Annotated in this window: 42 protein-coding genes and 1 other RNA gene; 16 read left to right on the top strand and 27 right to left on the bottom strand. The window is 61.3% G+C overall.

The annotated features are described in order from the left end of the window. Window positions 1-94 precede the first annotated feature (94 nt). The 5 genes from ACW9IB_RS22040 to ACW9IB_RS22020 all read right to left on the bottom strand — a co-directional run bounded on the left by ACW9IB_RS22040 (window position 95) and on the right by ACW9IB_RS22020 (window position 5,623). Window positions 95-1,099: an extracellular solute-binding protein gene (locus tag ACW9IB_RS22040; RefSeq protein WP_457415535.1), complete on the bottom strand. Its 1,005-nt coding sequence runs from the start codon at window positions 1,097-1,099 to the stop codon at window positions 95-97. A 159-nt stretch (window positions 1,100-1,258) separates the two neighbouring features. Continuing rightward, a complete protein-coding gene (locus ACW9IB_RS22035) occupies window positions 1,259-2,476 on the bottom strand; it encodes a 2-octaprenyl-3-methyl-6-methoxy-1,4-benzoquinol hydroxylase (protein WP_457415538.1) in 1,218 nt (405 codons plus the stop codon). Window positions 2,477-2,538: 62 nt separating this feature from the next. Further along, window positions 2,539-3,726: a 2-octaprenyl-6-methoxyphenyl hydroxylase gene (gene ubiH / locus ACW9IB_RS22030; protein WP_457415533.1), complete on the bottom strand. Its 1,188-nt coding sequence runs from the start codon at window positions 3,724-3,726 to the stop codon at window positions 2,539-2,541. After that, window positions 3,723-5,045 (bottom strand): Xaa-Pro aminopeptidase, encoded by a 1,323-nt coding sequence (gene pepP / locus ACW9IB_RS22025; protein ID WP_457415532.1) that lies wholly within the window; start codon window positions 5,043-5,045, stop codon window positions 3,723-3,725. Before pepP ends, ubiH begins: the two co-directional genes overlap by 4 nt. A 20-nt stretch (window positions 5,046-5,065) precedes the next feature. Beyond that, a complete protein-coding gene (locus ACW9IB_RS22020; RefSeq protein WP_457364926.1) occupies window positions 5,066-5,623 on the bottom strand; it encodes a YecA/YgfB family protein in 558 nt (185 codons plus the stop codon). 138 nt (window positions 5,624-5,761) lie between these two features. Between ACW9IB_RS22020 and ACW9IB_RS22015 the strand changes: the two genes are divergently transcribed. The 4 genes from ACW9IB_RS22015 (at window position 5,762) to ACW9IB_RS22000 (ending at window position 7,182) form a co-directional block, all read left to right on the top strand. Continuing rightward, window positions 5,762-5,971 carry a TIGR02449 family protein gene (locus ACW9IB_RS22015; protein ID WP_003177365.1) on the top strand — a complete coding sequence of 70 codons (210 nt, stop codon included), beginning with the start codon at window positions 5,762-5,764 and terminating at the stop codon, window positions 5,969-5,971. Continuing rightward, window positions 5,968-6,285 (top strand): cell division protein ZapA, encoded by a 318-nt coding sequence (locus ACW9IB_RS22010; protein ID WP_457364925.1) that lies wholly within the window; start codon window positions 5,968-5,970, stop codon window positions 6,283-6,285. The genes ACW9IB_RS22015 and ACW9IB_RS22010 overlap by 4 nt, the downstream gene beginning before the upstream one ends. A 31-nt stretch (window positions 6,286-6,316) precedes the next feature. Then, window positions 6,317-6,495, top strand: a non-coding RNA gene (gene ssrS / locus ACW9IB_RS22005) — 6S RNA. A 57-nt stretch (window positions 6,496-6,552) separates the two neighbouring features. Further along, a complete protein-coding gene (locus tag ACW9IB_RS22000) occupies window positions 6,553-7,182 on the top strand; it encodes a 5-formyltetrahydrofolate cyclo-ligase (RefSeq protein ID WP_457364934.1) in 630 nt (209 codons plus the stop codon). Between the two features lie 6 nt (window positions 7,183-7,188). On the opposite strand, the gene ACW9IB_RS21995 is transcribed toward ACW9IB_RS22000, so the two are convergent. Next, window positions 7,189-7,338: a hypothetical protein gene (locus ACW9IB_RS21995; protein WP_457364924.1), complete on the bottom strand. Its 150-nt coding sequence runs from the start codon at window positions 7,336-7,338 to the stop codon at window positions 7,189-7,191. 195 nt (window positions 7,339-7,533) lie between these two features. Here ACW9IB_RS21995 and ACW9IB_RS21990 point away from each other — a divergent pair, with 195 nt between their 5' ends. Then, window positions 7,534-7,983: an EVE domain-containing protein gene (locus tag ACW9IB_RS21990; protein WP_457364923.1), complete on the top strand. Its 450-nt coding sequence runs from the start codon at window positions 7,534-7,536 to the stop codon at window positions 7,981-7,983. 4 nt (window positions 7,984-7,987) lie between these two features. On the opposite strand, the gene ACW9IB_RS21985 is transcribed toward ACW9IB_RS21990, so the two are convergent. Then, entirely contained in the window at window positions 7,988-8,395 is a 408-nt protein-coding gene (locus ACW9IB_RS21985) for a flagellar basal body-associated protein FliL (protein ID WP_457364922.1), read from the bottom strand. A gap of 149 nt (window positions 8,396-8,544) precedes the next feature. On the opposite strand from ACW9IB_RS21985, the gene ACW9IB_RS21980 reads away from it, so the two are divergent. Together ACW9IB_RS21980 and glpT are read left to right on the top strand one after the other, a co-directional pair. Then, a complete protein-coding gene (locus tag ACW9IB_RS21980; protein ID WP_457415531.1) occupies window positions 8,545-9,522 on the top strand; it encodes an NADPH:quinone oxidoreductase family protein in 978 nt (325 codons plus the stop codon). A 291-nt stretch (window positions 9,523-9,813) separates the two neighbouring features. Beyond that, window positions 9,814-11,151: a glycerol-3-phosphate transporter gene (gene glpT, locus ACW9IB_RS21975; RefSeq protein WP_457415529.1), complete on the top strand. Its 1,338-nt coding sequence runs from the start codon at window positions 9,814-9,816 to the stop codon at window positions 11,149-11,151. On the opposite strand, the gene ACW9IB_RS21970 is transcribed toward glpT, so the two are convergent. After that, a complete protein-coding gene (locus tag ACW9IB_RS21970; RefSeq protein WP_457415528.1) occupies window positions 11,148-11,804 on the bottom strand; it encodes a gamma-glutamylcyclotransferase in 657 nt (218 codons plus the stop codon). The genes glpT and ACW9IB_RS21970 overlap by 4 nt on opposite strands. Before the next feature lie 26 nt (window positions 11,805-11,830). Next, the gene (locus ACW9IB_RS21965; RefSeq protein ID WP_457415526.1) at window positions 11,831-14,218 is read right to left on the bottom strand and encodes a TonB-dependent receptor plug domain-containing protein; all 2,388 of its coding nucleotides are present in this window, start codon (window positions 14,216-14,218) and stop codon (window positions 11,831-11,833) included. Window positions 14,219-14,546: 328 nt separating this feature from the next. Here ACW9IB_RS21965 and ACW9IB_RS21960 point away from each other — a divergent pair, with 328 nt between their 5' ends. After that, complete coding sequence (locus tag ACW9IB_RS21960; RefSeq protein ID WP_457415524.1) at window positions 14,547-15,029, top strand: sn-glycerol-3-phosphate transporter; 483 nt, start codon at window positions 14,547-14,549, stop codon at window positions 15,027-15,029. A gap of 83 nt (window positions 15,030-15,112) precedes the next feature. Here the strand turns inward: ACW9IB_RS21960 and ACW9IB_RS21955 are convergent, their stop codons facing one another. The 6 genes from ACW9IB_RS21955 to ACW9IB_RS21930 form a co-directional block, all read right to left on the bottom strand. After that, window positions 15,113-16,081 (bottom strand): CDP-6-deoxy-delta-3,4-glucoseen reductase, encoded by a 969-nt coding sequence (locus tag ACW9IB_RS21955; protein WP_457415522.1) that lies wholly within the window; start codon window positions 16,079-16,081, stop codon window positions 15,113-15,115. Beyond that, complete coding sequence (gene ubiD, locus ACW9IB_RS21950) at window positions 16,081-17,547, bottom strand: 4-hydroxy-3-polyprenylbenzoate decarboxylase (protein WP_457364915.1); 1,467 nt, start codon at window positions 17,545-17,547, stop codon at window positions 16,081-16,083. Before ubiD ends, ACW9IB_RS21955 begins: the two co-directional genes overlap by 1 nt. Before the next feature lie 59 nt (window positions 17,548-17,606). After that, window positions 17,607-19,589 (bottom strand): acyltransferase family protein, encoded by a 1,983-nt coding sequence (locus ACW9IB_RS21945; RefSeq protein WP_457415521.1) that lies wholly within the window; start codon window positions 19,587-19,589, stop codon window positions 17,607-17,609. A gap of 155 nt (window positions 19,590-19,744) precedes the next feature. Continuing rightward, window positions 19,745-21,004 (bottom strand): transcription termination factor Rho, encoded by a 1,260-nt coding sequence (gene rho, locus ACW9IB_RS21940; protein WP_457364913.1) that lies wholly within the window; start codon window positions 21,002-21,004, stop codon window positions 19,745-19,747. A 234-nt stretch (window positions 21,005-21,238) separates the two neighbouring features. Continuing rightward, on the bottom strand, window positions 21,239-21,565 hold the full coding sequence (gene trxA / locus ACW9IB_RS21935; RefSeq protein ID WP_457364912.1) for a thioredoxin TrxA: 327 nt from the start codon (window positions 21,563-21,565) through the stop codon (window positions 21,239-21,241). Between the two features lie 121 nt (window positions 21,566-21,686). After that, window positions 21,687-22,382 carry a FadR/GntR family transcriptional regulator gene (locus tag ACW9IB_RS21930; RefSeq protein ID WP_457364911.1) on the bottom strand — a complete coding sequence of 232 codons (696 nt, stop codon included), beginning with the start codon at window positions 22,380-22,382 and terminating at the stop codon, window positions 21,687-21,689. A gap of 268 nt (window positions 22,383-22,650) precedes the next feature. Between ACW9IB_RS21930 and ACW9IB_RS21925 the strand changes: the two genes are divergently transcribed. The 4 genes from ACW9IB_RS21925 to ACW9IB_RS21910 are packed head-to-tail and all read left to right on the top strand — an operon-like array spanning window position 22,651 to window position 25,495. Next, a complete protein-coding gene (locus ACW9IB_RS21925; RefSeq protein WP_457415519.1) occupies window positions 22,651-23,439 on the top strand; it encodes a transporter substrate-binding domain-containing protein in 789 nt (262 codons plus the stop codon). A 16-nt stretch (window positions 23,440-23,455) separates the two neighbouring features. After that, the gene (locus ACW9IB_RS21920; RefSeq protein WP_457364909.1) at window positions 23,456-24,124 is read left to right on the top strand and encodes an amino acid ABC transporter permease; all 669 of its coding nucleotides are present in this window, start codon (window positions 23,456-23,458) and stop codon (window positions 24,122-24,124) included. Further along, entirely contained in the window at window positions 24,121-24,771 is a 651-nt protein-coding gene (locus tag ACW9IB_RS21915; RefSeq protein WP_457364908.1) for an amino acid ABC transporter permease, read from the top strand. The genes ACW9IB_RS21920 and ACW9IB_RS21915 overlap by 4 nt, the downstream gene beginning before the upstream one ends. Continuing rightward, window positions 24,758-25,495, top strand: coding sequence for an amino acid ABC transporter ATP-binding protein (locus ACW9IB_RS21910; RefSeq protein WP_457415518.1), 738 nt, complete (start codon window positions 24,758-24,760; stop codon window positions 25,493-25,495). Before ACW9IB_RS21915 ends, ACW9IB_RS21910 begins: the two co-directional genes overlap by 14 nt. Here ACW9IB_RS21910 and ACW9IB_RS21905 read toward each other — a convergent pair. The 4 genes from ACW9IB_RS21905 to ACW9IB_RS21890 all read right to left on the bottom strand — a co-directional run bounded on the left by ACW9IB_RS21905 (window position 25,467) and on the right by ACW9IB_RS21890 (window position 29,965). Then, a complete protein-coding gene (locus ACW9IB_RS21905; RefSeq protein ID WP_457415516.1) occupies window positions 25,467-25,955 on the bottom strand; it encodes a hypothetical protein in 489 nt (162 codons plus the stop codon). The two genes, ACW9IB_RS21910 and ACW9IB_RS21905, sit on opposite strands and share 29 nt — an antisense overlap. Before the next feature lie 34 nt (window positions 25,956-25,989). Further along, the gene (locus ACW9IB_RS21900) at window positions 25,990-28,488 is read right to left on the bottom strand and encodes a fimbria/pilus outer membrane usher protein (RefSeq protein WP_457415515.1); all 2,499 of its coding nucleotides are present in this window, start codon (window positions 28,486-28,488) and stop codon (window positions 25,990-25,992) included. Between the two features lie 7 nt (window positions 28,489-28,495). Further along, window positions 28,496-29,197 carry a fimbria/pilus chaperone family protein gene (locus ACW9IB_RS21895; protein WP_457415537.1) on the bottom strand — a complete coding sequence of 234 codons (702 nt, stop codon included), beginning with the start codon at window positions 29,195-29,197 and terminating at the stop codon, window positions 28,496-28,498. 120 nt (window positions 29,198-29,317) lie between these two features. After that, complete coding sequence (locus tag ACW9IB_RS21890; RefSeq protein ID WP_457415513.1) at window positions 29,318-29,965, bottom strand: DUF1120 domain-containing protein; 648 nt, start codon at window positions 29,963-29,965, stop codon at window positions 29,318-29,320. A gap of 449 nt (window positions 29,966-30,414) precedes the next feature. Here ACW9IB_RS21890 and ppx point away from each other — a divergent pair, with 449 nt between their 5' ends. Then, a complete protein-coding gene (ppx, locus tag ACW9IB_RS21885; protein ID WP_457364903.1) occupies window positions 30,415-31,917 on the top strand; it encodes an exopolyphosphatase in 1,503 nt (500 codons plus the stop codon). Between the two features lie 139 nt (window positions 31,918-32,056). Here ppx and ppk1 read toward each other — a convergent pair whose 3' ends face one another. Continuing rightward, window positions 32,057-34,279: a polyphosphate kinase 1 gene (gene ppk1, locus ACW9IB_RS21880; protein ID WP_457364902.1), complete on the bottom strand. Its 2,223-nt coding sequence runs from the start codon at window positions 34,277-34,279 to the stop codon at window positions 32,057-32,059. An 18-nt stretch (window positions 34,280-34,297) separates the two neighbouring features. After that, window positions 34,298-35,311 carry a porphobilinogen synthase gene (gene hemB / locus ACW9IB_RS21875; RefSeq protein ID WP_457415511.1) on the bottom strand — a complete coding sequence of 338 codons (1,014 nt, stop codon included), beginning with the start codon at window positions 35,309-35,311 and terminating at the stop codon, window positions 34,298-34,300. A 207-nt stretch (window positions 35,312-35,518) separates the two neighbouring features. Here hemB and ACW9IB_RS21870 point away from each other — a divergent pair, with 207 nt between their 5' ends. Continuing rightward, a complete protein-coding gene (locus tag ACW9IB_RS21870) occupies window positions 35,519-36,154 on the top strand; it encodes a DedA family protein (RefSeq protein WP_457364900.1) in 636 nt (211 codons plus the stop codon). On the opposite strand, the gene ACW9IB_RS21865 is transcribed toward ACW9IB_RS21870, so the two are convergent. After that, on the bottom strand, window positions 36,135-37,370 hold the full coding sequence (locus ACW9IB_RS21865; protein WP_457415510.1) for a sterol desaturase family protein: 1,236 nt from the start codon (window positions 37,368-37,370) through the stop codon (window positions 36,135-36,137). The genes ACW9IB_RS21870 and ACW9IB_RS21865 overlap by 20 nt on opposite strands. 115 nt (window positions 37,371-37,485) lie before the next feature. Here ACW9IB_RS21865 and elbB point away from each other — a divergent pair, with 115 nt between their 5' ends. Beyond that, window positions 37,486-38,151: an isoprenoid biosynthesis glyoxalase ElbB gene (gene elbB, locus ACW9IB_RS21860; RefSeq protein ID WP_457415508.1), complete on the top strand. Its 666-nt coding sequence runs from the start codon at window positions 37,486-37,488 to the stop codon at window positions 38,149-38,151. Window positions 38,152-38,199: 48 nt separating this feature from the next. On the opposite strand, the gene ACW9IB_RS21855 is transcribed toward elbB, so the two are convergent. The 4 genes from ACW9IB_RS21855 to abc-f form a co-directional block, all read right to left on the bottom strand. After that, complete coding sequence (locus tag ACW9IB_RS21855) at window positions 38,200-40,095, bottom strand: FTR1 family protein (protein ID WP_457364897.1); 1,896 nt, start codon at window positions 40,093-40,095, stop codon at window positions 38,200-38,202. A gap of 149 nt (window positions 40,096-40,244) precedes the next feature. Then, on the bottom strand, window positions 40,245-40,877 hold the full coding sequence (locus ACW9IB_RS21850) for a LysE family transporter (protein ID WP_457364896.1): 633 nt from the start codon (window positions 40,875-40,877) through the stop codon (window positions 40,245-40,247). A gap of 88 nt (window positions 40,878-40,965) precedes the next feature. After that, a complete protein-coding gene (locus ACW9IB_RS21845; protein ID WP_348058798.1) occupies window positions 40,966-41,538 on the bottom strand; it encodes a mechanosensitive ion channel family protein in 573 nt (190 codons plus the stop codon). Then, the gene (gene abc-f, locus ACW9IB_RS21840) at window positions 41,538-43,448 is read right to left on the bottom strand and encodes a ribosomal protection-like ABC-F family protein (RefSeq protein WP_457415507.1); all 1,911 of its coding nucleotides are present in this window, start codon (window positions 43,446-43,448) and stop codon (window positions 41,538-41,540) included. The genes ACW9IB_RS21845 and abc-f overlap by 1 nt, the downstream gene beginning before the upstream one ends. A gap of 50 nt (window positions 43,449-43,498) precedes the next feature. Here abc-f and ACW9IB_RS21835 point away from each other — a divergent pair, with 50 nt between their 5' ends. Next, entirely contained in the window at window positions 43,499-43,960 is a 462-nt protein-coding gene (locus tag ACW9IB_RS21835; RefSeq protein WP_457415506.1) for a TIGR02444 family protein, read from the top strand. Here the strand turns inward: ACW9IB_RS21835 and ACW9IB_RS21830 are convergent. Beyond that, the coding region (locus ACW9IB_RS21830) for a hypothetical protein (protein WP_457415505.1) at window positions 43,957-44,408 on the bottom strand (452 nt) is incomplete at its 5' end. The two genes, ACW9IB_RS21835 and ACW9IB_RS21830, sit on opposite strands and share 4 nt — an antisense overlap.

Raw genomic sequence — 44,408 nt, 5'->3', positions numbered from 1 at the left:
ATACAGGCACCTCGGTGTATCAGTGATACCGAGGTGATGCTATCGCAGGCAAGCCAGCTCCCACATTTGATCCGGAGTACTGTTGAGAGCGAGCTTAGTTCCAGCCGGCGCGATCCATCAACCGAATCGCCTCAGCCTGACGTCTGCCCGCCACTTCCACCGGCAAGGTATCCGCGACGAATTTACCCCAGGTCGCTACTTCCGCTGACGGCGGCACCGCCGGGTTGGCCGGGAATTCCTGGTTCACGTCGGCAAAGATTTTCTGCGCCTCTGGCGTAGTCATCCACTCCACCAATGCCTTGGCCGCTTCCGGGTGTGGTGCGTGCCGGGTCAGCCCAATGCCCGACAGGTTCACATGCACGCCACGGTCGCCCTGGTTCGGCCAGAACAGCTTTACCGCCAAGTCCGGATTCTGCTTGTGCAGCCGGCCATAGTAGTAGGTGTTGACGATGCCCACGTCGCATTGCCCCGCATTGATGGCCTCCAGCACGGCGATGTCATCGGAGAACACGTCGGTGGACAGGTTGTTGACCCACCCCTTGACGATTTCTTCGGTCCTGGCCGCACCGTGGGTCTCGATCAGGGTCGCGGTCAGCGACTGGTTGTAGACCTTTTTCGCGGTGCGCAGGCACAAGCGGCCCTCCCACTGCTTATCGGCCAGGGCTTCATACGTGGTGAGATCGCCCGGTTTGACCCGGTCGGTGGAGTAGGCGATGGTCCGCGCGCGCAGGCTCAAGCCGGTCCACGCGTGGTTCGAGGAGCGATATTGCAGGGGGATGTTCTTGTCGATCACGCTGGAAGTGAACGGTTGCAGGATGCCCATCTGCTCGGCCTGCCAGAGGTTGCCGGCATCCACGGTCAGCAGCAGGTCGGCAGTGGCGTTTTCGCCCTCGGCCTTGATGCGCTGCATCAGCGGCGCTTCCTTGTCGGTGATGAACTTCACCTTGACGCCGGTCTTTTGGGTATAGGCGTCGAACACCGGCTTGATCAATTCGTCGATACGCGAGGAGTAGACCACCACTTCATCGGCGGCCTGTGCGGCGGTGCTGCCGATGAGGGTGAGTGCCAGGGCAGTCAGGAGGCGCTTGGATGCCAGCATGGGGGGCAGTCTCTCATTTGCAAAAGAGGGCAAATGATAAGGACTCACATTTGGTAACGCTTGGCGGAGGCGTTACCAGATGTTGCATGAGTGGGATTTAGAGTGGGGCTGATGGCCTCTTCGCGGGCAACCCCACTCCCACAGGGGACGGCGCTCGTCTTAAGGTTTGGCCAGGTCCGGGAGGTCGCCGGTCAGGCCGAGGGCTTGGCGTACGAACACGGCCTTGGCTTCGGGCATCTGGTCGACCATCTTGAGCCCGGCATTGCGCAGCCAGCGCAGTGGCAGTTGATCGGCCTGGAACAACCGCTCGAATCCTTCCATCGCCGCCATCAACGCCAGGTTATGCGGCATGCGCCGGCGTTCGTAACGGCTCAAGACCTTCACATCCGCCAGGCGCTCGCCGCGCTCAGTGGCCGCCAACAGCACTTCGGCCAACACCGCCGCATCGAGAAAACCCAGGTTAACGCCCTGCCCCGCCAACGGGTGAATCACATGGGCTGCGTCGCCGATCAGCGCCAGGCCTTCAGCCACGTAGCGCTTGGCATGGCGTTGGCGCAACGGCACGCACACCCGTGGGTCGGCGCTGAGCACGGTGCCCAATCGACCTTCAAAAGCGCGCTCCAGTGCTCGGCAGAAGCCTTCGTCATCCAGCGCCATCAGGCGTTCGGACTCTGCCGGCGTAGTCGACCAGACGATCGAGCACCAGTCTTCCTGCCCCTCTCGCTCCAGCGGCAGAAAGGCCAGCGGGCCGGTGTCGGTGAAACGTTGCCACGCCGTACGCTGGTGCGACTGGCTGCTGCGCACGCTGGTGACGATGGCGTTATGCAGGTAATCCCATTCACGGGTGGGCGTGCCGGTCAGGCGGCGCACGGCGGAGTTGGCACCGTCAGCCGCCACCACCAGCGGTGCGCGCAAGGTACGGCCATCGGCCAGGGTCAGCAGCCAGTCATCACCGGAGCGACGCATCTGTTCCAGGCGCGCATTGGCCAGAAGGCCCAGATCACAGTCGTGCAGGCGGTCGAGCAAGGCATCCTGGACCACACGGTTTTCGACGATATGCCCGAGCACGTCGGCATGCACGCTGGCCGCCGAAAAGTGGATCTGCCCGGTGCCGCTGCCATCCCACACCTGCATTTCACCGTAGGGGCTGGCGCGCCGCTCGACGATGCCGCCCCACACGCCCAGGCGCTCGAGGATGCGCTGGCTGGCCGCCGACAAAGCGCTCACGCGCGGCTCGAACGCCGTGTCACGCTGGAACGGTTTGACGCTCAGCGCGCTGCCGTCGAGCAACAGCACCTGCAAACCACTGCCTTGCAATGCCAGCGCCAGGGCGCTTCCGACCATTCCGGCCCCGACAATCAGCACATCTGCGCGCATGTCCATGCTTTTAAGCCTGTCTCACGGGCGGCCTGCGCCGCCGGAAAATAAAAGGGTTTGCGTCAGGCATCCGGGCGCGTACCCAGCCCCATGGCCTGACGGGCGAACCAGCGTTTGGCCGGCGGCAGCAACTCCAGGCCCAGCAGGCCCATGTTGCGGCCCAGCGCGACCAAGGGCTGGGCGCTGCCAAACAGACGCGTAACCTGATCGGAGAAGCCGATGGTGAGCGCCTGGTCCTGGCGCTGACGCTCGCGGTAGGCCTGCAAAGTTGCCAAGTCACCGGGCACCGCCGGACCGGCCAGCAAGGCTTCAGCCAGGGCACTGGCATCGCGCAGGGACAGGTTGAAACCCTGTCCGGCAATCGGGTGCAAGCTGTGGGCGGCATTGCCGAGCACGACCAGGTGCGAGCGTACTTGCTCTTCGGCCTCCACCAGGGTCAGCGGGTACAGATGACGGGCGCCGACTTGCTTGAGCGTACCCAGGCGATAGCCGAACACGCCCTGCAATTCACTCAGGAAGCTGCGCTCATCCAGGCTGGCCAAGCGCTGCGCGTCCATGCCCAGGCGGGTCCATACCAAGGCGCAGCGGTTGTCCGGCAAGGGCAGCAAGGCCATCGGGCCCTCATCGGTGAAGCGCTCGAACGCCTCGCCATTGTGGGCTTCGCTTGGGGTGATATTGGCGATCAGCGCGCTCTGGTTGTAGGGGCGGGTTTTTACACCGATGCCCAGTTGCTCGCGCAAGCCGGAACGGCCGCCATCGGCAAGTACCGCAAGGTCGCATTCCAGCACGGTTTCATCGTTGAGGGTCAGACGATAGCCATCGGACAACGGCTCCATGCGCGTGACTTCCGCCGGGCAGCGCCAACTCACTACATCTTTATCCAGGCCCTGCCACAGGCATTGGCCCAGCCAGGCGTTTTCCACCACATAGCCCAGCGCAGGCACACCCTCTTCCATCGCGGACAAACGCGCGGTGGAGAAGCGCCCACGGTCGGACACGTGAATCTGCTTGATCGGCTCAGCGCGGCGGGAAATGGCCGACCACAGGCCCAAGCGTTGATAGATCTGCCGAGCGCCGTAGGACAGCGCCGAAGAGCGCGCATCGTAGCTCGGCTGATAGTGGTCTCCCGGCGCGAACGGTTCGATAAGCACGATATTCCAGCCACGGGCCCTGGCTCCAGCCTGCAATGCCAGCGCCAGGCTGGCACCTACCAGCCCGCCGCCGATAATGGCCAGGTTGACGCGGCTCATCGGGCTGCCGCCATGAGGGCTTCGATGTCGGCGACCGCCTTGGGTACGCCGGCGGTCAGGATTTCACAGCCTTGCTTGGTCACCACCACGTCGTCCTCGATGCGTACGCCAATGCCACGCCATTTCTTTGCCACGTTCTGGTTGTCCGGTGAAATGTAGATCCCCGGCTCCACAGTCAATGCCATGCCCACCTCCAGCACACGCCATTCACCGCCCACCTTGTACTCGCCCACGTCGTGCACATCCATGCCCAACCAATGGCCGGCGCGGTGCATGTAGAACGCTTTATAGGCTTCGCCGGCGATCAACTCGTCGACATCACCTTGCAGCAGCCCCAGCTTTACCAACCCGGCGGTGATAACCCGCACCGTGGCTTCATGGGCCTGGTTCCAGTGCTTGTCGGGGGCAATCTCGGCAAAGGCGGCTTCCTGAGAGGCCAGCACAATCTCGTAGATCGCCTTCTGCTCGGGGGAAAATTTGCCGTTGACCGGCCAGGTCCGCGTGATGTCACTGGCGTAGCAGTCGATCTCGCAACCCGCGTCGATCAGCACCAGGTCGCCGTCCTTGAGCAGCGCGTCATTCTGCTGGTAATGCAGGATGCAACTGTTGCGCCCGGCAGCAACGATGGAGCCATAGGCCGGCATTTTTGCGCCGCCCTTGCGGAACTCGTAATCCAGCTCGGCTTCCAGGCTGAACTCATACAGCCCGGCCTGGCTGGCTTGCATCGCACGCACATGGGCGGCGCATGAGATTCGCGCAGCTTCGCGCATCACCTTCACTTCTGCCGCCGATTTATACAGGCGCATGTCGTGGAGCAGATGATCCAGCGCAACGAATTCGTTCGGCGGTTGGGCGCCAAGGTGGGCCTTGGAACGGATCACGTTGATCCACTCCATCAGATGCCGGTCGAATTCGGCATTGCTGCCCATGGCCGAATACACCCGGTCGCGGCCTTCGATCAGGCCGGGCAGGATGTCGTCGATATCGGTAATGGGGAACGCATCGTCGGCGCCGAAGTCCCGCACCGCACCTTCGGTGCCGGCGCGCAGGCCGTCCCACAATTCGCGTTCGGCATTGCGCTCGCGGCAGAACAGCACGTACTCGCCATGCTGGCGACCAGGCATCAGTACGATCACCGCTTCCGGCTCGGGGAAGCCGCTGAGGTACTGGAAGTCGCTGTCCTGGCGGTACACATGCTCCACATCACGGTTGCGGATGGCCACGGCGGCGGCCGGCAGGATCGCGATGCTGTTGGGTTCCATCTGCGCCATGAGCGCCTTGCGGCGCCGGGTGTATTCCGCTCTGGGGATATGAATCATGGGCAGATGGACTTCCTTACTCAGTGCAGCGAAGGCTTGGGAGCCGCGGGCTCAGCCGACTTGCGGGTCTCGGTGAACAATAGCAGCGGGGCGACGCGCAGGTATTCCATCACTTCCATGTAGTCGCTTTCGCCGTCTTCGGACTCTTCCAGTGCATCTTGCACCTGGGAAATCGCTGCCAAATCCTGCAACACTTCCTTGGCGTCGGTGCTCAGTTCCAGGCCGGCCGCGTTCACGCCAAAACCGTGGAGAAAACCCTGGCACCATTGACCCAGCGCCAGGGCACGCTCAGCGAGCGGCGCATCGTCGGAAGGCAGCAACAGCACCACGGTGACGTCATCACCGGTCAGCTCGCCCTTGACCATTTCCTGCAGGCCGATCAGCGCATTGCGCACGTTATCGGCCGGTTCGGTTTCCAGCAGTTCGGCAACGTCGGCCAGCCAGTTGTCGGCGTCAAAGCCGACACCGGTGCAGCTACGGCCCAACAACACGCCATGCAGTTCGGCAGGCGAGCAGGGGTGGCCACTGGTGCTCAGCAGTTTGGAAAAAGCATCGTACGGGGAGTTCTGAATGGGCATGGTGAGCTAGGCGCCAGACGGCGCAATGTCTAGAATGGAGCGCTGTATCCTAGCACCGGCAGACGTTCCAAGACTATCAAGGGCGTCAGATCGTTTATCCTGCAGTTGCCATTCATCAGACAAATCCAGTGGAACCCAATGGAAGACACCGACCTGCAAGCGCTGATGGCCAGACTCGAACTGCTAATTGATCGGGTCGAGCAACTTAAGAGTCAAAATGGACTCCTACTAGCTCAGGAAAAGACCTGGCGCGAGGAACGCGCTCACCTCATTGAAAAAAACGAAATCGCCCGGCGTAAGGTCGAATCGATGATTTCGCGCCTGAAGGCCCTGGAGCAAGACTCATGAGTTCAAGCAATAGCGTCACCGTGCAGATCCTCGACAAAGAATATTCGATCATCTGTCCCCAGGAAGAGCGCAACAACCTGGTGAGCGCTGCCCGCTACCTGGATGGCAAGATGCGTGAAATCCGCAGCAGCGGCAAAGTCATCGGCGCCGACCGCATCGCCGTGATGGCCGCGCTTAACATCACCCATGACCTGCTGCACAAGCAGGAACGCCCGGACGTGCCGACCAGCGGTTCGACCCGCGAGCAGGTGCGTGACTTGCTCGAGCGCGTGGATCTGGTGCTTTCCAGCGATTCAGACGCACCCAAGGGCTGATTGCCGCGACGGTTTAAGGTATACTCGCCCCCACTCCCTGGCGTGTTTGCCAGTCGGCGATGTCCCTGAGCCGATTCGCACTACCCTGGAAGTTGCACGTTGGGCTGGTGTGCATGTCCGCTAGACGGAAAGCCTTAAAGCCTACTGCTTCTTCCACCTTGAACTTTCGGGTTCAAGGGCTAAGTCGACAGCGGCTCTGTCGGGGAGCCTGAATTCCAAACTCAATGCCAGTCCTAGGACTGGCATTGTTTTATGAGCCGAAAAACCATGACCGAACCTGCGCCGCTTTCCCGTCCGCAACTTCGACGCATGTTGCGCAAGGCCCGCCGCGCCCTCACGCCGAGCGAGCAGCGCGAGGCCGCCCATGGCCTGTTCCGGCAACTGGCACAGCACCCGCTGTTTCGCCGAGCCAAACATATCTCTTTGTATCTACCCACGGACGGTGAAATCGACCCGCGCCTGCTGCTGCGTGCGGCTCAGCGTCGGGGCAAGCTCACCTACCTGCCGGTGCTGAGCGCCTGGCCGCGAACCAAGATGGTGTTTCAGCGGATCCGCCCCGGGGAAAAACTGCGGCCCAATCGCTTTCGAATTCTCGAGCCCCGGGTCAATCTCAAACGACAACGCAAGGTGTGGGCGCTGGATCTGGTGCTGCTGCCGTTGGTGGGATTCGATGAAACCGGCGGGCGCCTGGGCATGGGCGGAGGGTTTTACGACCGCAGCCTGGCTTACCTGGCACGCCGCCAGAACTGGCGCAAGCCGACGCTGTTGGGTCTGGCCCATGAATGTCAGAAAGTCGAACGGCTGATACAGGCGAGCTGGGATGTGCCGTTGGCAGGCACCCTCACCGATAAGCAGTGGTATATAGCACAGACGTCGCAGGAGCCCGCGACATCCTGAGGAAGGTTAACGCTTGAACGGTTGCAGCTTCTGCTGAGCCAGCTCAACAGGCGCATCGGTCTTGTTCGACCACAAGCTCTGCGCATACCCGGTGGTCACGACGCCCAGACCAAACAAAATCACCAAAATCCATAGCAAATCCGGTTTACGTTGCATCGATTGCCCCCCTTCAGGCATCTCGTACACGATGACAACAACGTTCCAAAGTAGTCCGTTGCAGCTGCGTCAAGCTTAAAATCCCGGCATTTTGCGGTAACGTGAACCAACACGCAAACCTTGGCGCCAACCGACTGTCGGTTTGTCATCAAATTGCCTGACAACTTGCCCACTGCCTATTTCAGGAGCCCGAAAATGGCCTATTGGCTGATGAAATCCGAGCCCGACGAACTCTCCATCACAGGTCTGGAAACCCTCGGGGAAGCCCGCTGGGACGGAGTACGCAACTACCAGGCGCGCAACTTTCTGCGTGCCATGGCAGTGGGCGACGAATTTTTCTTCTATCACTCAAGCTGCCCGGAGCCGGGCATTGCCGGCATCGGCAAAATCATCGAGGCGGCGTATCCGGACCCGACGGCACTGGAACCGCAAAGTCATTACTTCGACGCCAAGGCCAGCGCAGAAAAGAACCCGTGGAGCGCCATCAATGTGGCCCATGTCGAGACCTTTCCAAAGGTCCTGAGCCTCGGCTACCTGAAGCAGCAAACGGCCCTGGCCGAGCTGCCGCTGGTGCAAAAGGGCAGTCGGCTATCGGTAATGCCGGTGACCGCCGAACAATGGGCGGCGGTAGTCGGTTTGCGGTGAAGCGTTACTGAATGATCAGGTTGTTGAACAGCAGGTCTTCCACCACCGGCTTACCGGTCTCGTCGTTCATCACTTGCTGGGTTTGCTTGAGCGCTTCCTGACGCAGCTTCTCTTTGCCCTCGACGGTGCTCATGGTCTCGTTGGTCTGTTGGGTGAACAGCGCCACCAACTGGTTGCGAATCAACGCATCGTTGGATTTGACCAGTGCCGCCGCTTCGGGCCCGGTGACGCGCAGGGCGATGTCGGCCTTGTACACCTTGAGTTTGGCCGTACCGTCCAGCCCGTAGTTGCCCACGAACGGCGGCGTCAGGCTGATGTAGCTGACCTTCGGTGCCTCGCCCTCTTTCGCTTCTTCGGCCTGGGCTGCCATCGGAAGGGTCAGGGCCAGCAACAATGGGATCCACGCTTTCACAGTTCATTCCTCGATTCGGTTGCCCGCTAGCATAACGCTAGCAAGGCTGAGTACAAGCTTATGGCGGCCTATCAGGCCCGGGCATGCTCGTTGACCCGCAGGCGTACCCTCCTACACTTATCGGCCACTACGCCAAAAGGAATAGTCCGATGAAAGCTGTGCTGTGCAAAGCCTTCGGCCCCGCCGAAACCCTGGAGCTGGAAGACGTCGCCAGCCCGGCGATCAAGAAGAACGAAATCCTGCTGGACGTGCATGCCGCCGGGGTCAATTTCCCGGACACCCTGATCATCGAAGGCAAATACCAGTTCAAGCCGCCCTTCCCGTTCTCGCCTGGCGGCGAAGCGGCAGGCGTAGTCAGTGCAGTGGGGGAAAAGGTCAGCCACCTCAAAGTCGGCGACCGAGTCATGGCACTGACCGGCTGGGGCAGCTTTGCCGAGCAGGTCGCGGTGCCCGGATATAACGTGCTGCCGATCCCGCCGAGCATGGACTTCAACACCGCCGCAGCCTTCAGCATGACCTACGGCACCTCGATGCACGCCCTGAAACAACGGGCTCACCTGCAATCGGGTGAAACCCTGCTGGTGCTCGGCGCTTCCGGCGGCGTGGGCCTGGCAGCCGTGGAAATCGGCAAGGCCATGGGCGCCCGAGTGATTGCCGCCGCCAGCAGCGCCGACAAACTCGCCGCGGCCAAGGCAGCGGGCGCCGACGAATTGATCAACTACAGCGAAGCCAGCCTCAAAGACGAGATCAAGCGCCTGACCGACGGCAATGGCGTCGATGTGATCTACGACCCGGTGGGCGGCGACCTGTTTGACCAGGCTGTGCGTGGCATCGCCTGGAACGGCCGCCTGCTGGTAGTGGGCTTCGCCAGCGGACGCATCCCGGAATTGCCGGTGAACCTGGCGCTGCTCAAGGGCGCATCGGTGGTCGGGGTGTTCTGGGGCTCGTTCGCCCAGCGCCAACCACAGGACAATGCGGCGAATTTCCAGCAACTATTCAGTTGGTACGCCGAAGGTAAATTAAAGCCCCTGGTGTCGCAGGTTTACCCGCTCGAAAACGCCGCCCAAGCGATCAATGACCTGGGACAACGCAAGGCTGTCGGAAAAGTTGTCGTCCAAACCCGCTGACGGACTTGAAATGCAATTAATGTGGGAGCTGGCTTGCCTGCGATAGCGGTGGGCCAGTTCTCACCTATGAAACTGAAAGACCGCCATCGCAGGCAAGCCAGCTCCCACGATTGAGCTCCAGCGTCTGCAAAATCCAATCGCGACCCACACTTATCCATTAGCGACATGTTCATAAGAGAACATGCAATTGCTCATTTTTCCTGTGTTTGCAGATAAGAGGCGATGCTATTTTCGGTAACGAAACTGTAACATTCGCATCCGCAGTCAAAACAAGAAATCTGGAGCTCTTGAATGTTTGCTTTCTTTCGTCCCGCCGCACATCAGGCTCGCCTGCCTGAAGAAAAGATAGACAGTACCTACCGACGGCTGCGCTGGCAGATCTTCGCCGGTATTTTCTTTGGCTATGCCGGCTACTACCTGCTGCGCAAGAACTTTTCCCTGGCCATGCCTTACCTGATCGACGAGGGTTACACCCGTGGTGAACTGGGCCTGGCCATGTCGGCCATCGCCATTGCCTACGGTTTGTCCAAGTTTCTGATGGGCCTGGTGTCCGACCGCTCCAACCCGCGCTACTTCCTGACCTTCGGGCTGCTGGTATCGGCGGGCGTCATGTTCATTTTCGGTTTCGCACCTTGGGCGACGTCCAGCGTGACCATGATGTTCATTTTGCTGTTCATCAACGGCTGGGCCCAGGGCATGGGCTGGCCGCCAAGCGGGCGCACCATGGTGCACTGGTGGTCGCAGAAGGAACGCGGTGGCGTGGTATCGGTATGGAACGTGGCGCACAACGTCGGCGGCGGCCTGATCGGCCCGCTGTTCCTGCTGGGCATGGGCTGGTTCAACGACTGGCACGCCGCATTCTATGTGCCGGCGTCTGTGGCATTGCTGGTGGCGGCGTTTGCTTTCATCACCATGCGCGACACCCCGCAATCGGTAGGTTTGCCACCGATCGAGGAGTACAAGAACGATTACCCGGAAGGCTACGACGCCAGCCACGAAGAAGAATTCAGCGCCAAGGAAATCTTCGTCAAATACGTGCTGCGCAACAAAATGCTGTGGTACATCGCCTTCGCCAACGTGTTCGTCTACCTGCTGCGTTACGGCGTGCTGGACTGGGCACCGACTTACCTGAAGGAAGCCAAGCACTTCAACGTGGATAAAACCTCGTGGGCCTACTTCTTCTACGAGTGGGCGGGCATTCCGGGCACGCTGCTGTGCGGCTGGATGTCGGACAAGATCTTCCGTGGCAACCGTGGCCTGACCGGTGTGGTGTTCATGGCGCTGGTGACCGTGGCGACGCTGGTCTACTGGCTCAACCCGCCCGGCAACCCGATGATCGACATGATTGCGCTGTTCTCCATCGGCTTCCTGATCTACGGTCCGGTGATGCTGATCGGCCTGCAGGCGCTGGAACTGGCACCGAAGAAAGCCGCCGGCACCGCCGCTGGTTTCACAGGCTTGTTCGGTTACCTGGGGGGCTCGGTAGCCGCCAGTGCGGCCATGGGCTACACCGTTGACCACTTTGGCTGGGATGGGGGCTTTGTCCTGCTGGTCGGCGCGTGCCTGTTGGCCATCGCATTCCTGCTGCCAACGCTGCGACACACCAACAGCATCAGCGCAGCGCGTTAAGCGCCGCCTGAGCAATCCTTGGCACACCGCTTGAGCCGCGCCTCCAGATTTTTGTCTGGCATGGCGTGGCTGCGCAGGGCGTGAACCGTCTGCTCGACATAATCGCGGGTGGTACCGTAACGCCCGCAAGCGCTTTCCAACACGTGATTGAGCACGATGTCGGGCAGGTTGCCGGCGTAACTGGGCAAATGCCGCTCCAGGACGAACCCCAGTGCCTGCACCTGACTGCCATCTTCCAGGCGGCAGCTGAGCCAGTGGGGGCGATAGGAGGGATAAGGCATTTCGCGGCACCACAACGCGTAAAGCGACGCTTCCAACTGATCTTCCGGCAAGCGGTAGGCAAACCCGCTGCACGAACCGCCGCGATCCAGGCCGAACACCAACCCGGGCAGTTCCGGCGTACCCCGATGCTCATGCGACCACAGGTAGAGGCCCCGGTGATAACCGTGGACCCGTGCCCGAACGCGCTCGGTCGACGAGCATTCCGGGCGCCAGATCAGCGAACCATAAGCGAATAACCAGACCGGCCCACCCTTGTGCCGGGCCATGGTGGCCTGCATCGAGCTCATCAACTGTTCGTGAGTGAGTTGCGGCCCCAGATCGAGCCGCGGGGGGTAAGCCAATTGCAAAAGATCGGATTCAATGACGGCCATGGCGAATCGCTTAGGTCTCCTTCGTATTACCAGTTATAGGCAACTTTACCGTAATAGAACGCGCCGCTGTAACCGTACGGCGAAAAAGTGCTATAGGCGAGGTTGCCGCCGCTGCTGGCGAACGCATTGACCTTTTCAGGGTATTTATCGGTGACATTGTCGCCGCCCAGGGTGAAGGTCCAGTTCTTCAACTTGTAGTCCGCCGAAAGGTCCAGTACCCAGGCCGCCTTGAAGGTCTGGTCGTTGACCTTGTCGGCCTGGTAGCTGGTGAATTCACCGTAACGTACCAGGTTGCTGTGCAACGCCCAGTTACCGAACGTGAAGTCGTTGCCCAGGCTCAGCTTGTGTTGGGGCGTGGTATCGCCCAACAAACCAATGCGCTCGCGACGGTCCACCCGCAACAGGTTCACCCCAAGGCTGTCGAGGATCGCCGGGTTGGCTTTCACGTCGGTGACTTTGGTGTGGTTGTAGTTGTAGCCCACGGTGCTGTTCCAGCGGATACCGTTATCGAACTGATAGCGATAGTTGGCCACCAGGTCGACGCCGTCGGTACTGGTGTCGGTCGCATTGGTGAAGTAACGGGCCGTGGTGTAGTTGATGTTGCCGACGCCGTTGGCCTGCAAATAGGCAATGGCTGCCGGGTTGAGCGTCAGGTTGGAGGACAGGCTGATGCGGTCGCGGATGTCGATGCGGTACACATCGGCGGTCAGCGTCAGGTTGTCGGTGGGTTCCAGTACAAGCCCGAGGCTGTAGTTGCGCGACTTCTCGGCTTTCAGGTCTTCGGCGCCCAGCAGGCGTGCGACCTGGCTGTTCGCCGGAAAGGTGCCCGCCTCCTGGATAGTGTTGCCGATCAACTGCGACGAGGTGTAGGCAAAGTTCTGCTGGGCCAGGGACGGTGCGCGGAAACCGTTGGAGATACTGCCGCGTAATGCCACCTGCGGGGTGAAGTCATAACGGGCCGACAGCGAGCCGCTGACGTTGGAGCCGAAGTCGCTGTAGTCCTCATGGCGCACCGCCGCCGAGGCGCTGAGTTTTTCGGTGAAGTTGGTTTCCAGGTCCAGGTACTGCGCCCAGCTGTGGCGCGAGCTGGTGCCTGCGTCGGCATCGCGGAAACCACCCAGGCCCGAACTGCCGGTCTGGAAGTAGGACGCCGGATCGCCGGATTTGATCTGGTAGCCCTGGTCCAGGTATTCGCCACCAAAAGCCACCGACACCGGGTACGGCAGCCAGCCCAGGCTGAACTCGCGGGACAGGTCCAGGCTGAGTTGCTTCTGGTCGTTGACCAGGGTGCCGTTGTCGAACTTGCGCGGCGTGGCCAGGCCCAGCGAGGTGTTGATGGTTTCGGTACCGATCTGGTACTGGTTCTTGCCGTAGTTGACCGACACATCGTAGTGCCAGTCGTACGCCAGCAGCCCACGCAAACCGACCGCCAGCGAGGTGTCTTCCACATCGCCGCGAATCAGCGGCAAGTAACCATTGGGGTTGAGTGCCGGAATATTGTTGGACGCATTGCTCGCCCGGTAAAACGCCGCTGTCTCGCCGCGCGTCTTGCTGTAACCCCCAAAGCTGTACAGCTCGGCCGCGTCGTTGAAGGTGTATTCCCCGTTGAAGAACAGCTTGCCCTGATGGGTCGCCGGCTCACCCTGACGGAAAACCTGCTGACCGTAGGTGGTCGAACCCACGCTGGCCGGACGAAAATCCCTGCCGGCACGGTTGGTGTAATCGTTGTCGGCGCCTTCGCCCGACAGGTTGATGAAACCGTTATCCCCCAGCGCAAGGCCCGTATTGCCCGCCAGATTGCGCTGAATGCCGTCGCCTTTTTTGTACTCGCCGAACTTGCTGGTAATGGAGCCACCATGGTCGGCGTGCTTGAGGATCACGTTGATCACCCCGGCAATCGCATCCGAGCCGTAGCGGGCGGAAGCGCCGTCACGCAGTACTTCGATGTGGTCCACTGCCGACACCGGGATGGCGTTCAAGTCCGCCGGCGCCGAGCCACGGCCCACGGCACCGCCCAGGTTGACGAACGCACTGGTGTGGCGACGCTTGCCGTTGACCAGCACCAGCACTTGGTCGGGCGACAGGCCACGCAATTGCGCAGGACGCACCAGCTCGGCACCGTCCACCAGGCTTGGGCGCGGGAAGTTGATCGACGGAATCAGACGCGCCAGCACCGCCCCCAACTCATCGGAACCGGTGCTGCGCAAGGTATCGCCGGAAATCACATCGATAGGCGACAGCGAAGCACTGGCCGTGCGCTCTTGGGCGCGGGTACCGGTGACAATCACGGTGTCGAGTTTGGGCGTATCAGCACTGGCCGTTTCTTCGGCCGAGACGGGATTGAATCCCACAGCGGTCAGCAAATTCGCCGACAAAATCGCCGTGTACAACGCGTGTTTCTTGTAGCTCCCCATACCGCTCCCCTGTGAATCAAAAATCAGAACGTCGATGCTCTGAGTTCCTGCGATCGATCCGGCTGGCGGGCGGTGGCGGTCAGTTATTGGTGATTGAAAGAAATTCGGTAGTCCGTTGCGATATAGCCTAAAGATATCTACTAAATAAATTAAATACCTTAAAAGAATAAGCAAAAGTATAAGCACGGCGCTCCGCCCGTCAGGATTGCGCCCGTCAATCCCTGTACTTTCAGGCCCGGTTCAGCCTGGGCTCGCGTCGAGCCGTCAAAATAGTGCGCACACCACGACCCACCTAGCCGCCATCCAATCGACTATCGAGGTCGCACCCATGAAGAAATTCCGACTGCCCGGCCTGCTGCTTCTCGCCCAGGCGACGACTGCACTGGCCGCTGAAGTACCCACCACCGAAGACGACAAAGGCTTCTGGTACGCCCAGACCAGCGTCTACACCCGACACTTTTCCCCAGACCCGGATCACAACAACCATCAGGGCCTGATCGGCCTGGAACGCAACCAGGCATCAGGATTGGTGATAGGCGGAGCGACGTTCCGCAATTCGTTCAGCCAGCGGTCGTACTACGTCTACGCGGGCAAGCGCTACGACATGACCGACTATCCGGTGTATTTGAAGCTGACAGGTGGGGTGATCCAGGGGTATCGCGGCGAGTACCGCGACAAGATCCCGCTGAATCGGTATGGCGTGGCACCGGTGATCATTCCGTCCGTGGGCACCCACTATGGGCCAGTGGCGGCGGAGTTGGTGTTGCTGGGGTTCAACGCGGCGATGGTGACGGCCGGCGTGCGTTTCTAAAAGCACCCACAAATCCTTGTGGGAGTTGGCTTGCCAGCTCCCACAGGTGGATCAGTGTATCGCAGTGATTTGCGTGATCGGCCTCAGGGCCGCGGCGCGTAGGCGAATACATCGGCGCGCATCTGATGCGCGTCCATGCCGGCCTCGACCAATGCATCGAGGGTACCGTAGATCATCGCTGGTGAACCGCTGGCGTAGACGTGCACGGCTTTCAGGTCGGCAATGTCTTCACACACAGCCTCATGCAGCAAGCCGCAGCGGCCTTCCCAACCGCACACGTCGCTCACGACCTTATGCAGGAACAGGTTGGGCAGTTGACGCCACTGATCCCAATGCTCGATCTCGTAGAAGTCTTCTGGCCGGCGCACGCCCCAGTACAGGTGCACCGGGTGCTTGAAGCCGGACGCACGGCAATGTTCGATCAGGCTGTGCATCTGCGCCATGCCGGTGCCGGCAGCGATCAGCACCAGCGGCCCGTCCGGCAGTTCGGCCAGGTGAGTGTCGCCGAAGGGCAGTTCCACGCGGGCCATCTGGTTGCGCTGCAATTGCTCGAGCAGGTTGCGGGCGCTGTCCTCGCGGGCCAGCACATGCAGTTCCAACTCGCGCCCGGCGTGTGGCGCCGAGGCCAGGGAAAACGCCGACTTTTCGCCATTATCCCGTTCGATCATCAGGTATTGCCCAGCGTGGTAACGAACGGCCTTGCCGGCAGGGGCCCGCAGGCGCACGCGCCACACATCGCCACCCACTTCCACGCACTCACTCAATTGGCACGACAACTTGCGCAATGGCAACTCTCCCGGCGCCAGCACGCCATCCCACAACACAATGCAATCTTCCAGCGGCTCCGCGATGCATGTGTAGAACTCGCCGTGATCGCGCACTTCGCCCGCCTGTTGCACCCGGCCTTCCACCAGCAGCGCCGCACACACATGGCACACACCGTTGCGACAGGCCTGGGGGCACTCGTAGCCAAGGCGGCGCGCACCTTCGAGGATTCGCTCACCAGGAACCAGCTCCAGAATGGCGCCGGAAGGTTGCAGGGTCACACGCATCAATCTATTCCCAATTCTTTCCAGATCGCATCGACACGGGCCGTGACGGCTTCATCCTTGACGATCACCCGACCCCATTCGCGGGTGGTTTCACCCGGCCATTTGTGGGTGGCGTCCAGGCCCATCTTCGAGCCCAGGCCCGACACCGGCGAGGCGAAGTCGAGGTAGTCGATCGGCGTGTTGTCGATCATCACCGTGTCGCGCTTGGGGTCCATGCGCGTGGTGATGGCCCAGATCACGTCGTTCCAGTCGCGGGCGTTGATGTCGTCGTCGGTGACGATAACGAACTTGGTGTACATGAACTGTCGCAAAAACGACCACACACCCAGCATTACCCGCTTGGCATGGCCCGGGTACGACTTCTTCATGGTCACGACGGCCATGCGGTACGAACAGCCTTCCGGCGGCAGGTAGAAGTCGGTGATTTCCGGGAACTGCTTTTGCAGGATCGGCACGAACACTTCGTTGAGCGCCACGCCGAGAATCGCCGGCTCATCCGGCGGACGCCCCGTGTAGGTGCTGTGATAGATCGGTTTGATCCGGTGGGTGATGCGCTCGACGGTGAACACCGGGAAGCTGTCGACTTCGTTGTAATAGCCGGTGTGGTCGCCGTACGGGCCCTCATCAGCCATCTCGCCGGGATGAATCACGCCTTCAAGGATGATTTCGGCGGTGGCCGGCACTTGCAGGTCATTGCCACGGCACTTCACCAGCTCGGTGCGATTACCACGCAACAAGCCGGCGAAGGCGTATTCGGACAAGCTATCCGGCACCGGCGTGACGGCGCCGAGGATGGTGGCCGGGTCAGCGCCCAGGGCCACGGATACCGGAAACGGCTTGCCCGGGTGTTTTTCGCACCACTCACGGAAGTCCAGCGCACCACCACGGTGGCTCAACCAGCGCATGATCACCTTGTTGCGGCCGATCACTTGCTGACGGTAGATGCCAAGGTTCTGGCGGTCCTTGTTCGGGCCTTTGGTGACCGTCAGGCCCCAGGTGATCAGCGGACCGACATCGCCGGGCCAGCAGGTCTGCACCGGCAACATGGCCAGGTCGACGTCATCGCCTTCGATGACCACTTCCTGGCACACCGCGTCCTTGACCACCTTGGGCGCCATGGCAATGATCTTGCGGAAGATCGGCAGTTTCGACCAGGCATCCTTCAGACCCTTGGGCGGCTCGGGCTCCTTGAGGAACGCCAGCAGCTTGCCGATTTCGCGCAGTTCGCCGACCGACTCGGCGCCCATGCCGAACGCCACGCGCTCAGGCGTGCCGAACAGGTTGCCGAGCACCGGGATATCAAAGCCGGTCGGGTTCTCGAACAGCAGCGCCGGGCCCTTGTTGCGCAGGGTACGGTCGCAAATCTCAGTCATTTCCAGCACCGGAGAAATCGGCATCTGGATACGTTTCAACTCTCCGCGCTGCTCAAGTTGCTGCACGAAATCCCGAAGATCCTTGAATTTCATTAACCATGCCACCCGTAAAATAGGCGTACATCCTACCTGCTCTGAGGACGGCTGGCAGCTTAATTGGCCGTCGCCCCCCGTGATTGCAGCGAACTGAACAGCGGTTCCAGAAACGCCTCGATGTGTCGCGCGCCCACATCCGAGAGGTGGTTATCGTCGGTGTACAGCGCACGGCCATTGAGCTCGACCCGGCACAGCCCGTCCTCGGCGCACAGCAGAGGCGCCGGGTCCAACACCGATACGCCACTGTCGGCGGCCGCCAGTTCGTCAAACAACCGGGTGATAAACGCCTGGCGCTTGAGGTGCTCCGCCACCGGGAGCCCTTCATCCTTCACGGACCGATTCATCATTGCCAAGCGGCTGAGGCGGTAAGGCACGATGATTTCCTGCAACGGCACTTCCTTGACCAACCAGACCCGATGCCCAGCCGCACGCAACCCCGCGATCCGCTCGCGCAAACCCTGGGCGAAGCGCCGTTCGGCCACAGCCCGCACGTACTTGCCGGTTCCGGGGTCCTTCAGCGCATGCTCTTTGTCACCCGACATTTGCCCATACAGATACAGGCTCCACCGTGCGGCGAGCACCACATCGCTGAACGACTGTTCGGTCATCGCCTTCTCGACCCGACGGTTGAAGTGGGCACAGCGGGCAATATTTTCCAGGCCATCCAAGGGCACACAACCGGCAAAGCTGGCTTCCACAAGGCTGATATCGTGCCGCTTTGCCGCCTCTTCCAGCGCCGGGATCAACGCAGTGGCGTGGCTGTCACCCCACACCAGCGCGGACACGGCGCTGTTTTTAGGGCCGAAGTGACAGAACAGTCGGTCATCGGGGGTGTTTTTGTCCGCCATGCAGGCCATCAATGCCGGGCTCCACTTTTTCGCCTGGGCATAAACCAGCGCCTGCTCGGACAAGCGCGACGGCACACCATCAGCCTCGCGCAACGCCACGCCTGTAAGGCCCAGGCACAAGATGCCGGCACCAGCGGCTGCCAGAATCGCCTTGCGCCCGGCCAGCAAGCGTTTTTCCCGAAACGGTGTTTCCACGAACCGCCAGGACAGATAGCCCAGCACCAGGCTCAGCAGCATCAACCCGGCCAACTCCGGGGCGCTCAGGCCATCGATAGCGGCATAGCTGGCATATACGAACACAGGCCAATGCCACAGGTACCAGGAGTAGGAAACCAGTCCCACCCCCACCATCAGGCGTGAACCGAGCAGGCGCCCCACCCACGTGAGTTGCTGCCCATTGGCCCAGATCAGCCCAACCACCCCCAGTACCGGCAACAAGGCGGCAGCCCCGGGGAATGGCGTCGTGGAATCGAAGCCGAACACGGCGATCAGGATCAGCGCCATCGACACCAGGCTGACCGCCTGGGCCAATGCGGGCGATGCGCGCCAGTCACGCAGGGGCATCACCGCCAGCATCGCGCCGGCGAGCAACTCCCAGGCCCGCAGGTGCAACAGGAAAAACGCCTTCTGCGGTTGATGGACCACTGCCCAGAGACTCATGCCAAACGACACCAGCAATACCCCGAACAGCACCAGGCGCCAATGTTTCAGGCGGCTCGAAAGCAACGTCAGCAGCAGCGGGAAAAGGATGTAGAACTGCTCCTCCACCGCCAGTGACCAGGTGTGCAGCAGGGGCTTGATATCGGAGGACACATCGAAATAACCATGCTGGCGGGCAAACAGCAGGTTGGAGGTAAAGATCACCTGATAGTGCACGGACCGTCCCAGCTCTTCGTAGTCCTTGGGCGCGAGCAGAAACCAGCCTACCACCAACACGGCTGCCATCATGACAAATAGTGCCGGCAGGATGCGCCGGGCACGACGGGCCCAAAACTCGACGAAACTGAAGCGCCCTGCCTGGCGCTCACGCCAGATGATCGAAGTGATCAGGAACCCCGAAATCACGAAGAACACATCAACGCCGACAAAGCCGCCGGTAACGCCCGGCACTCCAAAATGGAACAGCACCACAGCGAGTACGGCGACAGCGCGCAGGCCATCGATGTCCCGTCGGTAAGCAAGAACACTCATAAAACCTATGCCAGTCTGATACGAAACGGGATGAGCGCAGCTTCGCTCACCTTTTTTGTTTCTTAACTGACACTTATGCTGCTCAAACCTCCCTTTTTTGACGCAAAAAAAATGGCGCCCCGCGGGACGCCACTTTTTGGACCGAAAACGTGGTGTTACTTACGTTTCATCGACAGGAAGAACTCGTCGTTGGTCTTGGTGGTTTTCAGCTTGTCGACCAGGAACTCGATGGCCGCTACTTCATCCATCGGGTGCAGCAGCTTGCGCAGGATCCACATGCGCTGCAGTTCGTCGTCGGCAGTCAGCAACTCTTCACGGCGGGTGCCGGAACGGTTGATGTTGATGGCCGGGAACACACGTTTTTCCGCGATGCGACGGTCCAGGGGCAGTTCCATGTTGCCGGTACCCTTGAACTCTTCGTAGATCACTTCGTCCATCTTCGAACCGGTTTCAACCAGTGCGGTGGCGATGATGGTCAGCGAGCCACCTTCTTCGATGTTCCGCGCAGCACCGAAGAAACGCTTCGGTTTCTCCAGGGCGTGGGCATCGACACCACCGGTGAGTACCTTGCCGGAGCTCGGGATCACGGTGTTGTAGGCACGGGCCAGACGGGTGATGGAGTCGAGCAGGATCACCACGTCTTTCTTGTGCTCGACCAGGCGCTTGGCCTTCTCGATCACCATTTCGGCAACCTGTACGTGACGGGTTGGCGGCTCGTCGAACGTCGAGGCGACCACTTCGCCGCGCACGGTGCGCTGCATTTCGGTCACTTCTTCCGGACGCTCATCGATCAGCAGCACGATCAGGTGAACTTCCGGGTTGTTGCGCGCGATGTTCGCCGCGATGTTCTGCAGCATGATCGTTTTACCGGCCTTCGGCGGAGCGACGATCAGGCCACGCTGGCCTTTGCCGATCGGGGCGCACAGGTCAATCACACGACCGGTCAAGTCTTCGGTGGAACCGTTGCCGGCTTCCATCTTCATGCGCACGTTCGGGAACAGCGGGGTCAGGTTCTCGAAGAGAATCTTGTTTTTCGCGTTCTCCGGGCGATCGAAGTTGATCGTGTCGACCTTGAGCAGGGCGAAATAACGCTCGCCTTCCTTCGGCGGGCGGATCTTGCCAACGATGGTGTCACCGGTGCGCAAGTTGAAACGGCGGATCTGGCTCGGCGAGACGTAGATATCGTCCGGGCCGGCGAGATAGGAGGCGTCTGCAGAGCGGAGGAAGCCGAAGCCGTCCTGGAGAATCTCCAGCACGCCATCACCGGAGATTTCCTCGCCGCTTTTCGCGTGCTTTTTCAGCAGGGAGAAAATCACGTCCTGCTTGCGCGAACGGGCCATATTTTCTATGCCCATTTCTTCGGCCAGTTGAAGCAGGTCGGTAATCGGCTTTTGCTTGAGTTCAGTCAGATTCATATAGGAATGACGTAATCATTTATGGAGGGGGGAAATTAAGCTTTTGGCTTAATGAGGCCGCGCCGCGGAGAAGGCGACAGGATCGCGTACTAATCGAAAAGGAGAGCGTCGGCGACGGCTTGCAGGGGGCAGTGGAGAAACCAGTGCGGGGCCGAATGTACCACCTGAGTTTCGGAGCGTCTAGCCCTGTTTCACGAAAAAGCCCCGCAATTTGCGGGGCTTTTTTGACGACGCTTAGATGTGCGCGTCGAGGAAAGCTTGCAACTGGGATTTCGACAGCGCGCCCACTTTGGTGGCTTCGACGTTGCCGTCCTTGAACAGCATCAGGGTCGGAATACCGCGTACGCCGTGCTTGGCCGGGGTTTCTGCGTTCTCGTCGATGTTCAGCTTGGCAATGGTCAGCTTGCCTTCGTAAGTGCTCGCAATGTCGTCCAGGACTGGAGCGATCATTTTGCAAGGGCCGCACCATTCAGCCCAGTAGTCAACCAGCACTGGACCAGCCGCCTTGATTACATCTGCCTCGAAGGACGCGTCGGTGACGTGCTTGATAAGATCGCTCATGGATGTCTCCGGATTGTAAGCAAAAAAAACGTGGCCCATCATAGCCGCCCTTCCCCCATTCAGGAAGCCGCCGCTGATTGAGTCTTGCTATGGCGCTGCATGAGTTTGGGTATAGCCCAACTCACGGCATGACGGGTGTCACAAAGGCAATTCCGGTGCGCAGGGCCGCATTGCGTACATGCTCCTGCATGCTTTTCTGCGCTGCCGGGCTGGCACGACGGGCCAGCGCGCGAAGGATCTTGCGGTGCTCCTGCCACGTTTCCATGGCCCGCTCCGGTCGGATGAACGGTAGTTTCTGGCTCTCCAGAAACACCTCGGCACTGGCGCTGAGGATGTTCACCATCGCCTGGTTGCCGCTGGCCAGCAGGATGCGCTGGTGGAATTCGAAGTCCAGCCGGGCCGCAGCCTCGAAATCACCCGCCTTGAGCACCGTACGCATAGCCGCCACATTCTCTTCCAGGCCGTCCAGCTCATCGAGCGTCAGCGTCATCGCCGCCAACCCGGCGGCAAACCCCTCCAGGGCGTAGCGCAGTTGGAAAATATCCAGAGGCGTAGCCTGCGCCGCGAATGGCCAGGCAAAGCCCGGTGCGTCCTCCACCGCCTGCACGAAAACCCCCTTGCCCGGCTGCACACTGACCACCCCAAGCGCACTGAGAGACGACAGCGCCTCGCGCAATGACGCACGGCTTACCCCGAGCTGCGCCGCCAGGTCACGCTGGGACGGCAGCGCATCACCTGGGCCAAAACCGTGTTCCTTGATCAGTTTGCGGATGGCCTGCAAGGCCGCTTCCGGTACGGCTTGGGCGATGGAATTCATAAAAAACTCAAGGTTCCAGTCAACTGAGCGGCTAGTTGTAAAGCTATTCGAAGCTGGCGGCAAGCCACGCCCCAAAGGGGCTCGCGGGATTTTGCCAGCGCTCGAAAAAGGTGCGCGAAGCTTCATCACTGTTCAGACCAGTAAGACCACCAAAACTCAATAAACACCTGCCTCACAGACGATCCGGAGCACGCTGGCATGGGCTGTGCAATCACCCACCGCACAAGCCCAGTCCAGAACCTTCCTTCGCCTTTCTCGGAGAGTCGCCATGACCAAACGTTGCAGCGCCCTGCTATCCGCTCTATTCGCCAGCCTGATGCTGAGCCAGGCACCTGCCGCCCAGGCCAATGGTCTGGACGATATCATCGCCCGCGGCACCCTCAAGGTCGCCGTGCCCCAGGACTTCCCGCCGTTCGGCTCGGTGGGCCCGGACATGAAGCCCCGCGGCCTGGACATCGACACCGCCAAGCTGCTGGCCGATCAGCTCAAGGTCAAGCTGGAACTGACCCCGGTCAACAGCACCAACCGCATTCCGTTCCTCACCACCGGCAAGGTCGACCTGGTGATTTCCAGCCTGGGCAAGAACGCCGAGCGGGAAAAAGTCATCGACTTTTCCCGGGCCTACGCCCCGTTCTACCTGGCAGTCTTCGGTCCGCCTGAAGCCGCCATCAGTTCGACCGACGACCTCAAGGGCAAGACCATCAGCGTGACCCGTGGCGCCATCGAAGACATCGAGCTGACCGCCGTGGCACCCAAGGAAGCCACCATCAAACGTTTCGAAGACAACAATTCCACCATCGCCGCCTACCTGGCCGGCCAGGTCGACCTGATCGCCAGCGGCAACGTGGTGATGGTAGCGATCAGCGAGCGCAACCCCAAACGCGTTCCGGCGTTGAAAGTGAAGCTCAAGGATTCGCCGGTGTACGTAGGGGTGAACAAGAACGAGCCGGCGCTGCTGGAGAAGGTCAATCAGATCCTGGTCGCGGCCAAGGCCGATGGCAGCCTGGAAAAGAACGCAATGCAATGGCTTAAAGAGCCGCTGCCCGCTGGCCTTTGAGCGACGGAGCTGACCTATGGCGTATCAATTTGACTTTGTGCCGGTGCTGGCCAATACCGACCTGCTGCTGCGTGGCGCGCTGTTCACTCTCGAGCTCACGGCCATCGGCGCGATCCTCGGCGTAGCGCTGGGCACCGTCGGTGCCGTGGTGCGGGCCTGGAAGATCCAGCCGTTCGCCTGGTGCTTCGGTGTCTATGTCGAGTTGATCCGCAACACCCCATTTCTGGTGCAGTTGTTCTTCATCTTCTTCGGCCTGCCGTCCCTGGGGCTGAAGATCACCGAATGGCAAGCCGCCGTGCTGGCAATGGTGATCAACCTGGGCGCCTACTCCACAGAAATCATTCGCGCCGGGATCCAGGCCATTCCTCAAGGGCAATTGGAGGCGGCAGCCGCACTGGCGATGACGCGCTTCGAGGCGTTTCGCCATGTGGTGTTGCTGCCCGCGCTGGGCAAGGTATGGCCCGCCCTGAGCAGTCAGATCATCATCGTGATGCTCGGTTCGGCGGTGTGTTCGCAGATCGCGACGGAAGAACTGAGCTTTGCCGCCAACTTCATTCAGTCGCGCAACTTCCGCGCGTTCGAAACCTACGCCCTGACCACCCTGGTGTACCTGTGCATGGCGTTGATGATTCGCCAGTTGCTCAACTGGGTCGGCCAGCGTTTTGTGATGAGGAATGGCCGATGAGTGATTTTTCGTTCTGGGACATCGTGCGCAACCTGGCAACCGGGCTGCAATGGACCCTGCTGCTGTCAGTGGTCGCCTTTGTGGGGGGCGGTGTGATCGGTTTGCTGGTGATGACGATGCGCATCAGCCGCAAGACGTTCCCGCGCAACATCGCCCGCACCTATATCGAACTGTTCCAGGGCACACCGTTATTGATGCAACTGTTCCTGGTGTTTTTCGGTATCGCCCTGCTCGGCGTGGATATTTCGCCGTGGCTGGCCGCCGCAATCGCCCTGACCCTGTTCACCAGCGCCTACCTCGCCGAAATCTGGCGCGGCTGCGTAGAAGCCATCGCTCACGGGCAATGGGAGGCCTCGGCCAGCCTGGCGCTCAACCCGCTTGAGCAACTGCGCTACGTGATTTTGCCCCAGGCCCTGCGCATCGCCGTGGCACCCACCGTCGGCTTCTCGGTGCAAGTGGTCAAAGGCACGGCGGTCACCTCGATCATCGGCTTTACCGAACTGACCAAGACCGGCGGCATGCTCGCCAACGCCACCTTCGAGCCCTTCATGGTCTACGGCCTGGTGGCCCTTGGTTACTTTTTGCTCTGTTACCCCTTGTCCCTCAGTGCGCGCTACCTGGAAAGGAGACTGCATGCCTCTGCTTAGAATTTCCGCCCTGCATAAGTATTACGGCGATCACCACGTACTCAAGGGCATCGACCTGACGGTGGATGAAGGCCAGGTGGTGGCGATCATCGGCCGTAGCGGCTCGGGCAAGTCCACCTTGCTGCGTACCCTCAATGGCCTGGAATCGATCAACGATGGCGTGATCGAAGTCGACGGTGAATACCTCGACGCCGCCCGCGCCGATCTGCGCAGCCTGCGGCAGAAAGTCGGCATGGTGTTCCAGCAGTTCAACCTGTTCCCGCACCTGACGGTGGGCGAAAACGTGATGCTCGCGCCACAAGTCGTGCAGAAAGTCCCCAAGGCCAAGGCTGCCCAACTGGCCAGGCAGATGCTGGAGCGGGTCGGACTGGGGGAAAAGTTCGACGCCTTCCCCGATCGCCTGTCCGGCGGCCAGCAGCAACGGGTGGCGATCGCCCGCGCGCTGGCCATGTCGCCCAAGGTACTGCTGTGCGACGAGATCACCTCGGCCCTGGACCCGGAGCTGGTCAACGAAGTGCTCAGCGTGGTGCGCCAACTGGCCAAGGACGGCATGACCCTGATCATGGTGACCCACGAAATGCGCTTTGCACGGGAAGTGGGGGACAAACTGGTGTTCATGCACCAGGGCAAGGTGCACGAGGTCGGCGACCCCAAGGTGCTGTTCGCCAACCCGCGGACGCCTGAATTCGCCAACTTCATCGGCTCGGTGGAACAGCCGGAGTAACCAGTTCGAAACTGCCCTGGCCCTCCAGTAACGTCTGGCTGCGCACCTGCAGGGCGTGTGAGGGCAGGTCGGTATCGATATCGACCTGGGCCGTCAGTCGTCGGCCCATGCTCTGGGCCACCAAGGTATGGCCCGGCAGCAGTTGCCCAATGGCAGATTCACCGGGCAAGCCTCGCTCGCGCCACTGGACAGCCAGCCCATCAACCCTGGCCTGCTTGAGGCGCAGACGGAAACGCCCCTCGCGCCCGAACCGGAAGCCCTGCCCGTCACTCGCCACACCGTTGAAACGCACCATCATCGGCGAAGGCTCGTCACACTGGATATTCAAGTGCAGTGTGCGAGTACCCAGCGTCACCCGCGAACGCTCATCGAAAGGCTCCCGGCGAATCACACCGTAATCCACTCGCGGCTGGGTAATCGACAGCTGACAGTTATCGGCCCTGGCTCCCTGAGCGGTCATACCCAACCAGAGCAAAAATCCAAACGAAGCACGCTTAAAGGGCATGGCACACCGCCGATGTGGTTGCGTAGAGTTTGTCATTGTCAGGCTCAACCCCGGCATCGAGGTGCAGCAGACAAGCTGAGGAGTCCGGCAGCGACACCCGCAGTTTCTGTGGCTCACTGACGTCGCTGAGGAAAATCATGCCGTCCCCTACCACGCTGGTCAGAAAGCGTTTGTCGTCGCCAAACACCGAAGCGCCCTGAGGCAATGGGCGACCCTGGACATCCTTGACCTGGACCAACAGCCGACGCACCTTCAACACTTCGAAATTCACCGTGCTGACGGCCCCCCTGCCCACCTTGAGCACCCGGGTACCGTTCTTCAGGTCAACGCGCTTGGGTAACGACCGGGTCTGCACTTCGACACGGCTACTGGCATAGGCCGGCATGCCGGCGATCACCGCCTGCCCACGGTAGTCGGTCCATACCGGCCCCTGGGGCGTATCGACCCTGGCCGAGCCGATGTCGCCCACCGACACGATGCCGAACGTGTCCTGCACGGCATAGGGCGAAAACGTCACGCCACGTTCATGTGCCACCACCCCACCGCGCAGTTGCCCCGAATAGCTGGAGCCCTGAGCGTCCTGACTGACACCGAGGCCGACTTGGGTATACCGCGGCATCACATTCAGTTGCCCGCGCACCGACTGTTCCCGCGCGGTGATATCCCGCTCGGTGCCCACCTCATAATTCACGTAATCATTGACCCGTTCACTGAGCGCCGTACCCGCATTGAGCTGCCGGCCACGACGGCTTCCATAGCTGGTGACACGCCGGTCATCGCCCAGGGGCACGCTGACCTGCAAGCGCAAGGAAAGACCGTCGTCCATAGCCGCATCCCGCCGTCGGTTGGCTGCAGCCGCCTCACGGCTTACACGCTTGCTGCCCACCTGGGAGTCGGCGATCAACGCCACATCCACGCCACCGAACGACTGGTTCCAGGAGGCGTAGACGTGCTCCGTAGATCGTCCGTCGAACTGGGCGCTGCGGGTGTAGCCCACAGAGAAACCGCCGATCGCGGGGTCGACCCAGCTCATGCCCGCCGTGTACTGGTTTTTAAAACGCGACGCCAGGTCGTCGACCTTGAGTGGCTGACCGGCTTCAAGCACCTCGCGATAGCCCCGGGTCTGGGTGGTTGCGCTCAAATTGACGTCTACGTTGGCGTAGACCGGGCTGCTCACGGACAACGTGTGGCGCCCCCCGGACACTGCGTTGCGGCTATCTCGCGAGAGGCTCTGGCGCGCGCCCACCGTCACCCGCTGAAAAAATACACTGCCCAGGCTGCTGCCCGCCGCCCAATAGTCCTCGGCGCCCAGCAATCCCAGGCCCAGCGATGTGTTGCGCCCCAACCCCCAGGTGCCGCTGCCCATGGCGAACAGTGGCGTTTGACTCTGATCAGTGGAAACCTCCCGTACCTTGCCCGCCGACACGTAGTAACCGGGGGCGGCCGGCGCGACGCCACTGAACGACGCCGCCGGCACTGTGAAGCTGCGCTTGGCCCCCCTCACGTCAATCACGCTCACCTCGAGGTCACTGGTGCCATTGAGCAGCGGCAGTCCGGTCAGCCTGAAGGGCCCTTCGGGCACCAGGGTGCTATGAATCAACACCCCGGCCTGGCGCACTTCGATCCGCGACTGACTCTGGGCCAGCCCTTCGACCACCACCGCGTTGTCGCCTGCCGGGCCACGTGACTGCCCGTCCGGAGACAGTTGGAAACCCGAAAACTGCACCCCTCCAAACACCGGGCTGCCGCTGGAAAGCTGCCCCGCCTGAAAGGTCGACTGCAACACGGCCACATCCCGCTGGGCATAGGCATACAGGTGCTCGGTGCGGGACTGGCCGTTGTCGGATACATAGAACTGGCGACTGCGCACAATCCAGTCACCCAGGTTGAAACCGGCTTCGGTATACGCCGACATGAATCGGCTGGGGCCGCTTCGGGAACGGCTGTCAAAACCCAGCACATCGTAATTGAACAAGGCTGCCGAACCGCCCCTGGAAAAGTTGCCGGCGGCCCACTCCGGTTCACGCAACGATTGCGTGGGCACCACCAGTGCAACCTCGTCGGTGCCGGGACGCAACCTCACCATCGTCGTTGGGAAGGCACCCAGGAAGTCATGGCAGGCCTGCTCCGGCGCGGCCACCTCACGGATGACCCTCGCAGGTTTGACCAACCCGGCCTTCTCCAGTAACCCGGGGGTAAAACAGAGCTGCCCTTGTGCGTCGAATCGCGCATCCACCAGCCCCAGCGGATTGCCATTGACCCGCAACCCCACCACCTGGACGCCTTCGCGAAAACGCGCCGCGCTGCGAAAGTAGTCTGAAACCTTCGGATCTATGCCATGGGTGGTCAGGGCCGCCAGGTCGAAGCCCTCTCCCAACTCCAGTGCCGGCACGGGGCCAGGCAGACCGCACAGGGTCGCAAGCCCCACCAACAGCGTGGGCCGACGAGCAGCGGCACCGATGCCGGACGGACGTCTGGTCGTTGTCATAAGTCGATCAACCCTCGACGGCATTGACCGGCGCCCGGTAATGATCAACCGAAAATCCATAGACCGTGGCAGGCTGTATCTCGACCTCGGTCACGCCGTCCAGGCGCCCCTCGACTTTCGCCGTCAGGGTCTCACCCGGCAGGATGTAGGTACGCGGCAAGGTGGCCAGGTTCATTCGTGGAAGCAGTTGCACCTCCAGCGCCAGGCGCACCACATAAGCACTGTCGTTGTGGACGCGCAGATGCTCGCCCACGCGCTTCCACTGCAACAGCTCCCAGGGTGAAGCGTGCCGGGGCAGGCCCTGGGGGTGCAGGATAAGAGGCAGGTTCTGCCGCAGGGTGATACCGATGGTCGCACCGCCTGCCGCACGTGCCTGCGGAATCCCCTCAAAGGACACACGTTTGAGGCGCTGGGTCTTGAGCGGCGCCTTCAGCGTACCGATGAAGCGGATCAACTGGGTCTCGCCCGGCTCCACACGGGAGACAGGCGGCGTAACGACCAGCAGGGGTTCCGGATCCTCCGGTACGTTCTCGACTACGGCGTGAAGCAGCGCAGGATTGGCATCGGTGTTCTGCACATTGAGAGTGGCTTCGCCTTCTTCCTCATAGAGCATGACCAACGTGGTTTCGGGTCGCATACCGTCCGCCAGCACCATCATTGAAAAACAAACACACACACTTGCACTTAACAGCCGTGCCTTGTTAGTTATTGAAAGACCACGCACTTGGTTTCCCCGCTGCTATTTAAGCGGATAGCAGATAATTAAAACACCCACATAAAAACGGCCGACAAAAACGCATCGATCTATTTGCCGACCGTATCAAGTTACTTAGAGATAACTGAGTACCAGTGTGGCGCGACCATCAATGGACACGTCGCGACTCAAGTCCAGGTCCTGGGCTTTATTGATAACGGCCTTCACGGCGATAGTGCCGGTCATCAGGGCAATCGATGCCGGGGTGATCGCCGTACCGTTGCGCCACGAGTACTGGCTGGGCGCCTGGGCGACCTTGCCATCGCTGGTCTGCCAGGCGCCGGTGCCCACGCGCATGATGGGGTTGAGTACCACGCCCGAGGACCTCAAATCCTTGAGGGTGATCGAATAGCCGCCGGTACGACGGGTGCCCACAGTACCCAGGCCGTAGTTCTGGGCTTCGCTGAAGCCGGCGCCAAGAATCCCCGTGACCTTACTGCCCGCCTGCAAGTCGGTAAAGGCCAGGCCGAACTTGGCAGGTGTGGTGCCGCAATTGACACTCAGGGTAGTGCTTCGCTCTTCGCGGGGGTTGAATGCGGTTTGGGACAACTCACCGGAACGTATGACGCCATAATCGATGACACCGCTGCCTGCCAGGCTGAGGTTGCAGGAGGCGGGAGTGATCGTTCCCCGAACTACCAGCTGGGCACTGGTAGTGGCCTGTGCGCCCAGCGCGACAGCCAGGCAAGCGATACCGAGGGTCGATCCAATTAGTTTCTTCATAATTAACCTGTCACTGAAAGTTATCAGGCGCCTTTAATTATCATCCCGGAGTTTCCGAAACATAAATAAATAACACCACGGCATCATTGCCGAGTGACAGTCTGTCGCTTTGGCACTTCACTACAAAATCAGACAACACGTTAGTTGGCGTGGGAGCGGTAAAAATACACCGTCATCTGAACCCGGCGCGACAGTAGTCTTAAATAAAAAAATGAATAGAACAGTCGCCTAAAACCTGTAGGCCAAATCAGATTTGTCTTAACAACGGGGTACAGTTAAAGCTTCCTATAGCTCTGTCAGAAATCCCGACAAAAAGACCGAAAGACAACCTACATTTCCTACAGCAATCCCCTTCAGGCAGATTCAGAAAAATTCCCGAAGCACAACGCGTTGGCGTTGGCGGTCGATCGTGGCACGATGGCAAGGTTATCGACCGAGACCCCCAAACCATGCCGCAATCCCAAGCCAAGAATCTGTCCCTGATCGCCGCCATCGACCTGGGCTCCAACAGCTTTCACATGGTCGTGGCCAAGGCCCAGAACGGTGAGATCCGCATCCTTGAGCGGCTCGGCGAGAAAGTGCAACTGGCTGCCGGGATCGACGACGAGCGCCAGCTCAACGAAGAATCCATGCAACGCGGGCTCGATTGCCTCAAGCGTTTTGCCCAACTGATCAACGGCATGCCCTTGGGCGCCGTGCGAATCGTCGGCACCAACGCCCTGCGCGAAGCACGCAACCGCGGCGAATTCATCCGCCGCGCCGAAGAGATTCTGGGGCACCCGGTAGAAGTCATCTCCGGCCGTGAAGAAGCGCGCCTGATCTACCTCGGCGTGTCCCACACCCTGGCCGATACCCCCGGCAAACGCCTGGTGGCCGACATCGGCGGCGGCAGTACCGAATTCATCATCGGCCAGCGCTTCGAACCGCTATTGCGGGAAAGCCTGCAGATGGGCTGCGTCAGCTACACCCAGCGCTATTTCAAGGACGGCAAGATCACCCCGGCGCGTTACGCCCAGGCCTACACGGCGGCGCGGCTGGAGATCATGAGCATCGAACACGCGCTGCATCGCCTGACCTGGGATGAAGCGATCGGCTCATCCGGCACCATCCGCGCCATTGGCCTGGCACTCAAGGCCGGAGGTCACGGCGGTGGCGAAGTGAACGCCGAAGGCCTGGCCTGGCTCAAGCGCAAGCTGTTCAAGCTGGGCGATGCCGAGAAAATCGACTTCGAAGGCATCAAGCCCGACCGCCGTACTATTTTCCCGGCGGGCCTGGCGATCCTCGAAGCCATCTTCGACGCACTCGAGCTGCAACGCATGGACCACTGCGACGGCGCCCTGCGCGAAGGCGTGCTGTATGACCTGCTGGGCCGTCATCACCACGAAGACGTACGCGAGCGCACGCTCACGTCATTGATGGAGCGCTACCACGTCGACCTGGAACAGGCCGCCAGGGTCGAGCGCAAAGCCCTGCACGCCTTCGACCAGGTGGCCGAAGACTGGGAACTGGAAGACGGCGTATGGCGCGAGCTGCTGGGTTGGGCCGCCAAGGTGCATGAAGTGGGCCTGGACATCGCTCACTACCATTACCACAAGCATGGCGCCTACCTGATCGAGCACTCCGACCTGGCCGGTTTCTCCCGTGAAGACCAACAAATGCTCGCGCTGCTGGTGCGCGGCCATCGCCGTAACATCCCCAAGGACAAATTCGCGGAGTTCGGTGACGAAGGCATCAAGCTGATTCGCCTGTGCGTGCTGCTGCGCTTTGCGATCCTGTTCCACCATATCCGTGGCACCCAACAGATGCCCCAGGTGGCCCTGCGCGCCGACGGTGACAGCCTGGACGTGGTCTTCCCGACCGGCTGGCTGGATGAAAACCAGCTGACCCAGGCAGACTTTGCCCAGGAAGCCGAGTGGCTGACACGGGTGGGGTTCAGCCTGAACCTGCGGTAACGCGAGCCAGAGAACCCTGTAAAAACAAATGTGGGAGCGGGCTTGCTCGCGATGGCGGTGGATCAGTCAACTGATGGGTTGACTGACACTCCCTCATCGCGGGCAAGCCCGCTCCCACATTGATTTGGGTGAACCTTGATTAATTCACCGCCAGAATCGGGCTACCCAGCTTCTCCAGCAACGTCGCCTGCGCACTGCGCGGGTTCTGATTGCCGGTTGGCGTGTTGCGCACGTAGCGACCGTCAGACTGCAGGCTCCAGCTGTGCGTGTTATCGGTCAGATAACTTTCCAGCTCTTTCTTCACCCGCAGGATCAGTTTCTTGCCTTCCACCGGGAAGCAGGTCTCCACACGCTTGTCGAGGTTGCGCTCCATCCAGTCGGCGCTGGAGAGGAACATCTGCTCTTCACCGCCGTTGAGGAAGTAGAACACCCGCGTGTGCTCCAGGAAGCGACCGATGATCGAACGCACATGGATGTTGTGCGACACCCCGGCAATGCCTGGCCGCAGGCAGCACATGCCGCGCACCACCAGATCGATGCGCACGCCGGACTGGCTGGCCTTGTACAGCGCGCGGATGATCTTCGGATCGGTCAGCGAGTTGAACTTGGCGATGATGTGCGCCGGTTTCCCGTCGAGGGCGAACTGGGTCTCGCGGGCAATCATGTCGAGCATGCCCTTCTTGAGCGTGAACGGTGCGTGCAACAGCTTCTTCATGCGCAAGGTCTTGCCCATGCCGATCAACTGGCTGAACAACTTGCCGACGTCTTCGCACAGGGCATCGTCGGAGGTCAGCAGGCTGTAGTCGGTGTAGAGCTTGGCGTTGCCAGCATGGTAGTTGCCGGTACCCAGGTGGGCGTAACGTACGATCTCGCCGGCTTCACGGCGCAGGATCAGCATCATCTTGGCGTGGGTCTTGAAGCCGACCACACCGTAGATCACTACCGCGCCGGCCGCTTGCAGGCGGCTGGCCAGTTGCAGGTTCGACTCTTCGTCGAAGCGTGCACGCAGCTCGATCACCGCTGTGACTTCCTTGCCGTTACGCGCGGCATCGACCAGGGCATCGACGATTTCCGAGTTGGCGCCGGAACGGTACAGGGTCTGGCGCACGGCCAATACGTGCGGGTCCTTGGCAGCCTGGCGCAGCAGGTCGACCACCGGGGTGAAGGACTCGAATGGGTGCAGCAGCAGGATGTCCTGTTTGCTGACCACACTGAAAATGTTCTCGCTGTTCTGCAGCAGTTTCGGGATTTGCGGGGTGAACGGCTTGTATTGCAGCTCCGGGTGGCTGTCCAGACCGGTGATGCTGAACAGGCGCGTGAGGTTCACCGGGCCATTGACCTGGTACAGCTCGGTCTCGCCCAGGTTGAACTGCTTGAGCAGGTAATCCGACAAGTGTTTCGGGCAGGTGTCGGCCACTTCCAGGCGTACCGCGTCGCCATAACGCCGCGAGAACAGCTCACCGCGCAGCGCGCGGGCCAGGTCTTCGACGTCTTCGGAGTCCAGCGCCAGGTCGGCGTTACGGGTCAGGCGGAACTGGTAGCAGCCCTTGACCTTCATGCCCTGGAACAGATCGTCCGCATGGGCATGGATCATCGATGACAGGAATACATAGTTGTCGCCAGCCCCACCCACCTCTTCCGGTACCTTGATGATCCGTGGCAGCAAGCGTGGCGCCGGGATGATCGCCAGGCCGGAATCGCGGCCGAAGGCGTCGATACCTTCCAGCTCCACGATGAAGTTCAGGCTCTTGTTCACCAGCAACGGGAACGGGTGCGTCGGGTCGAGGCCGATCGGCGTGATGATCGGCGCGATTTCGTCGCGGAAGTAGCGACGTACCCAGGTCTTGATCTTGGTGGTCCAGTGGCGACGACGGATAAAGCGAACCTGATGTTTTTCCAGCTCCGGCAGCAGGATGTCGTTGAGGATCGCGTACTGGCGGTCCACCTGGCCATGTACCAGCTCGCTGATGCGTGCCAGGGCCTGGTGCGGTTGCAGGCCGTCGGCGCCAGCCTGTTCACGGGCAAAGGTGATCTGCTTCTTGAGGCCGGCCACGCGGATCTCGAAGAACTCGTCCAGGTTGCTGGAGAAGATCAGCAGGAACTTCAACCGCTCCAGCAACGGGTAGGACTCATCCAGCGCCTGTTCCAGCACGCGGATGTTGAATTGCAGTTGTGACAGCTCGCGGTGGATGTACAGGCTGCTGTCATCCAGGTTGGTCACCGCGATCACGGGAGCCGGCGCAGGTGGCTCGGTCACCGCGACAGGCGGTGCCGGCTCCAGTTCCGGCGGGGTCTCGGTGACTTGTTCAACCACCGGGTGAGCGTCTTTTACGGCAACTTCGGAGAGTCCTTCGGTATTCATCGAGTGTTCCTGTGAGGGCTATTGTTGCTCTCTAAGCAATTGGGCGGCACGGACGGCAAAATAAGTCAGGATGCCATCAGCCCCGGCACGTTTAAAGGCAGTCAGGGATTCAAGGATCACCCCTTCACTCAACCATCCATTCTGTATTGCGGCCATGTGCATGGCGTATTCGCCGCTGACCTGATAAACGAAGGTCGGCACCTTGAATTCCTCTTTGACCCGGTAAAGGATGTCCAGGTACGGCATCCCGGGCTTGACCATCACCATGTCGGCGCCTTCAGCCAGATCGGCCGCCACTTCATGCAGGGCTTCCTGGCCGTTGGCCGGGTCCATCTGGTACGAGGCCTTGTTGGCCTTGCCCAGGTTCAGGGCCGAACCGACCGCATCGCGGAACGGGCCGTAATAGGCGCTGGCGTACTTGGCCGAGTAGGCCATGATGCGCACGTTGACGTGGCCGGCCAGCTCCAGGGCTTCGCGAATCGCCTGGACGCGACCGTCCATCATGTCCGACGGCGCGACCACCTGGGCACCCGCGTCGGCGTGGGACAGGGCCTGCTTGACCAGTGCATCGACGGTGATGTCGTTCTGAACATAGCCATCTTCGTCGAGAATGCCATCCTGGCCGTGGGTGGTGAACGGGTCCAGCGCCACGTCGGTGATCACCCCCAGCTCCGGGAAACGCGCACGCAAGGCGCGAGTGGCGCGCTGGGCGATCCCTTCCGGGTTCCAGGCTTCGGCAGCGTCGAGGGACTTGAGTTCAGGCGGCGTGTACGGGAACAACGCCAGCGCCGGAATCCCCAGCTCGACCCATTTGGCCGCCTCTTCAAGCAGCAGATCGATGGTCAAGCGCTCCACACCCGGCATCGAGGCCACGGCTTCCCGGCGGTTTTCACCGTCCAGTACAAAGACCGGCAGGATCAGATCGTTCGTCGTCAGAACGTTTTCACGCACCAGACGGCGAGAAAAATCATCACGACGATTGCGACGCAGGCGGGTGGCAGGGAACAGGCGATTGGCAGGGGTAAAGCTCACGACAGACTCCTGAGCCCGCATTTACGGGCGAGCGTTGCAGTTATAAGCGGCCATTATGACGAAGGAATTACAGTTGTGCTTACCGATGCGACCTGTAGTCGCATTCGTCGTTTATGTAGGAATTGTTCACTTCGTGACACATCTCGATACTTTCATGAATGTTCGCGAAGGCGTAGGCTGCGCGTTCATTTCGCCAGCACCCAGACCATGCTTCAACAATTTCTGCATGACTTCGGCTACTTTGCGCTCTTCCTGGGCACCTTCTTCGAAGGCGAGACCATCCTGGTTCTCGCAGGCTTCCTGGCGTTCCGTGGGTACATGGATATCAACCTGGTGGTGGTCGTTGCCTTCTTCGGCAGCTATGCCGGCGACCAGCTCTGGTATTTCCTGGGACGCAAGCATGGCCGCAAACTGTTGGCGCGCAAGCCGCGCTGGCAGTTGATGGGTGACCGGGCACTGGAGCATATCCGCAAGCACCCGGATATCTGGGTACTGAGCTTCCGCTTCGTCTATGGGTTGCGCACGGTGATGCCCGTGGCGATTGGCCTGTCAGGCTACCCGCCGGCGCGCTACCTGATCCTCAACGGTATCGGCGCGGCCATCTGGGCAGCGGCGCTGGGTGCGGCGGCCTATCATTTTGGCGCGGTGCTTGAAGGCATGCTGGGCAGCATCAAGCGGTACGAGCTGTGGGTGCTCGGCGCGCTGTTGGTGCTGGGCTTTGGCCTGTGGCTGCGCCGCCGGCTGAAGAACGCCCGTATCGCGCGCCAGGCCTGCGCTGACGCAAAAGCCCGGCTGGACGCAGTGCCCGCCCCCACTGATACGCCTAAGACGCCAGTCGAGTAAGGCGCCCCCGGCAACAGTAGAGGCCGATTATGCTGAGTAGGCTGTAACTGGCCACCCCCAGCCAGCCCAACGGGCTGGCCGGCCAGAGCCCGACCAGCGGCGCCAGCCACACCAGCGGCACATTCAGCAGCAGCCGCATCAGCTCGGCCTTCAACGCCCACGGGCGATTCTCCAGGGCCACGCCCAGCACGAACAGCCCCAGCGCCATGACGCTCCAACCCAGCATCAACGCCGCCGTAGGCAACCCCTCGCCGAAATTCATCAGGTAACTGCCCAACCCCACGTACACCGCAAATTGCAAGGCGATATACACCTGCTGGCGCGCATCCAGCGGCACGTCGAACTTGCGGAACTGGCTCAGGTCCGGCTTGACCAGCGGATACCTGGCCTTCACGTCGGCCGGGCGCCAGCCGGTGCGCATGAACCAGATGCGCACCTTGTCCCACCGGCTTTCGGTACGTCGCGCGTCACTCCACAACTGTGCATAAAACTGCAGGTTGGCCCACAGCGGGTTCCAACTGGCCAGTGGTGTGGTCACACCGAAAACCACCGGTTCGTTGTCGTCTTCTTCCTGGAAGGTGCCGAACAGCCGGTCCCAAAGAATGAACACCCCGCCGTAATTGCGATCCATGTAGAGAGCGTTCTGTGCATGGTGGGCCCGATGGTTGGACGGCGTGACGAAGAACCACTCGTACCAGCCGAGCTTCGGTACATGGCGGGTGTGCACCCAGAATTGATACAGCAAATTAAGCGAAGCCACGCTGATAAACACCACCAGCGGTACGCCCAATACCGCCAGCGGCAGGTAGAAGATCCAGCTCAGCAGAAAGCCGGTGCTGGTCTGGCGCAAGGCGGTGCTGAGGTTGTAGTCCTCACTCTGGTGATGCACCGAATGGGCGGCCCACAGGATATTGCGTTCGTGGCCCATGCGATGCAGCCAGTAGTAACAGAAATCGTAGAAGACAAAGGCGAACACCCAGGTCCAGACGCTCTGGGCAGACAGCTCTATCAGCGCCAGGTGCTTGAGGGCAAAGGCATAGGTCAGCAGCCCCACGCCCTTGGTCAACAGCCCGGTGGTGGTGGACAGCACGCCGGTGCTGAGGCTGTTGATGGCGTCTGCCACCCGGTAGTTGCGCTCGCCGCGCCAACGGTCGGCCAGCAGCTCCACCACGATCAAGGCAATGAAAAACGGTACCGCGTAAGGCACGAAGTCCATGGTCTGGTCCGGTCTGTTTTTGTTACATCTAGATTAGGTCTAGCCGGGCGCGATCCCATTGGCAACAGGTGACAAATTAGTAGACATTTAACGCCAGACCCCAGGAGAAATGCCCATGAGCAAAAAGATTGCAGTGATCCTTTCCGGCTGTGGCGTATACGACGGCGCAGAGATCCACGAAAGCGTGATCACCCTGCTGCGCCTTGACCAGCGCGGCGCTCAGGTCCAATGCTTTGCCCCGAACATCGCCCAATTGCATGTGATCGACCACCTCACCGGTGAAGAGATGCCCGAGTCGCGCAATGTGCTGGTGGAGTCGGCCCGTATCGCCCGAGGTGACGTAAAAGACCTTCGCGAGGCCGACGCCAGCGACTTCGATGCGCTGATCGTGCCAGGCGGTTTCGGCGCGGCCAAGAACCTGTCGAACTTCGCCGTCGAAGGCGCTGGTTGCAGTGTCAACCCACAGGTATTGGAACTGGCCGAGGCGTTCGCCGAAGCCGGCAAACCCGTTGGATTGATCTGCATCTCGCCGGCCCTGGCCGCGAAGATCTACGGCCCGGGCGTGACCTGCACCATCGGCAACTGCGCCGACACGGCAGCGGCCCTCGACAAGATGGGGGCCACCCACCAGGAATGCGCGGTGGACGATATCGTCGAAGACAAGGCGCGCAAACTGGTGAGCACCCCTGCCTACATGCTCGGCAAGCGCATCAGCGAAGTGGCGTCAGGCATCAACAAACTCGTGGACCGGGTGCTGGAGCTGACCCACGAAAACGACTGACTCAGCCCAAACACGATCAATGCAGGAGCGGGCTTGCCCGCTCCACACTTAAGCTGTAACGCGGCGCTTCTCGGCCAAACGGCTGCGGCCATACAGCACCACAATCGCCAGGATCGCCACCGCCTGTGCACCCAATGAATAAGCGTCGGCGTGGATGCCCAGCCAATCAAAGTCAAAGAACGCCACTGGCCGCGTGCCGAAGATCCCCGCCTCTTGCAGCGCCTTCACGCCATGCCCGGCAAACACCACCGACAGCGCGCACAGCAGTGCCGCGTTGATGCCGAAGAACAGTGCCAGCGGCAGCTTCGCCGAACCGCGCAGGATCACCCAGGCCAGGCCCACCAACAGCACCAGCGCCGTGGCACCACCCGCCAGCACCGCGTTGTGCCCGGCCGGACCCGCTTGCAGCCACAGGGTTTCGTAGAACAGGATCACCTCGAACAGCTCGCGGTAAACCGAGAAGAACGCCAGCATCGCAAAGCCGAAACGCCCGCCACCGCCCACCAGGCTGCTCTTGATGTAGTCCTGCCAGGCAGCCGCATGGCGACGGTCGTGCATCCAGACACCGAGCCACAGCACCATCACACTGGCGAACAACGCCGTGCAGCCTTCGAGCAATTCGCGCTGGGCGCCGCTGACGTCAATCACATAGGCCGCCAGTGCCCAGGTCGCCAAACCGGCCAACAGCGCCAGGCCCCAGCCGGCGTTGACGCTGCGCACGGCCGATTGCTGGCCGGTGTTACGCAGGAACGCAAGGATCGCGGCCAAGACCAGAATGGCTTCCAGGCCTTCACGCAGCAAAATCAGCAAACCGGAGATGTAGCTCAGCGACCAGCTCAAGCCGTCGCTGCCCAGCAACCCGGCAGACTCGGTGAGCTTGCCTTTGGCCACGTCCAGGCGCTGCTGCACCTGTTCCACCGGCAACCCGTCCTGCAACGACTGCCGATAGGCCATCAGGGCCTTCTCGGTGTCCTTGCGCACGTTGGCGTCGACGTTGTCCAGGGAACTCTCCACCAGCTCGAAGCCTTCGAGGTAAGCAGCCACCGACAGGTCATACGCCTGTTCGTGATCGCCGTTGCGGAAAGCGGCGAGACTCTTGTCCAGGGTGGTGGCGGTGTAGTCGAGCAACTGCGCCGGACCCCGCTTGACCTGCGGCGGTTGCGCACGCTGGGCGCGGAAGGTTGCGGCTGCGGCCGGACCGCTGGCCGCCAGCACTTCGTTGGGTGTCTGGCGAGCCAGGTCCGCCAGGTTGAACGGCTGCTCGCTCTGCGCCGCCGCAGGGTCGGCGGTGAAACTGGCGATGTAAGTGGCCAGGTCCCAGCGCTGGCGGTCATCCAATTGGTCGGCGAAGGCCGGCATATCGGTGCCTTCAACGCCCAGGCCGAGGGTGTTGTAGATCGCGTAGAGGCTCAGGCGATCCAGGCGCACGGCATCGCGCAGGTTGGCCGGCGGCGGTGTCATGCCCACACCGGCAGGCCCGTCACCGGCACCGGTTGCGCCATGGCAAACCGAACAATGCTGCGCATACAACGGCGCGCCGCGGGTAGGGTCAGGCGTGATGGCCGGGGCCTGGCTCACCTCATAGGCCACCGCCAGTTGCGCGCCCAGCTGGCGAGCCTGACGGGCGACGGTTGCCCCTTCTTCATGGGCGCTGACCGCTGCCAGCAGTTCGTCGACGCCTTTTACCAGCCCCGCACGCTCCGGGCGCTCGGGCAACTGCGCCACCAGGCCTTGCAGCACCCCAAGAAACTCCACTTGTTCGCGGTATTCGGAGTCGTCGACCACCTTGCCCGCCTCCACCGTGGGCGGGTAGTCAGCGCCAATATAGTCCAGCAAATGCAGGGCTTGCGGGGCGCCCTCGGCGGTCGCGGCCAGCAAGTTGAAGCTGCACGACATCAGCGCCGGCAACATCAGCCAGGCGAGAAAACGAAAGGGGGCAGTCATGAATGAATCTCAAAGGGAAATACGAAGTAACACATTGTTGAGCCTTAACGGATTTGACTCAAGGCGTAAGTGATGAGGTGTTTGGAGGGAGGGGTATTTTTCGCGCAGGTGGGTGGGGCTGTTGGGCCCCACCCGGTTTTCGGCGGGTTTTACGCGGTGGCGCGGTGCAGGCTGGCGAGGAAGCCCGCCGCACCGACGAACAAGCCGGCAAATGTACGGTTCATGCGTTTTTGCTGTTTGGGTGTACGCAGCAGACGCAGCACTTTCGAGGCCAGCCCGGTGTAGCCGGCCATCACGATCATGTCGACGCAGATCATGGTCACACCCAGGATCAGGTACTGGATCAGCAACGGCGCGTGCGGGTCCACGAACTGCGGCAGTACCGCCAGCATGAACACCAGGGCCTTGGGATTGCTGGCATTGACCAGGAAACCACGGAACATCATCGCCATCGGCTTGCCGATCGGGCGCACGGCGGCGTCGTCGGCCATGTCCATGGGCAAGGCACGCCATTGCTTGATGGCCAGGTACACCAGGTATGCCACGCCAAACCATTTGATCGCGTAGAACGCAGTCGATGATGCCGCCAGAATCGCGCCCAGCCCGCCGGCCACCACGGCAATCTGCATGGCCAGGCCCAGTTGCAGGCCGATCGCATTCCAGTAGCCCCGCAGGAAACCGTACTGCAGGCCGCTGGACATCGAGGCGATGGCGCCTGCGCCGGGAGAAAGGGAGATGACCCAACTGGCCACGAAAAAGGCCAGCCATGTATCGAGTGCCATTACACACCTCAGAAGGGAGTTTGCCGTTGAGCCTTAAGCTAACTCCGCCGACCGAAGGCTGGCTATAGATTTTTACAAGATGTGAATGCTAGCGGTCGCCCGGAAACACGTGCGTTCCTGGCCAGCGCCGCACCGAACGCTGGAAGAACAGGCTGTTGGGCACCTGCACCATCGCGCTGTCGGTGCCGGCCTCTGCCACTTCGATCAGCGTGGTGTAGAGCAGGTTGATCGCCACGACCCGGCCCTTCACACCCGGTTTGTCGACGGTGTCCACCAGCTCGACAATGTCACCGAGCCGGAACGGCCCGACCGTGAAGATCAGGATGGCGCACAGCAGGTTGGACAACACCGACCACATGGCGAAGAACGCCACCGCCGCCACGGCAACGAAGCCCGACAGCGCGGTCCACAGCACCGTGGCGGATACGCCCAGGCGGCCCAACACGAAAATCAACGCACTGCCCATGATCAGCCAGCGCAAACCGCCGCGCAGGGGCATCAGCAACTGTGGCGGCAGCGGGTAGCGCTCGCCCAGGCGAGTCAGGCCTTTGGCGACAAAACGCTGGGCCAGGTAACCGGCCAGCAGGATCAGCAGAATTTGCACGCCGATCCATACGGGCTCGACCCACTGTGCCGGCAACGGCAGCTGCAACGCCTCCATCAGGACAGCGCCTCCAGCTCAGCTTGCAGGGTTTCCAGCAACTCGAGGGCCTCCATCCAGATTTCCTCCAACTGGCCTTCACGCACCTTGAGCCTGGCTTGTTCAGCCAACAGGTCGCGCAATTCATCCTTGCGGGACGCTTCGTACACAGCGCTGTCGCCCAGGCTGGTTTCGATACTGGCCAGGCGTGCGTGCACCTTGCCCAGCTCGGCCTCGAGCTTGTCGGCTTCGCGCTTGTGCGGCGCCAACTGCTGGCGCAGTGCAGCGGCAGCCTGGCGCTGGGCCTTCTTGTCGGTCTTGTCCGGGTTGACCGGCGTGTTGCTGACCGGCGCATTGCGCACGCGGTAGTCGGTCAGCCAACGCGCGTAGTCATCCAGATCGCCGTCGAACTCTTCGACCTTGCCATCCGCCACCAGCAGGAAATTGTCCGTGGTGCTCTTGAGCAGGTGACGATCGTGAGACACCACCAACACCGCACCGCTGAACTCTTGCAAGGCCATGGTCAGCGCCAGGCGCATTTCCAGGTCCAGGTGGTTGGTCGGTTCGTCGAGCAGCAGCAGGTTCGGACGGTCCCAGGCAATCAATGCCAAGGCCAGGCGGGCTTTCTCGCCGCCGGAAAAATTAAGCACCGGCTCATCGATACGCGCCCCCCGGAAGTCGAAACCACCGAGGAAGTCGCGCAAGGTCTGCTCGCGCTCGGTCGGCGCCAGGCGCTGCAAGTGCAGCAACGGGCTGGCCTTGGAGTCGAGGGAGTCCAGTTGATGCTGGGCGAAATAACCCACCACCGTGTTCTCGCCACGGGTCATGCGGCCGGACAGCGGCGAAAGCTCTCCCGACAGGTTCTTGATCAGCGTCGACTTGCCCGCGCCGTTGGGTCCAAGCAAACCAATGCGCGCACCCGGCGTGAGTTGCAGCTTGACCTTCTCCAGGATGGTTTTTTCGCCATACCCCAGGCGTGCGTCCGAAAGGTCCAGCAACGGGCTGGAGATCTTTACCGATTCGCGGAAGACGAAGTCGAACGGCGAATCGACATGGGCCGCCGACAACTCCTCCATGCGCTCCAACGCCTTGATGCGGCTCTGGGCCTGACGAGCCTTGGTGGCCTGGGCCTTGAAGCGGGCGATATAGCTTTCCATGTGCGCACGCTGCGCCTGCTGCTTCTCGTAGGCCTGTTGCTGCTGGGCCAGGCGTTCGGCACGGGCACGTTCGAACGCAGTGTAACCGCCACGGTAGAGGGTGATTTTCTGCTGTTCGACGTGGGCAATGTTGTCGACCACTGCGTCGAGGAAATCCCGGTCGTGGGAAATCAGCAGCAAGGTGCCCTGATAGCTCTTGAGGAAGTCTTCCAGCCACAGGATCGCATCGAGGTCCAGGTGGTTGGTCGGTTCGTCGAGCAACAGCAGGTCCGAAGGGCACATCAGCGCCTGAGCCAGGTTCAGGCGCATTCGCCAGCCGCCGGAGAAGTCGGCGACCGGGCGGTCCATCTGCTCGTTGGTGAAGCCAAGGCCGGCAAGCATCTTGCGCGCGCGCGCATCGGCGGTGTAGCCGTCGGCACTGTCGAGTTCCGCGTGCAGCCGCGCCAGGGCGGCGCCGTCCTGAGCATTCTCGGCCTCGGCCAGAGCGTGTTGTACCTGGCGCAGGTGCCGGTCGCCATCGAGTACGTAGTCGATGGCGATGCGGTCCAGGGTGTCGATCTCCTGGCGCATATGGGCGATGCGCCAATCAGCCGGCAGCAGGCAGTCCCCGGAGTCCGGGGTCAGCTCACCCAGCAACAGGGCGAACAAGGTGGATTTGCCGGCGCCGTTGGCACCGATCAGGCCGGCTTTGTGACCGGCGTGCAGGGTCAGCTCGGCACCTTCGAGAAGGCGTTGCGGGCCACGCTGTAATGTTAGGCTTTGAAGTCGGATCATAATGGCGGCGGAGTCTACCAGCTTCGTTGGCCGCTGGCTTGGGTGTGAATATGTGCGCTGACCTGTGGAGCTTTGCCCTTTCGACCTACACCCGCCCAGGGTGCGAAGCCGCCTGTCTGCAATGGCAGGCACAGGGCGCCGATGTCTGTCTTCTGCTGTGTGGCGCATGGCTGGAGCAGCGCAGGGTAGCGACAACACCAGAGCGCATACAGGCGCTGGAACAGATCGCCGGGCCTTGGCAAGCACACGTGGTTGAGCCGTTGCGACAACTGCGCAAGCAATGGCGTGCCGAGGCGCAGCAAGATGAACAACTGGCGGCGTTACGGGAAGGGGTTAAAGCCCTGGAACTGGATGCCGAACGGCAATTGCTGGAGCGATTGGAAGCGCTGGCGCTGGACTGGCCGACCGCAGAGCAGGATCAACCGCAGTGGCTTGAAGGGCTGACGACGCAAGTCGCCAACCTTGATCACGACGCGCTGCAGCAGCTGCGCGCCGTGATCACCGGCACTTAGGAAGCGCTGGTTGGTGTGGTGCTGGAGGCTGCCGGTGCAGGCGTGCTGCTGGCCGGAGCAGTTGGAGCGGTGGAAGCTGCCGGAGTAGCGGAAGCGACCGGAGCGGCTGGCTTGGCCGGTGCTGGTTTTACAGCAGCAGGTTTGGCGGCTGGCTTGGCAGCGGGTTTCGCAGCAGCAGGTTTAGCCGCTGGTTTGGCAGCTGGTTTGGCAGCTGGTTTCGCAGCAGCAGGTTTAGCCGCTGGCTTGGCGGCTGGTTTCGCAGCAGCAGGTTTAGCGACTGGCTTGGCGGCTGGTTTTGCAGCAGCAGGTTTAGCCGCTGGCTTGGCAGCGGGTTTTGCAGCAGCGGTTTTAGCGACTGGCTTGGCAGCGGGTTTTGCAGCAGCGGTTTTAGCGGCTGGCTTGGCAGCGGGTTTTGCAGCAGCGGTTTTAGCGACTGGCTTGGCAGCGG

The organism is Pseudomonas sp. SDO524_S393 (genome assembly GCF_054071875.1).
This window is presented reverse-complemented; position numbering and strand designations above follow the sequence as displayed.

Excerpts from the sequence above, each read along its gene's own strand:
- ACW9IB_RS22040 (WP_457415535.1), bottom strand. The coding sequence starts at position 1,099 with ATGCTGGCATCCAAGCGCCTCCTGACTGCCCTGGCACTCACCCTCATC.
- ACW9IB_RS22035 (WP_457415538.1), bottom strand. The coding sequence starts at position 2,476 with ATGCGCGCAGATGTGCTGATTGTCGGGGCCGGAATGGTCGGAAGCGCC.
- ubiH (WP_457415533.1), bottom strand. The coding sequence starts at position 3,726 with ATGAGCCGCGTCAACCTGGCCATTATCGGCGGCGGGCTGGTAGGTGCC.
- pepP (WP_457415532.1), bottom strand. The coding sequence starts at position 5,045 with ATGATTCATATCCCCAGAGCGGAATACACCCGGCGCCGCAAGGCGCTC.
- ACW9IB_RS22020 (WP_457364926.1), bottom strand. The coding sequence starts at position 5,623 with ATGCCCATTCAGAACTCCCCGTACGATGCTTTTTCCAAACTGCTGAGC.
- ACW9IB_RS22015 (WP_003177365.1), top strand. The coding sequence starts at position 5,762 with ATGGAAGACACCGACCTGCAAGCGCTGATGGCCAGACTCGAACTGCTA.
- ACW9IB_RS22010 (WP_457364925.1), top strand. The coding sequence starts at position 5,968 with ATGAGTTCAAGCAATAGCGTCACCGTGCAGATCCTCGACAAAGAATAT.
- ACW9IB_RS22000 (WP_457364934.1), top strand. The coding sequence starts at position 6,553 with ATGACCGAACCTGCGCCGCTTTCCCGTCCGCAACTTCGACGCATGTTG.
- ACW9IB_RS21995 (WP_457364924.1), bottom strand. The coding sequence starts at position 7,338 with ATGCAACGTAAACCGGATTTGCTATGGATTTTGGTGATTTTGTTTGGT.
- ACW9IB_RS21990 (WP_457364923.1), top strand. The coding sequence starts at position 7,534 with ATGGCCTATTGGCTGATGAAATCCGAGCCCGACGAACTCTCCATCACA.
- ACW9IB_RS21980 (WP_457415531.1), top strand. The coding sequence starts at position 8,545 with ATGAAAGCTGTGCTGTGCAAAGCCTTCGGCCCCGCCGAAACCCTGGAG.
- glpT (WP_457415529.1), top strand. The coding sequence starts at position 9,814 with ATGTTTGCTTTCTTTCGTCCCGCCGCACATCAGGCTCGCCTGCCTGAA.
- ACW9IB_RS21970 (WP_457415528.1), bottom strand. The coding sequence starts at position 11,804 with ATGGCCGTCATTGAATCCGATCTTTTGCAATTGGCTTACCCCCCGCGG.
- ACW9IB_RS21965 (WP_457415526.1), bottom strand. The coding sequence starts at position 14,218 with ATGGGGAGCTACAAGAAACACGCGTTGTACACGGCGATTTTGTCGGCG.
- ACW9IB_RS21960 (WP_457415524.1), top strand. The coding sequence starts at position 14,547 with ATGAAGAAATTCCGACTGCCCGGCCTGCTGCTTCTCGCCCAGGCGACG.
- ACW9IB_RS21955 (WP_457415522.1), bottom strand. The coding sequence starts at position 16,081 with ATGCGTGTGACCCTGCAACCTTCCGGCGCCATTCTGGAGCTGGTTCCT.
- ubiD (WP_457364915.1), bottom strand. The coding sequence starts at position 17,547 with ATGAAATTCAAGGATCTTCGGGATTTCGTGCAGCAACTTGAGCAGCGC.
- ACW9IB_RS21945 (WP_457415521.1), bottom strand. The coding sequence starts at position 19,589 with ATGAGTGTTCTTGCTTACCGACGGGACATCGATGGCCTGCGCGCTGTC.
- rho (WP_457364913.1), bottom strand. The coding sequence starts at position 21,004 with ATGAATCTGACTGAACTCAAGCAAAAGCCGATTACCGACCTGCTTCAA.
- trxA (WP_457364912.1), bottom strand. The coding sequence starts at position 21,565 with ATGAGCGATCTTATCAAGCACGTCACCGACGCGTCCTTCGAGGCAGAT.
- ACW9IB_RS21930 (WP_457364911.1), bottom strand. The coding sequence starts at position 22,382 with ATGAATTCCATCGCCCAAGCCGTACCGGAAGCGGCCTTGCAGGCCATC.
- ACW9IB_RS21925 (WP_457415519.1), top strand. The coding sequence starts at position 22,651 with ATGACCAAACGTTGCAGCGCCCTGCTATCCGCTCTATTCGCCAGCCTG.
- ACW9IB_RS21920 (WP_457364909.1), top strand. The coding sequence starts at position 23,456 with ATGGCGTATCAATTTGACTTTGTGCCGGTGCTGGCCAATACCGACCTG.
- ACW9IB_RS21915 (WP_457364908.1), top strand. The coding sequence starts at position 24,121 with ATGAGTGATTTTTCGTTCTGGGACATCGTGCGCAACCTGGCAACCGGG.
- ACW9IB_RS21910 (WP_457415518.1), top strand. The coding sequence starts at position 24,758 with ATGCCTCTGCTTAGAATTTCCGCCCTGCATAAGTATTACGGCGATCAC.
- ACW9IB_RS21905 (WP_457415516.1), bottom strand. The coding sequence starts at position 25,955 with ATGACCGCTCAGGGAGCCAGGGCCGATAACTGTCAGCTGTCGATTACC.
- ACW9IB_RS21900 (WP_457415515.1), bottom strand. The coding sequence starts at position 28,488 with ATGACAACGACCAGACGTCCGTCCGGCATCGGTGCCGCTGCTCGTCGG.
- ACW9IB_RS21890 (WP_457415513.1), bottom strand. The coding sequence starts at position 29,965 with ATGAAGAAACTAATTGGATCGACCCTCGGTATCGCTTGCCTGGCTGTC.
- ppx (WP_457364903.1), top strand. The coding sequence starts at position 30,415 with ATGCCGCAATCCCAAGCCAAGAATCTGTCCCTGATCGCCGCCATCGAC.
- ppk1 (WP_457364902.1), bottom strand. The coding sequence starts at position 34,279 with ATGAATACCGAAGGACTCTCCGAAGTTGCCGTAAAAGACGCTCACCCG.
- ACW9IB_RS21870 (WP_457364900.1), top strand. The coding sequence starts at position 35,519 with ATGCTTCAACAATTTCTGCATGACTTCGGCTACTTTGCGCTCTTCCTG.
- ACW9IB_RS21865 (WP_457415510.1), bottom strand. The coding sequence starts at position 37,370 with ATGGACTTCGTGCCTTACGCGGTACCGTTTTTCATTGCCTTGATCGTG.
- elbB (WP_457415508.1), top strand. The coding sequence starts at position 37,486 with ATGAGCAAAAAGATTGCAGTGATCCTTTCCGGCTGTGGCGTATACGAC.
- ACW9IB_RS21855 (WP_457364897.1), bottom strand. The coding sequence starts at position 40,095 with ATGACTGCCCCCTTTCGTTTTCTCGCCTGGCTGATGTTGCCGGCGCTG.
- ACW9IB_RS21850 (WP_457364896.1), bottom strand. The coding sequence starts at position 40,877 with ATGGCACTCGATACATGGCTGGCCTTTTTCGTGGCCAGTTGGGTCATC.
- ACW9IB_RS21845 (WP_348058798.1), bottom strand. The coding sequence starts at position 41,538 with ATGGAGGCGTTGCAGCTGCCGTTGCCGGCACAGTGGGTCGAGCCCGTA.
- abc-f (WP_457415507.1), bottom strand. The coding sequence starts at position 43,448 with ATGATCCGACTTCAAAGCCTAACATTACAGCGTGGCCCGCAACGCCTT.
- ACW9IB_RS21835 (WP_457415506.1), top strand. The coding sequence starts at position 43,499 with ATGTGCGCTGACCTGTGGAGCTTTGCCCTTTCGACCTACACCCGCCCA.